Raw genomic sequence first — 56,287 nt, forward strand, 5'->3', positions numbered from 1 at the left:
GCTGGAAAAAGCCACGGAACTGCTGGCCGGCGATCTGCCGATCACCGACATCGCGCTGCTGTGCGGCTACACCGATCACAGCGCATTCAGCCGTCAATTCAAAGCGATGACCGGCTCTACGCCGCGCGATTTCCGCCTGACGCTTTCCGCTTAATGCGCTGATTTATCTGGTTAAGCCCCCTCTTTTCACGGTGCACCAGCGCCCGGTTTTTTCACGTCCGCTTTTCGGCGCCATTGTGCCAATTTCGTCGCGGCAATCGGTGAAAAGCGTCAAGCCTCCCCACGCAATACCGGTCAATCTGTCGGTGAGCCTTACCAAAGATTCACTTTTCATTAACACTTTCGGACGACAGGACAAACACGATGAGCCATAAAGCCATAAGCTGGAGCGGCGTATTCCCGGCGGTGACGACCCAGTTCCGCAACGATTTCTCTTTGGACCTCGACGCCACCCATACGGTGATCAAAAACCTGGTACGCGACGGCGTCTCCGGCCTGGTGGTGTGCGGCACCGTCGGTGAAAACACCTCGATGACGGTGCAAGAGAAGCTGGCGGTGATCGAAGTGGCGAGAGACGCCGCCGACGGTAAAGTGCCGGTGATCGCCGGCATCGCCGAGTTCACCACCGCCTTCGCGCAGAACATGGCGCGTGAAGCGCAAAAGGCCGGCGTCGACGGGATTATGGTGATGCCGGCGCTGGTCTACTCCGCCAAACCGCACGAAACCGCCGCGCATTTCCGCAGCGTCGCCGGCGCGACCGATCTGCCGATCATGGTCTACAACAACCCTCCCATTTACAAAAATGACGTCACGCCAGACATTCTGACCTCGCTGGTCGACTGCGAGAACATCGTGTGTTTCAAAGACTCGTCGGGCGACACCCGCCGCTTTATCGACCTGCGCAACGAAGTCGGCGATCGCTTCGTGCTGTTCGCCGGGTTGGACGATGTGGTGCTGGAAAGCATCGCCGTCGGCGCGCAAGGCTGGATCTCCGGCATGTCGAATGCTTTCCCGCGCGAAGGAGAAACACTATTCCGGCTGGCGAAGGAAAAACGCTATGAGGAAGCGTTGGCGCTGTACAGCTGGTTTATGCCACTGCTGCACCTCGATGCCCGCCCCGATCTGGTGCAGTGCATCAAACTCTGCGAACAGCGGGTCGGCCGCGGCAGCGCCGTCACTCGTCCGCCGCGCCTGGCGCTGCAGGGCGAGACGCTCACCGAGATCAATGCCGTGATCGATAAAGCGCTGGCCACTCGCCCTGCGCTGCCGAACGTCGGCCTGTAACGCCTTCACCGCCCGGCCATGCCGGGCGTCATGCTTTCTCTACCGGGGGAACCAATGCCCAACGATCGCTACGCCGCCATCAGCGGCCAACAATTTATCGGCGGCCAACGCCGCGCCGAAGGGGAAGCGGCGCTGCTCAGCCTGCGCGCCGACGACGGTCAGCCGACCGGCTACTGCTTCCACCAGGCCACGGCGGCAGAAACCGCCGCCGCCGCAGAAGCTGCCGCCGCGGCCTTTGCACCTTATTCGCAGCTCAGCGCGGAACAACGCGCGAAATTTCTCGACACCATTGCCGAGGAGTTAGACGCGTTGGATGAGGATTTCTTCGCCTTAGCCATGCAGGAAACCGCCTTGCCGCCGGCGCGGTTGAGCGGCGAACGCGCCAGAACCAGCGGCCAGATGCGGCTGTTCGCTACGCTACTGCGGCGCGGCGACGTCGAGGGCGTGCGCATCGACTGCGCGCTGCCGCAACGCTCCCCCCAGCCGCGCCCCGATCTACGTCAATACCGCACGGCGCTCGGCCCGGTGGCGGTATTCGGTGCCAGCAACTTCCCGCTGGCGTTCTCCACCGCGGGTGGCGATACCGCCGCCGCGCTCGCCGCCGGCTGCCCGGTCGTGTTCAAGGCGCACAGCGGCCATATGATCACCGCCGAGCTGACCGCTCAGGCGATCGAGCGCGCCCGGAAACGCACGGGGATGCCTGCCGGCGTCTTCAACATGATCTTCGGCAACCGCGTGGGAGCCGACCTGGTACAACATCCGGCGATTCAGGCCGTGGGATTCACCGGCTCGCTGCAAGGCGGTCGAGCGCTCTTCGATCTGGCGATGCAACGCCCTCAACCTATCCCGGTCTTCGCCGAAATGTCGAGCATCAATCCGGTAGTGATCCTGCCACAGGCGCTGGCGCGGCGCGGGCAGCACATCGCGCAGGAACTGGTCTCTTCCTTTACGCTCGGTTGCGGTCAGTTCTGCACCAAGCCCGGCGTGATCGTCGCGCTGCGCGGCGGCGCCTTCGATCGGCTGGCCGAAGCGATGAGCGCCTTGGTCAACGCCGCCGAGCCGCAGCCGATGCTGAATACCGGTACGCTGGAGCATTACCGTCACGGGCTGGCAGCCCTCGATGCGCACCCGGGTATGCGCCGTCTGGCGGGCCGCAGTGAAACGCCCCCTCATCGGGCGACGGCACAGCTGTATCAAGCGGAGGAGGCACTGCTGCTGCAGGCCGATCCGCTGCTGCAACAGGAGGTCTTCGGCCCGGCCAGCATCCTCGTCGCTGTAGATAGCGAAGTGCAGCTGCATGCGGCGCTGGCGGCATTGCAAGGTCAGTTAACCGCTACGCTGCTGGCGGATGACGGCGATCTCGATACGGCTGCCGAGCTGACGACACTGTTGGCACGCAAAGCCGGTCGGGTGCTGTTCAACGGGTATCCGACCGGGGTAGAAGTGTGCGACGCCATGGTGCACGGCGGCCCCTACCCGGCGACTAGCGACGCACGCGGCACCTCGGTCGGCACGTTGGCCATCGAACGTTTCCTGCGGCCGGTCTGTTTGCAAAACACCCCTGCGGCGCTGTTGCCGCCACCGCTGCAGGACGCCAACCCGCTCAACCTGCTGCGGCTGGTGAACGGCGTTTTCACCCGAGATCCCCTGATTTCACCTGCCCAAAATTAGCCCGGCCGCATCTGCCTGCCACTCAATAACAAAAGGGTAATACCATGACAACCCAAGGCAAATTCAAGAAGCAGCTTACGCTCACCGATCTGACGTTCATCGGTCTGGGCGCCATCTTCGGCTCCGGTTGGCTGTTCGCCGCCAGCCATGTCTCCTCCATCGCCGGCCCGGCCGGCATCTATTCCTGGCTGATCGGCGGCCTGGCGGTGCTGCTGCTCGGCATCGTCTACTGCGAGCTGGGCGCCGCCCTGCCGCGCGCCGGCGGCATCATTCGCTATCCGGTGTTCTCGCACGGCGAACTGATGGGTTATCTGCTGGGGTTTATCACGCTGATCGCCTTCTCCAGCCTGATTGCCATCGAAGTCGTCGCTGCCCGGCAATACGCCGCCGCCTGGTTCCCATTCCTCAGCCAGCCGGGTTCCGGCGACCCTACGCCGATCGGCTGGCTGGTGCAGCTGGCGCTGCTGTGCTTTTTCTTCGCGCTCAACTATTACAGCGTCAAAACCTTCGCTAAATCCAATAACCTGATCAGCGTGCTGAAGTTTCTGGTGCCGCTGCTGGTGATCGTGGTGTTGTTCAGCTTTTTCAAACCGGAAAACCTGCACAGCCAGGGCTTTGCCCCCTTCGGTTCAGCCGGGGTTGAGGCCGCCATTTCCGCCGGTGGCATCATCTTCGCCTACCTCGGCCTGACGCCGATCATTTCGGTCGCCAGCGAGGTGCAAAGGCCGCAGCGCACCATTCCCATCGCGCTGATCCTGTCGGTGGTGCTGTCCACCATCATCTATGTGCTGCTGCAAATAGCGTTTCTCGGCAGTATCCCCAGTGAGATGCTGAGCGGCGGCTGGGCCGGTATCAGCCAACAGTTCTCCCTGCCGTTTCGCGATATCGCCATCACGCTGGGCATGGGGTGGCTGGCATTTCTGGTGGTCAGCGACGCGATCGTTTCGCCGAGCGGCACCGGCAACATCTATATGAACGCCACGCCTCGCGTGATCTACGGTTGGGCGCGCGCCGGCACCTTCTTCAAACTGTTCACCCGGGTGGATGGCGAGTCCGGCATTCCCCGCCCGGCGCTGTGGCTGACCTTCGCTCTCTCGGTATTCTGGACGCTGCCGTTCCCGTCGTGGGAAAAGCTGATCGGCGTGGTGTCCGCCGCGCTGGTGCTGAGCTACGCCATCGCCCCGGTCACCGCCGCCGGGCTGCGGCGCAATGCGCCCGATATGCCGCGTCCGTTCCGGGTGCGCGCTTTCTGCGTACTCGGCCCGCTGTCGTTTATCATTTCGGCGCTGATCGTATTCTGGTCCGGCTGGGATACCGTTTCCTGGCTGCTCGGCTTGCAGATCCTAATGTTCTTCATCTACATCCTGTTCAAGAATCAGGTGCCGACCCACGCCGTTAGCCTTCGGCAGCAAATTTGGTCCTCGCTGTGGCTGATCGTCTTCTATGCGCTGGTGATCGCACTCTCTTACCTCAGCAGCTTCGGCGGCATCGGCGCCATTGCCCACCCGTGGGACACCCTCACCATGGCGGTGATTGCGCTGGCGGTTTACTACTGGGGCGCCTATACCTGTTTACCCCAGGCCAATTTTATCGGCGATGAAGAAGAATGAACCCAGGGAGGACATCGAAATGACATCCATGCACGTTCTGTCGCTGGAACAGGCTTATCAACTGGCGTTGCGCACGCTGCGCAGCAACGGTTTCAATCAGGTGCATGCCGAGGCGGTAGCTCAAAATGTCACCCAGGGCGAACGCGACGGCTGCGCTTCGCACGGGCTGTATCGACTATTGGGCTGTGTGCGATCGCTGCGGGCAGGCAAGGTTTCTGCCGATGCGATGCCCAGGTTGCTCGACCAGGCGCCAGCCATCTTGCGTGCCGACGCCGGCGGCGCGTTTTCCCTGCTGGCCTACCGCACCGCTCTGCCGGCCTTTATCGAGAAGGTGCGAACCAACGGTATCGCCGCGCTGGCGATCAACCGCTGCGTGCACTTCTCCGCGTTGTGGGCCGATATCGAACCGCTGACAGAGCAAGGGTTGGTGGCCTTGGCCTGCACGCCCAGCCATGCGTGGGTGACGCCGGCCGGCGGTTCGCGCCCGCTGTTCGGCACCAACCCCATCGCCTTCGGCTGGCCGCGCTCGGATCGGCCGCCGTTTTTGTTCGACATGGCCACCAGTGCGGCGGCGCGCGGCGAAATCGAATTACACCGCCGTGCAGGCACCCCGCTGCCTGAAGGCTGGGGCATTGATAAGGCAGGCAATCCGTCCACCGATGCAGCCAGCGTGTTGGAGGGCGCGATGCTGGCCTTCGGCGGACATAAGGGCTCGGCGCTGGCGGCGATGGTTGAGTTGTTGGCCGGGCCGCTGATCGGCGATATGACCAGCAAGGAATCGCTGGCCTACGACGACGGCACCGGTTCGTCGCCTTACGGCGGTGAGCTGATCATCGCGTTGGATCCTGAGCGTTTTCTCGGTGCGGATAAGGCCAAATATTTCGCCAGCGCAGAGGCGATGTTTGCCGATATGCTGGCGCAAGGCGCACGCATCCCCGGCGAACGCCGTTATCGGCAGCGGCGCCAGAGCGAACAAGACGGCGTGAAAATTCCCAGGACGTTGTACGACGAAATAGTGGCACTGTGCGATTAGCACCGGATTGATTCTCCCGCGCCGGCAATCCGGCGCGGGGAGAGGCTTATCCTGCCTGAGCCAGATCGCTGTGCAGGCGCTTGCGCCACACCGGTTTGGTGTCCCAGCGAGCGAAGTGTTTCGCCTCTTTACCCGGCTGCACCTGGTGCCACATATCTTCTTGCCACCGGATCGGTTCCTTTCCTCGCAACGTTGGGCGGGTCTGTTTAATCGTCCGTTGCAAGACGTCCGCTTCCTCAGCGGTAATGGGCGGCGCCTGTCTGGCGGCGTCCAGCGCACGGCTTCCCAGCGGCGCCATCACCCGATACAACACGTTGACCTGCTGCAGCGTCGCCTGCTGATTAGTGCTCATCCCCTTACCCGACCAACCGTCGAAGTTTTCACCGGGATCGTCCCCCTGCGCGCGATACTCATTACCTGGCCCCTCGACGATATTCCATCCTTGCCAGGTCACCAGAGTGTGTAATCCATCGCGATCCTGCAGGTTTTTATTCTTGATCTGTTTGAGCACTTCGGCGCGGTTTGGTACACCGATAAGGTTCATAAACTCGTCCAGCGCGTCCCAATGCTGCCCCGCCACCAAACCATTCCAGACATTCCGCAAACAGTTCCAGGGAATGGTGTGATGCCAGGTCAGCGTGATAAGCGGTTTGGTTGACGCATGTTGCCAACGGCTCGGTTCACTGCCCCGATCGCCCCTGATAATCCCATCAACTTCTAATGGCATAGCTGCCCCTCTTCTGGCTGAGATGAAGAATATGCGCAAGGCCAGTGGCCCGGTTGGCATAAAAACGTCAGCTAAAATCGTAGCAGCTCAGGCTGAGATGGCAATAAAACGCAAGGCACGCTCTGCAGCCGACAGGCAACCACAGAACGCGCCCGAAAACGGCGGGCTTAAGACGGATTATCTGACCACCATCACCGAAATATTGGCATGGCGAACGATAGCGGCGGCGTTAGACCCCAGCAGATAGGTTTTCACGCTCGGGCGACGCGAACCGATGATGATCAGATCGGCGTCGATCTCTTCCGCCAGTTCTAACACCTGATCGCGCGCGGAACCGAAGCTGACGGTGTAATTGAGGCGATCCAACGGCAGATCGATTTCCGACATGACTTTCTTCAGTTTATCCACCGCCTTCACTTCCGCCTGATTCTCAAACTCCTTGAGACCGAACGAATAGGCAGTAACAAACGCCGAGGCATCCGGCAGCGCATGGAAGAAGTGCACTTTAGCGCCGGACATCTTCGCCAAATATTCCACATGCTTCAGCGCATGCTCGGTTAACAGATCTTCTTCAATATCGATCGGCACTAAAATAGTCTTGTACATATCACATCCTTTCTATGTAAACCGGGTGCCTACAGAGTACTGCCGCGCGCGGGCGCGGTGAATCGCTTTATCACGCTTTTGTGATCGGGGGTAAATACTGATAAGGATAACTCTTAATTTAACAAAATATAAACATCACGCCGAAAACGGATAGGCGCTTAATTATTTATTACTCGAGATTAAATCAGCTGTAAATAAACCGCTTTGGCAGTGGCGGCGGTCTTATTGGCGACAGAAAGTTTTTTAATCGAGTTGCCGATGTGGAAATTGATCGTACGCTCGCTCACCCCCATCAATAGCGCGATCTCTTCCGCCGTTTTCCCTTCGCTGCACCAACGTAAAATGTCTTTTTCGCGCAGCGTCAGCACGTCTTTTATCGCGTCGTCATTCACCGATATCAAGGCTTCACGCAGCGTTTTATGGGCGGCTTGCGCCAGCCAAAGGAAAAAGGTTTCATTTGCCGCACACGCTTGTGGTGTTTGCTCCGGTAGCGCTTTGCCGGCAAACGTCAGGATCCCCAGCCGGCCATAGCAATCCTTGACCGATTGCGACCAACCGGCGCACAGGCCAAACTGCGCCATATGCCGCCAAAGCGTCGGCCGCTCGTGATAAAAACTTTCGTCCCACTGGAACTGCAGTGTGGAGTGGTGAGCGCGCTCAATAACCGGATCCTGCAAGTATACCCGCTGCCGCCGATAATCCTCGAGATAGCTCGCTGAAAAATTCCCTTCGATCAGCATCTTGGGGCGGCTGGCCGGATAACAGGAAAACACGATGTAGGAGAAATAATCAAACCCCAACGCCTCGGCGCAGGGCTCCAGCTGCGTCAAAAAGCATTCGCGATCGGCCAGGCTGCCTATCACCTCAGCCATGAGCCGTTGAGTGCGGGTATCCATAACGCAGGTTCTCCAGATAGCGATGCCGATTTATCGATAGGTCAGACTCACTATAGAATATCGTCGCCCGGCGCCAGTAGCCGTTTCATATAATAAAAAACACCAACGCTATAACGAAAAAAGCTATTCCCATTAAAATAAGCCTTTTATTGCGTCGAAGAGGAAAACTACGCGAATAGCATAATCTCTTCAGGTCGTAAACCTGTCATTCCTGTCATGGACAGCGCCATCTGTCCGCCATTACTTTTTCTGTGATGCTGAGTTTGATGAATAACTGCCGCCAAGCCGAAAATAATGGCGGCGTGCCACGATAGAGAACGAACATATCAGGAATACAGAATGAGATTAACGGACTATAACGGCCATCTGTTCACGCTCTGTCTGATGGCGACCGGCACATTCGCCATCGGCACCGACGCCTTTATCGTCGCCGGCGTGCTCAGCGACATTTCCGATACCTTTGCCGTCAGCCCCGCGCAAGCGGGGCAGTTGATATCGGTATTCGCGTTGGCTTATCTGTTGTTCGCACCGCTGACTGCCTGGCTGCTCGGCAACGTCAACCGCAAGCATATCCTGCAGTTGGCGCTGGTGCTGTTCATCGTCGGCAACCTGGCCTGCGTCTGGGCCACCAGCTACCTGCAGATCGCGTTCGGCAGAGTGCTGGCCGCATTGGGAGCGGCCTGTTACACGCCGCAGGCCGCCGCAGCAGCGGTGGGACTGGTGGCGGAAAAACGCCGCGGCCTGGCCATTTCCATCGTCTATGGCGGCATGACGTTGGCTATTGCGCTCGGTATTCCATTCGGTACCTTTCTCGCCAAACTGATCGGCTGGCGTGAAATCTTCCTGTTTATCGCCCTGTTGGGGGCGATTGCGCTGCTGGGCCTTTCGCTGGCGCTGCGCGCCATTGCGCCACCGGGCAAGCATTCTCTGAAAGAGCAGCTCGCCCCGCTGCGGCAAAAGGCGGTGCTGACTACGCTACTGATTACCTTTTTTGCCGTTTGCTCGGAACACATCGTCTATAGCTACGTCAGCGTGTTGCTGAAAAACACCCAGTTCGGCCCGCAAGCGATCCTGCCCCCCGCGCTGCTGGTGTTCGGCATTGGCGCAGTGATCGGCAATTTTGCCTCCGGCGCGTTAACCGATGCCCTTGGCAGCAAGTTCGTGCTGCTGCTTTCCGTGGCGATCCAGACGCTGTCCCTGTTTCTGCTGGCCTTTTATGTCACATCCCCTTGGTGGGTGCTGGCCATCTTTATGGTCTGGGGTATCACCGGCTGGATGTATCTGGTGCCGATCCAGCACCACCTGTTGTCGCTGTCGAAACGCTTTGGCGCGCTGACCGTGTCGCTCAACAGCTCGGTGCTGTACGCCGGCATCGCGGCGGGCGGCATGCTGGGCGGCCTGACGCTCTACGCGCTGCCGGCCTATTACCTGCCGCTGTTTTCACTGCCGTTCGGCGCCATCGCCCTGCTGCTGACGCTGATCTTTTTTCAGGGAAACACCCCCGACGAGTGAACGATGACCGACTTTCCTCACCTTTTCCACAGCTCATTTTACGCAGCCCGCCTCTCGGCGCTGGGCTACACTGCCGGTAGCCCTAATGCGCTGATAAGGAAAAATAATGCGCCTTTTGCCTCTGCAGACCCCCAGGCTGATCCTGCGCCCGTTCACGGCTGACGATCTGCCCCACTTTACCGCCTACCGCCGCCACCCAGACGTAGCGCGCTACCAAAGCTGGAGCGACTACAGCGCCGCCGATGCGCAGGCCTTTTTCGAACGGCAACGGCGGCTCGCATTCAACCGCGACGACAGCTGGTTTCAACTGGCGGTCGAGCACCGGGAGGACGGCGCGTTGCTCGGCGATGTCGCGGTGCATTTCTTCGATGCGGGGCGCCAGGCTGAACTGGGCGTGACCTTCGCGCCCAGCCATCAGCGGCAAGGGCTGGCACGCGAGGCGCTAAACGCCGTCATCGCTCTGCTGTTCGGGCCGCTGGCGAAGCACCGCATTACCGCGGTGGTGGACGCGCGTAATCTTCGCGCCGCCGCGCTGTTCGGCAAGCTGGGCTTTCGTCGTGAGGCCTGCTGGCGGCAAAACGTATTTTTCAAAGGCGCATGGGGCGACGAATTCGGTTTCGCCCTGCTGCAAAGCGAATGGCGGGAGAATGAAAAACATGGCGCTGTTGAATAAATACCTTGGGCAATACCAGTTCTCGGAGCAGCATGCGATTGCCATCGCCGCGCCGCAGGCTCGGATCCTGACGGCCGTGGCCGCTTACGATCCCAAACACGATCGTTTCTTCCGCAGCATGATAGCGCTGCGCGAATTGCCCGCGCGGCTGATGCCACGCGATAAGCCCAGCCAGCCGCCGTTTGGCCTGCATAACTTTTGCCTGCTTGAGCAGGATGACAGCGCGTTGGTCTATGGCCTGATCGGCCGCTTTTGGCAGGCTGAATACGGCCTGGAGCAGGTCGCTGACGGGGCGGGCTTTCTGGCCTTCGCTCAGCCCGGCGTCGCCAAACTGGCGCTGGGTTATATCGTGAATCCTCTCGAGGGCGGGCGCTGTCGTCTGGTGACGGAAACGCGCATCTTCTGCCCCGACGACGCCAGCCGGCGGCGGTTTACCCCGTATTGGTATGCTATTCGCCTGGTGAGCGGGTTGATACGGCGCCGTATGTTGCGCGCCATTAAAATCGCCAGCGAAAAGCAGGCAGTGAATCATTCATCAAGCTGATTTATTTAAGAGCATTCTTAGAGAATGAAAATCATTACCAGCCTATTTTTTAATCACAAGAAGACAGTAGTGAGAAGCCATTGACCCCGCCCCCTGCGGGGATTTTTTCGTCATTTATCACCTGTTTCAGGAAATGCGTGCATAAACAGGAAGGTACAAGGCTTGCGCTGATAGTGATTGATCTGCGGCACCAGCCGGGTGAAATGCTCGGTCTGACAATGCGCATCCAGGGCGGCGCGATCCGGCCAGCTTTCGATAAAAATAAAATGCCCGGGGTCCTGCTGGTCGATGCACAGCTCATAACGGATGCACAGCGGCTCTTGACGGGTTTTCTCCACCAGCTCGCGATACCATGGCATAACGGTTTCAATGTGTTCCGGGTGAATAAAATCTTCAGCGATGACCTTCAGCATGTTGCGCTCCTGCATTCTGTTTTGCCGTGCCTCACCTTATCGTCCTTCCTCCCGAGATGAAAGCGACCTACTCCAGGTCTATCACTGGGTTGCCAATTCGGTGATAGCGCACACAGATCTCGATCAAAGCGCTTGAACGCGCCATAGCCCTGTGTGAACGTTTGGTTAACAAAAAAGCAACACACCATTCACCATGGTGATGTTTGCATCAGCCTGCCGACCCGATACGCGGCGTTTTTTTCGCCTTTAAAGGCCTGACCATTAGTCCTTTAGACCTTTAAAACTCACGAAAAAAATCCGCTGTAACCGTCGTGTTGAGGGCAACGGCACCAGGACGGTCCTTATGACCGACGTTTGTCATTCTCAGAAGAGAGGTTACCGCCAGTGAATCACGCCACTTATGCCGCTCCAGCGCTCAACGCCGCCATCCGCAAAACCTGGCACAGGCTGGTGCCCTTGATGTTCGCCATGTACTTCATCGCGTTTATCGACAGGGTTAACGTCGGCTTTGCCAAGGACGCGATGGCCATCGATATCGCGCTGTCGCAATCCGCCTTTGCATTGGGTGCCGGGATATTTTTTGCCGCCTATGCGCTGTTCGGCATCCCGGCCAACCTGCTGATGAACCGCTGGGGCGCCAAACGCTGGCTCAGCGCCACCACTGCGTTATGGGGGGCGCTGTCGGCCTGCACCGGGCTGGTGACCAACGAACAGCAATTTATCGCCCTGCGGTTTCTACTGGGGATCGCCGAAGCCGGCTTTTATCCCGGCATCCTGCTGCTGGCGTCGATCTATTTTCCCAATAAGGTGCGCGCCTCGGTCATTGGCATTTTCGTGCTCGGCGTGCCGGCGGCCCTGACGCTCGGCTCACCGCTGTCGGGGGCATTGCTGGAGATGCACGGCGTGTTGGGTAAACCCGGCTGGTTCTGGATGTTCGTGCTGGAAGGGCTGCCGGCCGTCGCCCTCGGCATCTTCGCCTTTTTCTATCTCGACGATAACCCACGGCAGGCTCGCTTTTTGACTGAGGAAGAACGCACGGCGCTGGTCGCACAGTTGGCCGCCGAACAGCAGCAAACCGAAACCAGCAGCGTCAAAGCGGCGATGAGAAGCGGCAAAGTTTGGCATCTGGCGTTGATCTACGGCACCCTGCAGATCGGCGTGTACGGCCTGATGTTTTTCCTGCCGTCGCAGGTCGCCTCGCTGATGGGCACCCATCTCGGCTTCAAGGCCTCGCTGGTGGCCGCCATTCCCTGGGCGTTCTCCGCGCTGGGCGTCTATTTCCTGCCGCGCTATGCCGACAGAAACACCGCCAGAAGATTACCGATCGCCGTCGGGTGCATGGTCGCGGCGGCGCTGGGGTTGGTGGTTTCTTCCTATGCCGGCCCTCTGCTCGCTATCGTCGCCCTGAGCTGCTGCGCAGTCAGTTTTCTGGCGGTACAGCCGATTTTCTGGACGTTTCCCGCGCAGCTGCTCACCGGCCCGGCGCTGGCGGCTGGCATCGGCTTTTGCACCACGCTCGGCGCGGCGTTCAGCTTTTTAGCCCCGCTGATCCGCACCGAGGCGGAACAGCGTTTTCACAGCCCGCATGCCGGGCCGCTGGTGCTGGCCGCCTTTGCACTGCTGTGCGCCGCGCTGTTGTGGGCGCTCAAAAACCGGCGCGCCGACGTGCGCAAGCAAGACGCAGAGATTGCCGGATAGCGGCGCGTTATTTAGCCATTATTGAACCTGTGGATGGGACACTGGCACTCAGCCCTCTCGCCCACAGGTGTTAAATGAATGAATTGACACACATTATCGCCAAATACAGCCCGAATCCAGAGATGTTGCTGCTGCTGATTTTCCTGTTTGCGCTGGGTAAATCCGTGATCTTCGTTTCCTCCGTCCTGCCGCCCGCCTCGGTCACGCTGCTGATGGGCATCGTTGCGGGCAAGCACGCGCTGCCTGTCGGCGCCGTTTGGGCGGCCATCACCCTCGGGGCCGCGCTGGGATCGATCTTGTCGTTCCACTGCGGCGCGCTGCTATGCCGCCGCGATCTTGGCAGCCGGCTACCGGCGCGTTTTCATGCGCCTCTGCGCAAAGCCCAGCGCGCCCTGCAAAAAAGAGGGCTGCCGTTGCTGTTCGCCTCGCGTTTTCTGGCGGTAATGCGCTATACCGTACCGCTGATGGCCGGCATGCTGAAGCTGCCGCTGGGGCGCGTCTATGCCACCGCCGCGCTCTCGGCCGCCGCCTGGGCGCTGCTCTTGATGTCGGCTGCGCATGTATTCCCCGCATCTTGACCTGAAAGATTCTTGGGCAAATGACCGCTCCATGCGCCGACGTTGCGCCAGCGCACAGCCTCTCTTGCCGTATAAACTGCGGTGCAACACCGCAGTTTGCGCCAGATCACCTTTCTGAACATCAGTCGAAAAATGCGAATTTTTTTGCAAAAAGCGCGCTTAAAACGGCGCAATGAGGAAACAAGCAGAGAAAAGCCTGGGCGTAACACGCTGATTTGGTTGGTGGGTCGTACAGGGTTCGAACCTGTGGCCCATGGATTAAGAGTCAACGGCTCTACCGACTGAGCTAACGACCCAACGAGGTAAATTGCCCTCTTCGCCGCCATCGCTGTCAAACGCTTACACTCATTACTTTTTCTCATGCGAATTTTGCAACCCTTTGTTTAATCAACGAGATAAGCCGCATAAGGTCTGTTCATCCCATCTTTTGAAGAGTAATCTTCCGCTCCCTGAACGTCCGATTTGCCTCCTCCGTGTAAAGATTGTTCGACTTTTATCCCGCGTATAAATGTTGTAAACATGTTGCACAAAGGTGGCGTTATTGCACTACCTTACTAAAGCCGGACCAACCGGATAAATGTATAAAAAAGAGCCACTTCAGAGCTCACGACTTCACTAATGACAGGTAAAACAGGACATCATCAGATGGTAGATCACTCTAAAATAGCGACTGACGCGACGCCCGCTTCAGAAGATCATCTACGGCGAAACCTCACTAACCGACATATTCAACTGATCGCCATCGGCGGCGCCATCGGCACCGGCCTGTTTATGGGCTCCGGTAAAACCATCAGCCTGGCCGGCCCTTCGATCATCTTCGTGTACATGATCATCGGCTTTATGCTGTTCTTCGTGATGCGCGCCATGGGCGAGCTGCTGCTGTCCAACCTGGAATACAAATCGTTCAGCGATTTCGCTGCGGATCTGCTCGGCCCGTGGGCCGGGTTCTTCACCGGCTGGACCTACTGGTTCTGCTGGGTGGTCACCGGCATCGCCGACGTCGTGGCGATCACCGCCTACGCCCAGTTCTGGTTCCCCGGGCTGTCGCAATGGATCGCTTCGCTGCTGTGCGTGCTGTTGCTGCTTGGCCTTAACCTGGCGACCGTGAAGATGTTCGGCGAAATGGAGTTCTGGTTTGCGATGATCAAAATCGTCGCCATCGTCGGGCTGATCGTCGCCGGGCTGGTGATGATCGCCATGCAGTTCCAGTCGCCGACCGGCACCGTGGCCTCATTCACCCATCTGTGGAATGACGGCGGCATGTTCCCGAAAGGCATCAGCGGCTTCTTCGCCGGCTTCCAGATTGCGGTATTCGCCTTCGTCGGCATTGAGCTGGTGGGCACCACCGCCGCAGAAACCAAGGATCCGGAGAAATCGCTGCCGCGCGCCATCAACTCGATTCCGATCCGCATCATCATGTTCTACGTGTTCGCCCTGATCGTCATCATGTCGGTGACGCCGTGGAATTCCGTGGTGGCGGACAAGAGCCCGTTCGTTGAATTGTTCGTGCTGATCGGCCTGCCGGCTGCGGCCAGCGTGATCAACTTCGTGGTGCTGACCTCCGCCGCCTCTTCCGCCAACAGCGGCGTGTTCTCCACCAGCCGCATGCTGTTCGGGCTGGCGCAGGAAGGCGACGCGCCGAAATCGTTCGCCAACCTGTCCAAGCGCGCGGTGCCGGCCAACGGCCTCACCTTCTCCTGCATCTGCCTGCTGGGCGGCGTGGTGCTGATTTATCTGATCCCGAACGTGATGACGGTCTTCACCCTGGTGACCACCGTATCGGCGATTCTGTTCATGTTCGTCTGGACCATCATCCTGTGTTCGTACCTGGTCTACCGTAAACAGCGCCCGGCGCTGCACCAGAAATCGATCTACAAGATGCCTGCCGGCAAGCTGATGTGCTGGGTGTGCATGGCGTTCTTCGTGTTCGTGCTGGTGCTGCTGTCGCTGCGCGAAGACACCCGCCAGGCGCTGATCGTCACCCCGCTGTGGTTCATCGTGCTCGGCCTGTCTTACGTGTTCCTGCGCAAGAAGAAAACCGCGTGATGCAAAAAGGGGCGGATATCTCCGCCCCTTACTTCTTTTTGTGCCTCTGCGCTAATCCGCTTCCGTCGCCACCGCCGCTTTATCCTTGCGCCGCACGCGCAGTTCGCTGACCACCACCCCAATCACGATCAACGCGCCCCCCAATAACGCCACGCCCGGCAAACGCTCCCCGGCCAACCGCCCGACGATGCCCGCCCAGACCGGTTCGCCGGCGTAAATCACCGTGGCCCGCGTCGGCGAAACGCTGCGCTGCGCCCAGTTCATGGTCAGCTGAATCAAGGCGCTGGCCAGCCCCAGCCCAATGGCGCTGTACAGCAGGTAATCCGAATACGGCGGCGGCGACTCGCCGGTCGGTGCCATCATCAAAAATGAGGCCAGCGAGGCGGTCGCCAGCTGCACGATGGTCACCCGGCGGATATTCACCTTGCCGGCGAAAGCGCCGATCAAAATGATCTCTGCCGCCATGCCCAGGGTGCCGGCCAGCGTCAGAATTTCGCCGAGGCTCAGCGTCATGTCGGTGCTGCTCGGCGCCGCCAGCAGCATCAGGCCGGTAAAGGCCAGCAGAATGCCGATCCACGATATAATGCCGGGGAACCGCCCCAGCACCAACCATTGCAACAGTGGCACGATCGGCACGTACATGGCGGTGATAAACGCCGATTGGCTGCTGGTGATGGTCTGCAGGCCGACGGTTTGCATGCTGTAGCCGAACATGATCGCCAGCCCAATCAGCCCGCCCGCCTTCAGTTCATACAGGGTCAGGCCGCGCAACACGCGCAGCGAAAACAGGGTCAGCGCCAGCGTGGCGGTGGCGAAACGCAGGCCGACGAAAAAGAACGGCCCGCTGACCTGCATCGCATGATGCACCGCCAAAAAGGTGCCGCCCCAGATCATGGTGATGAAAATCAACACCGCCTCCGGCAGCCTGATTTGCGGAACCACGGTGGAAATAAAGGATTTTTTTGCTGCTGACACCGGCTTGCCCTTCCTGCTGAGTGCAATATAATGCACAGATCCTGCCAGTATGAGATAAAGTCCGGCGATGAGCAATACGGCGCATAACGCAAAAACCGATCCCCCCAAGGTGCTGCAGTACCTGAGCAGCAACCTGCGCGGCTACCGCCAACGGGCGGGCCTGAGCCAGATGGCGCTGGCCGAGCTTTCCGGCGTCAGCCGCCGCATGCTGGCGGGCATCGAGGCCGGCGATCGCAACGTCAGCCTGGCGGTGCTCGATAAGATCGCCGCCGCCCTGACGATTTCCTTCACCGATCTGATCCAGGCGCCGGAAGCGCGCGGCAACCATCTGGTGGGGGAACTGGCCTGGCAAGGCGCGAAGCCGGGCAGCCAGGCGCTGTTCGCCGCCAGCGTACCGGCGCGGCAGCGGGCCGAGCTGTGGGAATGGACGCTGATGCCGGGCGAGCGCTATGACTCTGCGCCGGACGCCGAAGGCTGGAGCGAAATGATCTACGTGATTGCCGGTACCCTGACGCTGGAGCTGGAACAAGATACGCTGACGCTCACCGCCGGCGCCGCGCAAACCTTCAACAGCGATCAACGCTACGCTTACGCCAACCACGGCGGCCAGCCCCTGCGCTTTATCCGCAACGTCGCCTTCTGACTGCCCGCCGGCCCGCGCCGGCGGCGGATGTCGTCTCGCTGTCGTGCCGCTGTCGTGGCGCCGCCACCCCGCTCGCCCTACACTGAATGAAAGTGACAGCGAACTCAGGAGTGCACCATGCAAAAGTACCGCATCAGGCCATTACGTCTGGAAAAAGGCTGGTCGCAGGAGCAGCTGGCGACGATCGCCGGCCTCAGCACCCGCACCGTCCAGCGGATTGAAAACGGTGAACAGGCCAGCCTGGAAACCTTGACCGCGATCGCTGCCGCGCTGGGCGTGCAGGTCAGCGATCTCAATGCGCAGCCGCAACAGGTAATGGAGGAGGAGACGCCTGACGAACAGCGTATTCGTCGCCAGGTCGCGGCAGAAGGCAAACTGCTGAGCATGGCGGTGCGTTTCGCCGTGATTGGCGTGATGTTGTTCGCCATCAATGGGTTTACCCACCCGCAATATCTCTGGTCGCTGTGGGCGATCGGCGGCATGAGCCTCGCGCTGGTCATGCGGGCGGTGCGCACCCTGCTGCTACGCAATGTCTTCAGCCGCTGGCAGGAACAGCGGCTGGCGCACAAGCTGCGGCGCTTGCCCTGAATCCGCCATTCGACAAAACCAAATTCGTCATTCGCTTCTATGCTTATCAAGGGTTTTTGTTAATCATCTGAGCGGGAGTACGGAACATGACGAAAGTGTTGGTGCTTTATTACTCAATGTACGGCCATATCGAACACCTGGCGCAGGCGGTGGCCGAAGGCGCGAATCGGGTTAGCGGCGTGGACGTGACGATTAAACGCGTGCCGGAAACCATGACGCCGGAGGCCTTTGCCAAAGCCGGGGGCAAACAACATCAGCAGGCGCCGATCGCCAGCCCGCAGGAGCTGGCGGACTATGACGGCATTATCTTCGGCACGCCGACCCGCTTCGGCAATATGGCCGGGCAGATGCGCACCTTCCTCGATCAGACCAGCGGCCTGTGGGCTTCCGGCGCGTTGTACGGCAAGGTAGGCAGCGTCTTCTCCTCTACCGGCACCGGCGGCGGCCAGGAACACACCATCAGTTCCACCTGGACCACGCTGGCGCACCACGGTTTCATCATCGTGCCGATCGGCTATGCCACGCCAGAGCTGTTTGACGTTTCGCAGGTACGCGGCGGCACCCCGTATGGCGCCACCACCATCGCCGGCGCCGACGGTTCGCGGCAACCGAGCAACGAAGAGTTGACCATTGCCCGCTATCAGGGCGAGCACGTGGCAAAAATCACCGCCAAGCTGAAAAGTTAAGCACCCTCCTGCGCCTGTGATTCAAAGGGCCGCGCATTCGCACGGCCCCATCTTGTTGCCGACCCGCCGCAAGGTTAGAATGCCCGTCCCCCGGCCATTCAGCGTCTGAAGGCCAGGCCCGAATTCGTTCTGCCCGTCGCTCATCCGCTTTCAGCCCGAGGACGGGCGTTCTGTTTTTTGCGCACAGCGAAGGGAATAAGTCAGTGTCTAAAGATTTTGATGAACTAATAAGAGACATGGATCTTATTATTGAAAATGTAGACAGCTTCAAGGCTCTGGCTCCGCGCGCGCCCGAGCCGGCTCCGGCCCCGCCGCCGCCGGTTCATCACTACGACTCGTTCTGCGAGAACATCGCGCTGAAAGTGGTCTTGAAGGTGCTGCTGTCTTCGGTGGACAAGATAGTCAAAGTGCAAATCGCCAACAAGGTCGAGCAAGAGATCGCCCAGATCGAACAGCAGGTGGTGCGCGCCGGCGGCGGCCCGGTGTCGCCGGACGATCTGGCGCAAATGACGCACTATGTGCGCCGCACGGTCAACGACCTGCTGGAGTAATCCTCCCCCCTTTGAAACGGCGTCTGTTGGACGCCGTTTTCATTTTTGCCGCATTTCACGTGCAGCATGGCTGTACTATGACTGACACATTCACAACATGAATATGTTGCATTGTTGTATTCGTTTCACTGCGATAAGTTTAATTTACTGTAAATGTATACAGTATTTTTTAACTTATTGAGGATATGAATATGCGCTTTAACAACAAGATGTTGGCCCTGGCCGCCCTGCTGTTCGCCGCACAGGCGTCGGCCGACACGCTCGAATCCATCGACAACTGCGCGGTCGGCTGCCCGACCGGCGGCAGCAGCAACGTGTCGATCGTGCGTCATGCTTATACGTTGAACAACAACAGCACCACCAAGTTCGCCAACTGGGTGGCCTATCACATCACCAAAGACACGCCGGCCAGCGGCAAGACGCGCAACTGGAAAACCGACCCGGCGCTCAATCCGGCCGACACCCTGGCGCCCGCCGATTACACCGGCGCCAACGCGGCGCTGAAGGTCGATCGCGGTCATCAGGCGCCGCTGGCCTCGCTGGCGGGCGTTTCCGACTGGGAATCGCTGAACTACCTGTCCAACATCACGCCGCAAAAGTCCGATCTTAACCAGGGCGCCTGGGCGCGGCTGGAAGATCAGGAACGCAAGCTGATCGATCGCGCCGACATCTCCTCGGTCTATACCGTGACCGGGCCGTTGTATGAGCGCGATATGGGCAAACTGCCGGGCACCCAGAAAGCGCACACCATCCCCAGCGCCTACTGGAAGGTGATTTTCATCAACAACAGCCCAGCGGTAAACCACTATGCCGCTTTCCTGTTCGATCAAAACACGCCGAAGGGCGCCGATTTCTGCCAATTCCGCGTGACGGTGGACGAGATCGAGAAACGTACCGGCCTGATCATCTGGGCCGGTCTGCCGGACGACGTACAGGCTTCGCTGAAGAGCAAGCCCGGCGTCCTGCCGGACCTGATGGGCTGCAAAAACTGACGAAAAAACTCGCCGAGGCGGGTTTATTTTTCATACGGGCGCCGGCGGTTTATTCCGTCAGCGCCTTTTGCGCGGCGGCCAACTCACGCTGCCGGGGCGACGCCACCGCGTGATCGCGCGCCAACAGTGTGTACACCGTCGGCAGCACAAACAGGGTGAACAGCGTGCCCACCAGCATGCCGGACACGATCACCAGCCCCAGGCCGAAGCGGCTGGCAGCCCCGGCGCCGCTGGCGAACAGCAGCGGGATCAAGCCGAACACCATCGCCCCGGTGGTCATCAGCACCGGCCGCAGGCGAATTTGCGCCGCCTGCAAAATCGCGGCGCGCCGCGTCAGCCCCTGATGCATCTGCAGTTCGTTGGCGAACTCCACCATCAGAATACCGTGCTTGCTGATCAGCCCGATCAGGGTCACCAGCCCGACTTGGGTATAGATGTTCATCGTGGCGTAACCCAGCGCCAGCGGCAGCAAGGCGCCGCAGATCGACAGCGGCACGGTGATGAGGATGATCAGCGGATCCTTCAGGCTCTCATACTGCGCCGCCAGCACCAGGTAGATGATCACCAACGCCGCCAGGAACGCGAACGCCAGCGCGCTGCCTTCCTGGGTATATTGGCGCGAATCCCCCTGCCAGTCGTGGCTAAATTCGGCCGGCAGCGCATTGGCCTGCCGTTCGAGGAAGGCCACCGCTTCGCCCATCGAAACGCCGGGTGCGGGAATGGCCTGCAGGGTGGCGGCGTTCTGCTGGTTAAACTGGGTCAGCTTGTTCGGTTCGACCTTAACGGCCACCGACACCACGGTAGAGAGCGGCACCAGCGTATTGTCCTGCGTGCGGACGTACTGCCGCGCCAGCGCCTGCGGCGTCAGCCGCTGTTCGCGCAGGCTCTGCGGGATGACGTCATAGGCGCGCCCGTCCATACCGAAGCGGTTGAGGTAGTTCTCTCCCACCAGCACCGCCAGCGATTCGCCGATGTCACTCATGCGGATCCCCAGGCTGTTGGCCTTGGCGCGATCGATATGCACCTCCGCCAGCGGGTTGTTGTAGTCCAGATCGCTGTCCACCACCATAAACAGGCCGCTGTTTCTGGCGTTCTGCTTCACCTCTTCCAGGGTGCGGTACAGTTGCGGGTAGTCCTGCGGCGTACGCAGCACCATCTGCACCGGCAGTCCACCGGTGGAGCCCGGCAACGCGGGCAGTTGGAAGGCGAAAATGCTGGTGCCTTCGACGTCGTTCACCGCCCGCTGCAGATCGGCCTGCACCGCCGACGCCGAGCGCTGGCGCGCCTGCCACAGCGTCAGGTTGATGCCGCCGATGCCGGACGCCGTGCCGTCGCTGCCGTTGATGATCCAGCGGCTTTCGGTTTCCGGCATGCGGTTGTAAACCTCGTCCAGCTTGTAGGCAAAGCGTTCGACATAGTTCAGGTTGGCATGCTGCGGCGCTTTGATGGCGGTCAGTACGATGGCCTGATCCTCCGTCGGCGCCAGCTCGCGCTGCGGCATCAGGTACAGCAGCGGCAGACTGATCATCACCAGCAGCGCCAGCGCGCCGGTCACCCAACGGTGGTGCAGCGAAAAATCCAGCGCGCGCGCATAGCGCCGCGTCAGGCCACCGAAGAACCACTCGGCGGCGCGCGCCACGCGCCCTTCGCTCTGTTTGGCCGGCAGCAGGAGCGAACTCATTACCGGCGACAACGTCAGCGCCACCACGCCGGACACCACCACCGCGCCGGCCAGCGTCAGCGCGAACTCGCGAAACAGCGCGCCGGTCAGACCGCCCATCAGGCCGATCGGCGCGTAGACCGCCGCCAGCGTCAGGGTCATGGCGATCACCGGCCCCGCCACTTCGCGCGCGCCGATCATCGCCGCCGCCAGCGGCGTTTTCCCTTCTTCGATATGACGATGCACGTTCTCCACCACCACGATGGCGTCGTCCACCACCAGACCGATCGCCAAAACCATCGCCAGCAGCGTCAGCAAGTTGACGCTGAAGCCGAAGGCCAGCATCAGCCCGGCGGCGCCAAGGATCGACAGCGGAATGGTCACCACCGGGATCAGCACGGTGCGCAGCGATCCCAGACACAGGTAGATCACCGCCACCACGATCGCCAGCGCTTCGATCAGGGTGTGCACCACTTCATCAATCGAGGCCTGGATAAAGCGTGCGGTTTCGAACGCCAGCGCCATTTTCACGCCCGGCGGCTGCATCTTGTCGATCGCCGGCATCAGGTGACGAATGCCGTCGACGATCACCAGCGGGTTGCCGGTCGGCGTGGGGAAGACGCCGAGGAACACCGCCGGTTCGCCATCCATCAGCGCGCTGGTTTCCGTGGCCGCCGCGCCCAGCTCGACGGTGCCGACGTCTTTCAGGCGCACCAGGCCGTTGCCGTCGTTGCGCACCACCAGATTGCGAAACTCCTCCACGCTGGTGAGATCGGTATTCACCCGCACGTTGGCAACCACATACTGCCCTTTCACCTTGCCCGGTGCCGCCTGGTAGTTGTTGCGCCGCACCGCGTCGGCCACGTCGGCGGCGGTTAGGCCGCGGCCGGCCAGCCGATCGCTGTCCAGCCACAGGCGCATCGCCATTTTTTGCCCGCCGAACACTTCCACCTTGGCGACGCCATCGATAGTGGTGAACATCGGCTCCACCACCCGCGTCAGGTATTCGCTCAGCGCCGGCGTGGACAGCGTTTTACTGGAAAAGCCGACATAGGCCACGGCGGTAGCTTCACCGGCGGAGCGCTCAATCACCGGATCGTAAGCCTGCTCCGGCAGCTTGTAGCGTACCTGGTTGACCTTGGCCATCACTTCGGTCAACGCCTGGGTCGAATCGCGGTTCAGCGCCATGCGCACCGTCACCACGCTACGCCCCTGTACCGAGGAGGAAGAAAGGTAGTCAACGCCCTCGACGGACGACACCGCCTGAGCGATCGGCTGCGTGACAAAGCCCTGCATTAGCTCGGACGACGCGCCGGGATAGTCGGTACTGATGGTGATGGTGGAGTTTTCCAACAGCGGGTATTGGCGGATCGGGAGTTGGCTGAGCGCCAGCGCGCCGAACAACAGGATCAGGGTGCTGACCACCAGCGCCAGCACCGGCCGGCGCACGAACAGATCGGTAAATGTCATCGGTCTCTCCTCAAGAACCGGCCTGGGCGGCGTTCAGCGTATCCTGCGCCACCGGTTCGGCCGCCATGCCGTCGCTCAGCTTGAGCTGACCCGAGGTCACCACCCGCTCGCCTTCCTGCAGGCCGCTGACGATCTCGACGCGCCCGTCGTTGCGCTCACCCACGGCGACCGAAACGCGTTTGACCGTCATGCCCTTTTCACCCTGCTGCGCCACGAACACGGTATCGCCGTAGGCCGTGTAGGTCAGCGCCGTTTCCGGCACCGTCAACACCGCCACGCGCTGCTGCTGCGTGACGCGAATGCCGGCGTACATGCCGGCCTTCAGCAACCCCTGGCGGTTGGTCAACGTCGCCTGCACCTGCACGGTGCGGGATTTGCCGATCATCGGGTCGATAGCGGTAATGGCGGCGGGGAAAGCGCGATCGGGATACGCCCCAACCTGCACCGACACCGCCTGCCCCAGCGCCAGCCCGGCGCTGCTTTGTTCGTCCAGCGAGAAGTTGACGCGCAGCGTATCGGCGTCCACCAGGTTCGCCACCGCGTCGGCGGCGTTGAGGTATTGCCCTTCATGCACGCGGCGAATGCCGATGGTGCCGGCGAACGGCGCACGGATCGCCTTTTGCGCGATTTTGGCCCGCGTTTCCTGCACCGCACCGAGCGCCATATCCCGTTCGGCCAGCGCATCGTCCAACTGTTGCCGCGCGGTGGCGTTGAGGTTCATCAGCTTGCGCATACGCGCCAACAGCAGATCGGCATTGCGCAATTGCGCCTGCAGGCGCACCAGCTCAGCCTGCTCGACCGCATCGTTGAGCTGCACCAGCAGCTGTCCCTGCCGCACCGTTTGGCCGGATTCAAACAAAATGCGCGTGATGCGCCCGCTGGTCTCCGCTGCCACTGCCACCTGGCTGGCCGCCTCCAGCTCGCCCACGCCGGCATAGCTGCGCGCCGCCTGTTCTCGCACGGCAGGCGCCAGCGCCACTTTCACCGGCGGATAGGCCGGCGCGCCTTCGTTTTGTCGCGCGGTGGAACGCATCGCCACGGCGGCGACGGCGAGCGTCGCCAGCAGCGCGGCAATAATGAGGTATCGTTTCATCATGTAACGGTTTCTTCCTGATTTTACAGCCAAAGTCATCCTTCCCCCGACGCAGCGCAGGCAGGTGACAAGAGATGCCGGTTGCCAAGCCCGGCTGGCTGCACTATAAAACCTCAGGTTAACTTGAGGTCAAGCTGAGGAACCTGGAATGGCAAGAAATGAACCGATTGACACCTATCGGCTATTGACCGTGGGGGAAGTGGCGAAGCGCAGCGGTGTGGCGGTATCCGCGCTGCACTTTTACGAGAGTAAGGGGCTGATTCAGGCAACGCGCAACGCCGGTAACCAGCGCCGCTACACGCCGGTGGTCTTGCGCTACATCGCGGTGATCAAAATCGCGCAAAGCGCGGGCATTCCGCTGGAGGAGATCCGCGCCGCGCTGGGCCGCTTTCCCACCGGCAGCAAGCTGACCTCCGAACAATGGGGGATTTTGTCCTCCGCCTGGCGCAAAACGCTGGATGAGCGCATTCAGCGGCTGACGGTGCTGCGCGACCATCTCGACAGCTGCATCGGCTGCGGCTGCCTGTCGCTCACCGACTGCCCGCTGCGCAACCCAAACGATATTTTGGGCCAACAGGGCGCCGGCGCGCATATTTTCGAACGCCCGACGGAACACCGGTGAACGAAGCAGGTTGCGCACCGGTTCTCCCAGCCCCGAGCCTCTCAGGGATAGATGATATTCAACGTGGCCGAGGTGTTGATTTCCCCCTGCGTGACGCCATCGCGCTGATAAGGGTAATAATAAGCCCCCATGCCGATGATGAAGTGACTGTTCAGGCTGCCGCCGGCGGCGACGTGAAACAGTGAGATGGCGCGATCGGCAGAGCATTCCTGCTGCATATTCTGGCAGCTGATATTCAGCGAGAACGGCGTGTAGCCGGGTTGGTTGTTACTCAGCACCTGCGCCATGCCCATTTTAGGCAATCTAGCCGTCAGGCTGACGTTGAGGGGGGAGTAGAGAGGCAGCGAAGAAACACAATGGGGCGCACTCGTGGCAAACGCGCCCCAGATACCGGTTGGGCAGGGGGAGCTATTTTACCGACATATCCGTACGGACGATGCCGTGATTTTTCATCACCTCTTCCATGGTGAGATTCTCGTCGTACGGCGTATCATCTACCACGACGTCTTGCGGGCGCACATAAGGTTTGGTCGCACGCTTGAACATCCACCACCACACAAACACCAGGAAAGCGCCAGACTTCAGAAAAATCATGGTCCATAAGGCGACTTGATACCAATTCATCTCTGTCTCCATAGAGCATTAAGCGAAATAGATAAGGCGGCGTTGATTATCGCACCGGTCACGTCTGACAACAGCAGGCATCCGAGCGGCCGACCTTGATGAAGGCATAATCTCACCGATACGAGGCCCTTATCAATAGTCGATCGCGTTTCCTGCAAAAGCGCCCCAGTTTCTGCGCACGCAAAAGCAAAAAACCCCGTGCTCAGAGAGCACGGGGTCAGAATGTATGGCGGAGGAGCAGAGATTCGAACTCTGGAACGGTTTCCCGTCGACGGTTTTCAAGACCGTTGCCTTCAGCCACTCGGCCACCCCTCCGCAACGACGCGCACTATAAACAGACCTCATTCGCTTGTAAAGCCCGGACACGTTCAACCGCGCGAAAAATCGGCGAAGGTGCAGCAAACGGCGAACAAACGCACAACCGCAGCGCCTGCTGTTGCAACAATGATAACTAAGGGTAAAGATTGGTAAACAAACTTTAATCAAGCGCTTGCGCTGCCTATTATCGGGATTATTTTGTGATGGCTTGATAAGAGAGAGCATTATGGACCGCATTGTCGTCTCATCTTCTTCGCGCGACTCGCTGCTCAGCACGCATAAAGTCCTGCGCAACACCTATTTCCTGTTATCCCTGACGCTGGCCTTCTCAGCCCTGACCGCAACCGCCAGCACGATGCTGGGTCTACCGGCGCCGGGTTTGTTGCTGATGCTGGTCGGTTTCTATGGCCTGATGTTCCTGACCCATAAACTGGCCAACAGCCCGGCGGGCATTCTGGCGGCGTTCGCGCTGACCGGCTTCATGGGATACGCCCTCGGCCCAATTCTCAGCTCGTTCCTGAACGCCGGCGCGGGCGACCTGATCATGCTGGCGCTGGGCGGCACCGCAGCGGTGTTCTTCTGCTGCTCGGCGTATGTGCTGACCACCCGTAAAGACATGTCGTTCCTGTCCGGCATGATGATGGCCGGTTTTGTGGTACTGCTGGTGGCGGTGATCGCCAACCTGTTCCTGCAGATCCCTGCCCTGCACCTGGCTATCAGCGCGCTGTTCATCCTGTTCTCCGCCGGCGCGATCCTGTGGGAAACCAGCAACATCATTCACGGCGGCGAGACCAACTACATTCGCGCCACCGTTAGCCTGTACGTGTCGCTCTACAACATGTTCATCAGCCTGTTGAGCATTCTGGGCTTCGCCCGCAGTAACTGATTGCACGTTACGCATGCCTTCCTGGCCCCGCTCCGGCGGGGCTTTGTTTTTTGCGGCCGAAAAAATTTGCTAAACTGGCAGCCGTTCCGAATTATCCGTTATCGAGGCAGTATGTTGGAGTTTGAAGGTCAGGTTATCGACACTGACGCGCAAGGCTATTTGAAAAACAGCGCCGACTGGCATGAAGGCCTGGCGTCGCTGCTGGCCGCTCAGGAAGAGATCGTGCTCACCGAAGCACACTGGGAAGTGGTACGCTTCGTGCGCGACTTCTATCAGGAATTTAATACCTCACCGGCTATTCGCATGCTGGTCAAAGCCATGGCGCAGAAATACGGCGAAGAAAAAGGCAACAGTCGCTATCTGTATCGCCTGTTCCCAAAGGGGCCGGCCAAACAAGCCACCAAGATCGCCGGATTGCCGAAACCGGTAAAATGCATCTGACCGCTCCGCCCGCAGCGCCGCGGCAGGCGGGCATTCAATAGCGAATGCCAAACCCGGCGTAATCGGCCACGCCCTGCGGCTCCAGCAGCACGCGTTCGACGCGCGCGCTGCGCGGGCCGCCCTGTTTCAGCCATTCGACCAGCTTGTCCACCTGTGCCTGTGCGCCGCAGGCCACCACCTCGACGCTGCCGTCATCAAGATTGCGCGCATAGCCGGTCACCCCCAGCGCCTCAGCCTGCCGCTGGGTGGAATAGCGGAACCCGACCCCCTGCACCACGCCATACACATACGCAGCTATGCAAACTTGTGTCATAATCGCCCCCTTATTCAGTTTTCGTTATGGCATTGCGTGCCTTTGCACCGCCGTGTCACTCTTTCTATCCTAGCTGGCAGCATTATTAATTATGACCGTACGCCTGTTTCTCGCCAAAGGACGTGAAAAGTCCTTACTCCGTCGCCACCCTTGGGTGTTCTCCGGCGCCGTTCAACGCGTTGAGGGTAAAGCCCTCTCCGGTGAAACCATCGATATTCTCGACAGCCAGGGCAAGTGGCTGGCGCGCGGCGCCTATTCGCCCGAGTCGCAGATCCGCGCACGCGTCTGGACTTTCCAGCAGGATGAAGAGATTAACATCGATTTCTTCATTCGCCGCCTGCAGCAAGCACAAAGCTGGCGCGACTGGATCGCGCAGCGCGACGGTCTGGACGGATACCGTCTGATCGCCGGCGAGTCCGACGGCCTGCCGGGCATCACTATCGATCGCTTCCAGAATTTCCTGGTGCTGCAGTTGCTGTCCGCCGGTGCCGAATACCAGCGCCCGGCCCTGCTTTCCGCTCTGCAGCATTGCTACCCGGAATGTTCGATCTACGATCGCTCCGACGTTGCGGTGCGTAAAAAAGAAGGCTTGCCGCTGGCGCAGGGCCCGGTGCTGGGCGATCTGCCGCCGGAACTGCTGCCTATCACCGAGCACGGCATGAAGCTGCTGGTGGACATTCAGCAAGGGCACAAGACCGGCTTCTACCTCGACCAACGCGACAGTCGCCTGGCGGCGCGGAACTACTCTGCCGGCCGCCGGGTGCTGAACTGCTTCTCCTACACCGGCGCCTTCGCCGTTTCCGCTCTGATGGGCGGCTGCGAGCAAGTGATCAGCGTGGATACCTCACAGGCGGCGCTGGATATCGCCAAACAGAACGTCGAGCTCAACAAGCTGGATCTGAACAAGGCGGAGTTCGTCCGCGATGACGTGTTCCAGCTACTGCGCAACTACCGGGCTCAAGGCGAAAAATTCGATCTGATCATCATGGATCCGCCTAAATTCGTCGAGAACAAGAATCAGCTGGCCAGCGCCTGCCGCGGCTACAAAGACATCAATATGCTGGCGCTGCAGCTGCTGAATCCGGGCGGCATTCTGCTCAGCTTCTCCTGCTCCGGCCTGATGCCGACCGACCTGTTCCAGAAAATTTTGGCCGACGCCGCTGTAGATGCCGGACGTGATGTACAATTTATAGAGCAGTTTCGACAGGCTGCCGATCACCCGGTGATCGCCACATACCCTGAAGGGCTGTATCTGAAAGGATTCGCTTGTCGGGTGATGTAACTTGAAATGCGCTGCCTTGCCCCCATATATGAGCAAGGCATTGTTTCTCAGGAGGTCATCATGATTGCCAGCAAATTCGGTATCGGACAACAGGTTAGGCATAAACTGCTGGGGTATTTAGGCGTCGTGATCGATATCGACCCAGAATACTCTTTAGAACAACCCAAAGCTGACGAGATAGCGGCGAACGATGAACTGCGTTCAGCCCCTTGGTACCACGTGGTGATGGAAGACGAGGAAGGCCAACCGGTACACACCTATCTGGCGGAAGCGCAGCTGGATAGCGAAGCCCAGGAGGCACATCCCGAGCAACCATCGCTGGACGAACTGGCGGAATCCATCCGTCACCAGCTACAGGCGCCACGCTTGCGCAATTGACCGCGCCAAGACCTGAGAAACCCGAGAGGGCCCGGCATCGCGCCTGGCCCTTTTTATTTAGCGCTCCAACCCTAAGCGCGGGATTTCTATTTTCGGGCAGCGATCCATCACTACACGCAACCCGGCCTGTTGCGCCAGCTCTGCCGCCTGATCGTTAATCACCCCTATCTGCAGCCAGAGCGCCTTGGCACCGATTGCTATCGCCTCTTGCGCCACGCCGTAAGCCGCCTCCGAATTGCGAAACACGTCAACCATATCTACCGGCTGTGGGATAGCGGCCAGCGTAGGGTAAACCTGTTGCCCCAGCAGCGTCTGCCCCGCCAGTTTGGGGCTAACCGGGATCACCTGATACCCTTGTGCCAACAGATACGCCATCACCCCATAGCTGGGCCGCGACGGGTTATCGCTGGCGCCCACCAGCGCGATGGTTTTCACCTGCTGCAACAGCTCAACAATCTCTTGATCTTGCATCTTCAACTCCCGTTTATCAGTGCGTCACTCTTCGCTTCGAGTGTAACCGATCGGCATTCGCTCGGTTAAACGCTAATGCGAAGGAAACTTCACCGCAATCTTATGGTCAGAGGCTGTCGCGGTTCAGCTGCGCACGGTCGTGTCTAATCGCGATAAAATATGTAAAAATGTAAACAAAATACCCGCTTGAAAAATTTTGACACAACCTATGCCGTGTTCAACACTTAGAGCTACGTCACTTTATAAGGAGATAATGATGAAATTTGGTCTGGTGGTTGCGGCGTTGCTCAGCATCAGTATGCCTGCCGCGGCTACGACCCTGAAACTCTCCCCGGACATCGACCTGCTGGTGGTCGACGGCAAGAAAATGACAGGTTCGTTGTTAAAAGGTGCCGACAGCCTTGAACTGGATGGCGGGCAGCACCAGTTGCTGTTTAAAGTGACCAAAACCGTACGTGCCGGCCAGCATACACAGGCCTATACGTCCCTGCCGCTGGTTGCCACCTTCAATACGCAAAAGATCAGCCAAGTGGCGATCGAACTCCCACGCATCGAGAACGATCGTGATGCGCAACGCTTTGACAGAACGTTGAATTATCTGGTGGTCGATAAAGACGGCAACGCCCTGCCATTCCGGCATGATGTGCTGCATCCCGACAGCGTCACCTTCAATACCGATTTGGAAAAGGTGATGACCGATTACAACCGCCAGAACCGCCCAGCCTCCGTTCCGACCTTTGTTCAGGTGAACGCAGGCAATCCCTCAGCCCTCGCGTTGGCCGGCACGCCGATAAACGCCCCGACGGTGACGTTGAAAGGTGAAAACGTGTCGGAGCAAATGCTGCAATACTGGTTTCAACAAGCGGACAAGGAAACCCAAAAGCGCTTCCTGCGCTGGGCCAATAAACAGCCGGTTCGCTGATCCTTCCCGGCGTCTTTCCCCGCAAAGGCGCCTTTTCTTCGCATTTTCAGGCGCAAACGCTAGGCAGTGAAAAACAGTTTCAGTAATCTGTCGCACATCCCCGATTAGCGAAGGACACCGAGATGGAATTGACCACCCGCACTATCGCCGCACGCAAACACATTGCGCTGGTAGCGCACGATCACCGCAAACAGGCCCTGTTGGAGTGGGTAGAAAGCCACAAGACCATTCTTGCGCAGCACCAACTGTACGCCACCGGCACGACCGGCAACCTGATCCAGCGCGCCAGCGGCATTCCAGTCACCAGCATGCTGAGCGGCCCGATGGGGGGCGATCAGCAGGTTGGCGCACTGATTGCGGAAGGCAAGATAGACATGCTGATCTTCTTCTGGGATCCGCTGAACGCGGTGCCGCACGATCCGGACGTGAAAGCGCTGCTGCGGCTGGCGACCGTATGGAATATTCCGGTGGCCACCAACCGCTCGACTGCGGACTTTCTGATCGACTCTCCGCTGTTCAAAAGCGAGGTAGAGATCGCTATCCCCGACTATCAGCGCTACCTGCAAGACCGCCTGAAATAGTCCTCGCGGCCTGGCTGCGGCCAGGCCTGATGCCTACGGTTTTTTCTGCACCGGTACGCCAAGATCCTGCAGGTGGTCGACGAACACCGAAGGGCGTTCACGATCCTGCAACAGCCATACCTGATGTTTGGCGCGCGTCAACGCGACATACAATAGACGACGCTCTTCGGCATCCGGGAAATCCTCCGGCGGCGGCAGTAGCACCTCTTCCAACACCGACTCGCGCGCCACGGCGGGGAAACCATCACGCCCTTCATGCAAACCGGCGATGATGACGTATTCCGCCTGCTGCCCCTTGCTGGCGTGGATGGTCATAAACTCCAGATCCAGCTTGGGCCAGCGGGTGGCCGCCTTCGCCAGCGCTTCCGGTTTCAGATGGTGGTAACGCGCCAACACCAGGATGCGCTCATCCGGCTTGGCATAGCCGCTCAGTTTATCCAGTAGGGGCTCCAGCTGCTCGTGCGGCAGGATCGCCACCGACTTTTTATTGCCCTTACTCAGGCTGTTGAGCGGTTTTTTCAGCTGGTGCGGGTTTTGCTGCACGAACCGGTTGGCCACCTCGCCGATACGTTCATTGAAGCGATAAGTGGTGTCCAACGCGCACTGGGCACCTTCGCCGAAGTGGGTGGCAAAAGCCGTGGTTAACGTCAACTCTGCGCCACTGAAGCGATAAATCGCCTGCCAATCATCCCCCACCGCAAACAGGCAGGTCTGCTTGTTTTGCCGACGCAGCGCCGCCAGCAACAGCGCACGCTGCGGCGAGATGTCCTGAAACTCATCGACCAGAATATGTTTCCACGGGCTGACGAAGCGCCCCTTGTCGAGAATGTTGACCGCCTGATGGATAAGGCCGGAGAAGTCCACCGCCCCTTCCTCTTTCAAGGCGCTTTTCCAGGCTTTCAGCAGCGGCGCCATCAGCCGGATGCGTTTCGAAAACAGATCGCGGATGTCTTCATCCGCCTGCTCAATCATTTCCGCCTGGCTGCCGCCATGCATGCGCATCAGCCCCAGCCAGCGTTCCAAGCGGCCCGCCAGCCGATCCGCGAGGCGTTTATCTTGCCAGAAGTCGCCTTCTGGCACTTCCCATTCCAGCTCGTCGGTCAACCATTGACGCCATCCCTTGGCCTGGGCTTTCTTCTCAGCGCACTGTTGGCGCCAATGGGTAATCAGCAACGCTTTGCGCGCGTTGGCATCGGTTTCCAACCGGCTGATGGCCGGGGCTTTGCGGCTGCCCTGTTGAATGATCTGCAGCGCCAATGCATGGAATGTCTTGGCCTGAATACCGACATCGCCCAAACGCGCTTTGATGCGGTCATTCATCTCCCCCGCAGCTTGACGGCCGAACGCCAACAGCAAGATTTGGCCCGGCTCCGCCTCCTGACGGCGCAGCAGCCAACCGGCGCGCGCCACCAGCACCGACGTCTTGCCGCTGCCGGCCCCCGCCAATACCAGGACGGAATCTTCGCCGTTGACGACCGCACGGCTCTGGGAGTCATTGAGCGGTGAGCTCTCGACGGTCTGGAAGAAGTCGTGATGTTGCTCCAGCATGCGATCGGTCCACTGCCGGTTGCGTTGTTCAACGCTGCGATGCCCCTGCTGCAGCCATTGCAGACACAGATGGTAATCAGCCCGGCAGTTATCGAATTCCTCCAGGCGCGCCACCGGCATCGGCAGCGCGGAGAAAGCCTCACGGATTTGCTGCTGCAGCTTGCCCAGCTCAGACTTTTTGAACCATTTATCTTGCTGCTCAATGCGCTGAATCTGTGCCACCTGCTGTTGCAAGACGCCGGCACTGACCTCACTCATTTCGGCGCTCCACTGCTGCCACGCCTGCTGCAGATAGTGATAAAAACGCTGCGTTTCCTGCCATTCGGTGCCGTGCAGTCGCACCACTTTCTCGTCCGGCAATTCAAATTCCAGCTCACCCCAGACGATGCCACGCTTGCACCTGACCTGAATCAGTTGATTGAAGGGGATCAGGTATTCATGTTTTTCCCCGCTCACCTCAACGCCGGCGTGCAGCAACCGCACGCGGTTATAAGGATGCTGAGCCAGGTGTTTCCCCAGCGATGTCGCTTTAAGTTCCATATCGTCGCGCCATGACTATGTTGAGAGTAAATAACGGATATCTGCCAGTTTACCTGCGATAAGCAGTGGCACTCTAGCGCTAAAAAAAGGGTAGAATAGATTTTGCGTTTTTATCGTGAATACGCCCGCATCGCGGTTTGACCATCATTAGAGCAGAATGACGTCTATGCGTACTGTACTGAATATTCTTAATTTTGTGTTGGGCGGTTTCTTCACCACGTTAGGCTGGCTTATTGCTACGGTGTTCAGCGTGCTGCTGGTCGTCACACTGCCGCTCACCCGCTCCTGCTGGGAAATCACCAAGCTGTCGCTGGTGCCGTTCGGCAACGAAGCGATACACGTCGATGAACTGCACCCGGAAAAAAGCAATGCGCTGCTCTCCGCCGGCGGCTCACTGCTCAACATTATCTGGCTGGTGCTGTTCGGCTGGTGGCTGTGCCTGTCACACATCGCCGCCGGCATCGTGCAATGCGTTTCAATCATCGGCATTCCGGTGGGCATCGCCAATTTCAAAATAGCCGCCATCGCGCTGTGGCCGGTGGGGCGCCGTGTCGTCTCGGTAGAAATGGCTCAGCAAGCGCGTATTGAGAATGCTCGCCGCCACTATCATCAGCGTTAATTTTTTCTCCGTTTGAGGAGTTTTTTGTGCGTTCTTTTGCACCCGCAGTACGTCGTTACACCTACAACAGCAATCTGCTGTATCACCTGCGCATCCTTATTGCGCTGATCGGCACCACCGCCGTTCCCTGGTGGCTGGGCATTCCCAAGCTGACCATCCCGCTAACGCTGGGCGTCGTGGCAGCGGCCCTGACCGATTTGGATGATCGCCTGGCCGGCAGGTTACGCAACCTGCTGATCACGTTGGTGTGCTTCTTTGTCGCCTCCGCTTCAATCGAGCTACTGTTCCCCTACCCCTGGTTGTTCGCCCTTGGCTTAACCACGTCGACCTGCGGTTTTATCCTTCTGGGCGCCTTGGGGCAACGTTACGCCACCATCGCCTTCGGCGCGCTGTTGATCGCGGTTTACACCATGCTCGGCACTGCTATGTACGATGCCTGGTATCAGCAACCGCTGCTGCTGGTGATCGGTGCTCTGTGGTACAACCTGCTGACGCTGGCGGGCCACCTGCTGTTCCCTATCCGGCCACTGCAAGAGAACCTGGCGCGCTGCTACGATCAGTTGGCCAACTATCTGGATGCCAAAGCCAATCTGTTCGATCCCGACGCCGAACGCGACGCCGACCTGCCATGGATGGATGTCGCGATGGCCAACAGCGCGTTGGTCGCGTTGCTTAACCAGACCAAAGCCTCGCTGCTGACGCGCCTGAAAGGCGATCGCGGCCAGCGCGGCACCCGCCGCACCTTGCACTACTATTTTGTCGCGCAGGATATCCACGAACGCGCCAGCTCTTCCCACGTTCAGTATCACGCGCTCAGCCGACAATTCCGTCACAGCGATATTTTATTCCGCTTCCAGCGTTTGCTGAGCATGCAGGCGCGCGCCTGCCGCCAACTGGCACAATCGATCCTGCTGCGGCAAAAATACCAGCACAATCCGCGTTTTGAGCCGGCCTTCAGCCGCATTCAGGAAGCCTTGGCACGCATCGCCGAAACCCAGGGCAATTCAGAGCAAACCAAGGCGCTGGCGCACCTGCTGAAAAACCTGCATGCGATCGATGCGCAGCTGGCCAATATCGAGTCAGAGCAGACGCTGGCCAGCGGGCAGGCAGAAGAGAACAGCCTGGCCGACGATCGCTTAACCGGCTGGAGCGATATCCGGCTGCGTATCAGCCGCCATTTGACGCCGCAGTCGGCCCTGTTCCGCCACGCGATCCGCATGTCGGCGGTGCTGTGCGTGGGTTACGCCTTCATCCAGTTCACCGGCATGCAGCACGGTTACTGGATCCTGTTGACCAGCCTGTTCGTCTGTCAACCGAACTACAACGCTACCCGCCGGCGCCTGGCGCTGCGCATCATCGGCACCCTGGCCGGTATCCTGATCGGCCTGCCAATCCTCTATTTCGTGCCTTCACTGGAAGGGCAACTGGTGTTGATCGTCATCACCGGTGTCCTGTTCTTCGCTTTTCGCACCGTACAGTATGCCCATGCAACGATGTTCATCACGCTGCTTGTGTTGCTGTGCTTTAACCTGTTGGGTGAGGGATTCGAAGTGGCTGCACCACGCGTTTACGATACCTTGTTGGGTTGCGCCATCGCCTGGGCGGCGGTCAGCTTTATCTGGCCAGACTGGAAGTTCCGCCAACTGCCGGCGGTGGTGGATAAAACGCTGAATGCCAACTGCCGTTATCTGGACGCCATTCTGGTGCAATACCACCAGGGTAAGGATAACGGCCTCGCCTACCGCATTGCGCGGCGAGATGCCCACAACAGCGATGCCGAACTGGCTTCGGTCATCTCCAACATGTCCGCCGATCCCAAGGCCGACAAGGAATTACAGGAAGCCGCCTTCCGCCTGCTCTGCCTAAACCACACTCTCCTGAGTTATATCTCGGCGTTAGGGGCACACCGCGAGCGGCTGAATACCCCTGCCACACTCGATCTGCTCAATGATGCCGTGTGTTACGTGGACGGCGCCTTGCATCAGGAAGAACGGAACAGCCAGCGCATTGCGAAAGCGCTGGAACAGCTGGCGGAGCGCATTCGCAGAGCCGTTCCGGAACCTGAAAGCAAAGAACAGTTGGTCTTGCAGCAGGTGGGATTAATGCTCGAACTGCTGCCGGAGCTCACCGAACTCCACACTCAAATCAATAAGGCAACCTAATTATTCAGGGCCCACTCAATGGGCCCTGAACCACTGGCTCATGCCCATGGCGGCGCATCGCCATCGTATGATCGAACCAGCGCACCAGTTCGTTGCGCAATTCGGTCGGCAATGCCGCCTGATGATAACCGGCTATCGCGCCGCCCAGTGACAGCAGCACGCGCAGACCCAGATTGGTCTGCTGTTGCAGCAGGCGGAGATAGCTGCGTTTAGCGCCATGCAGCCGCAGGTCATAGGCGTTGCGGATCCCCGCTCGCCACAGCAAGCGTTCCATGTTGACATCTATGTTCGGCAACGCCTTCAATCTGCCGTGATCGCCGGCCTTGACCTGCTGCTCTCGGCGCGCTTCCCTGATGGCCTGCCAGGCCAGCCCCACCAACTCGTTGCGTTCCCGCCACAGCGACTCGTCAACCCAGTAATAACGCAAGGTGATGGGCGCTCCGCGCTTGGAATAGACCATATTGACCATCCCTCTGGCGCGAAAGGCCGGTTCCATGCTCGCCGTAGCTCGCAAGTACAATTCACCTTCCGCTACCACTGCAAACATGACCCCCTCGGCCAGCAGCCCATAGCCGCCAAACTGTGACCGCGTGGTGATGGCGCCCAGCGCCGCGAAGCAATTTTTAGCCTGCGCGATCCTCCGCGTCGACATCCTTTTCATAGCATTTCTCCTTTTTAGGTTCCGGTCGTATTATTTCTCTTATCAATGAAAAGAGTAACGTGAACAACTAATTAGGAAAATACGCACTATCTGCCCACATGCCAATCACAAAAAACACCGGTACAAAAAATGATCGCAATTATGCGAGCCGCTACGAAAATTTGGGTTGATCTTATCCGAAATCAGGGATACTGTATAAACATACAGTAACACGACGGGCGGGAACTTTATGCGTACTCAATCACTCTACCAACCTCATTTTAGCCATGGCTCTTTTACCGCAAACAGCGTTGCGAAGAATACGAATGTCGGCAAAGAGAATGGCTTGATCAGTGAACTTGTTTACAACGAGCGCCAGCCCGCAGTGGCTCAACTGCTGTTGCCCCTGCTGCAGCAACTGGGCAAGCAGTCTCGCTGGCTGCTGTGGCTGACACCGCAGCAAAAGTTAAGCAAGCAATGGCTACAGCAGTCCGGCCTGCCGGTGGATAAAATGGTGCAGTTGAGCCAAATCAGCCCGGTGAATACGGTTGAGGCAATGGAAAAAGCGCTGCAAACGGGGAACTATAGCGTGGTTCTCGGCTGGTTGCCCGAACTAACGGAGGAGGATCGTCTAAAATTAAGACGTGCGGCAGAATTGGGTAATGCCTACGGGTTTATCATGCGTCCTCAACGTGACATTGACCCGACTCACGGACAGTGTTCCACCCTAAAAATTCACTCTTCTTTGTATCATTAAGTAAATTTAGGATTTTTCCCATCATTTTCGCACTCGATAAGCGGAACCTTTGCGGGGGAAGGCAAAAAGCGAGTCCGGCTGCGGTTTGGCAAGCAAAAACGCCCAATGAACCGCCGATTTTTTAAGCTAAGAATGTTAGCAAATATGTACGATTCCGCGTTTTTTTTTAGAGCCTTATCACATCACACTTGTAACTTTCGCGCCACGTTGTAGACTTTACATCGCCAAGGTTGCTCTATAACGTCAGAAAAACTGGCGAGTAACAAACGAGGGCTTAAACCTTGGCGAAGGAATTTAACCAAGGGCTTAAACAGCTTTAAAGCTCATTGCCTATTTGGATGATAACGAGGCGCAAAATGAAAAAGACAGCTATCGCATTAGCAGTGGCACTGGCAGGTTTCGCTACCGTAGCGCAAGCCGCTCCAAAAGATAACACTTGGTACACCGGTGCTAAACTGGGCTGGTCCCAGTACCACGACACTGGTTTCTACGGTAACGGTTACCAGAACGGTATCGGCAACGGCCCAACCCACAAAGATCAGCTGGGTGCTGGCGCGTTCTTGGGCTACCAGGCAAACCAATACCTGGGCTTCGAACTGGGCTATGATTGGCTCGGCCGCATGCCTTACAAAGGCAGCGTGAACAACGGTGCTTTCAAAGCGCAGGGCGTTCAACTGGCCGCTAAACTGAGCTACCCAATTGCTGACGATCTGGACATCTACACTCGTCTGGGTGGTATGGTATGGCGTGCAGACTCCAAAGCTAACTACGGCAACGGCACTCGCCTGAGCGACCACGACACCGGCGTTTCTCCGCTGGCTGCTGTTGGTGTTGAATACGCACTGACCAAAAACTGGGCTACCCGCCTGGATTACCAGTTCGTAAGCAACATCGGTGACGCAGGTACCGTTGGCGCACGTCCAGACAACACCATGCTGAGCCTGGGCGTTTCTTACCGCTTCGGTCAGGATGACGTAGTTGCACCAGCACCAGCTCCGGCTCCGGCTCCAGTTGTTGAAACCAAGCGTTTCACTCTGAAGTCTGACGTGCTGTTCAACTTCAACAAGTCTACTCTGAAAGCAGAAGGCCAGCAGGCTCTGGATCAGCTGTACACCCAGCTGAGCTCCATGGATCCTAAAGACGGTTCTGTAGTGGTTCTGGGTTACACCGACGCCGTTGGTTCTGACCAGTACAACCAGAAACTGTCCGAACAGCGTGCACAGAGCGTTGTTGACTACCTGGTCTCCAAAGGCATCCCGTCAGACAAAATCTCTGCACGTGGTATGGGTGAAGCAGATGCAGTTACTGGCAACACCTGTGGCTACAAATCTGGCCGCGCTACCAAAGCTCAGATCGCTTGCCTGGCACCAGATCGTCGCGTAGAGATCGAAGTTAAAGGTATCAAAGACGTTGTAACTCAGCCTCAGGGCTAAGTTTACTCGCCTAATAAAAAACCCCGCTATGCGGGGTTTTTTTTCGTCCTCTTGTTGCCATAACATTCAAAGCCAAGCACCACTAAGGCGTTCTCACGCACTTACTCGGAATCTTTGCCAAGAATCGCCTTCAAGTCTTCTTTCAACGATGACATCTGGTTCGCATACTTTTCTTTGCGTTCAGCGTCTTCAATAAGCTGCACGACGGTTTCCGACAGCGTGACGCCGCGGCGACGCGCCAGGGCAGCCAATCGTTGCCAAACCAAAAATTCCAGATCGATAGATTTTTTACGCGTATGCTGATGTTCTGCGTTAAAATGACGTTTACGGCGGGCGCGGATCGTTTGTTTCATCCGGTTATCCAGTTCCGGATTCATATGAGCGGCAATCCATGCAAGTACCTTTACCGGCTCATTTTCCAGCTTCAGCAGCTCGTTAACCGCCTCCTGAGCAGCGCTGTTTTCAATGTAGCGGGTAATGAGTTCCCCTTCCCGGTGCTTCTTCACCAGGTACTTCCATTTCCAACCGCTCTCCAGATTTTCCAGTTGCTGATATTTCATCTTGAGCTCTTCAGTGACCGCGTAACTTCAAATAAGCATAACAGCTTTACGCCGAATTTCCCCGGCAATTAAGCCGTCTTTTAGACTGTTTTTTGCACAGTCACCGCGCGATGTCAAACTCCCTGATGCCAACTGGCACTCCGCATGTATCAAGCAGCCGTTATTCTTGTATAATCGCCCTTTCCCTTTTTAACGATTGCATCTAACACTTTGACCAATAACCGACTTGAATGGCAATCTTTATTGCCGGACGTAACGCCTTATCAGGCGATATTTGATACCGCCGCTCAGTTGGCACCCGTGCCCTTTTCCGCCATTCAGCCTCGGCTGGAAAATGCCCTGACGCTATTTTGCCACCCTCAATCACCACCGCGTTTCATGCTGTTGAAAGCGCAAGAAACGCGAGAGTATCTGGAACTGATCGCTCACGCCGTCAAACCACTGCTGCCGAAAAATACGGCATACTGCGGCAGCCACTATGTCATTCAGGATGGCAAGGTCAGCGTAGAACCGGCCAGCCGTGGCGATGAACCTTTTGCCGCCGGCGGCGCTTGCCTGTTCCAGGAGTGGATCGAACCGGAACAGCTGTTTGGCTGCGTACGGATCCACAATGGCGACATTACCCTGCAGCCGGGTCTGGTGCACCAGGCCAACGGCGGCATTCTGATTCTGTCGGCACGTGCGCTGCTGGCTCAGCCGTTACTGTGGCTGCGGCTGAAACAGATGATCGGCCAGCGTCAGTTCCATTGGGTTTCGCCAGACGAAACCCGCCCGCTGCCGGTAGCCATTCCACCGATGCCGCTGGACCTGCGGCTGATCGTGGTCGGCGACCGTCACGGCCTGGCTGATTTTCACGATATCGAGCCGGAACTGAGTGAACAAGCGATCTACGGTGAATTCGAAGACGACCTGCAGCTGACTGAAATTGATGATATGGCGCAGTGGTGTGGCTACGTCAACGGCGTGATTGCCGACCTGCAGTTGCCGATGCTGGCGACCGACGCCTGGCCGCCGCTGATCGTCCAGGCGGTACGTTACAGTGGCGACCAGGGCATCCTGCCACTCTCGCCGGTTTGGCTTGGCCAGCAGCTGTCCGAAGCCGCACTGTATGCCGAAGAGGATCGCATTACGGCCAAAGCGTTCGAAGCGGCGTTAAATGCCCGCGAATGGCGTGAAAGCTATCTGGCCGAGCGTATGCAGGATGAGATCGAGCTGGGTCAGATTCTGATTGAGACCGAGGGTGAAGTGATCGGACAGATCAACGGTCTGTCAGTCCTGGATTATCCCGGCCATCCACGCAGCTTTGGCGAACCGTCACGTATCAGTTGCGTTGTGCATCTCGGCGACGGCGAGTTCACCGACGTCGAGCGCAAAGCCGAACTGGGCGGCAACCTGCACGCTAAAGGCATGATGATCATGCAGGCGTTTCTGATCGCCGAACTGGACCTTGATCAACAACTGCCCTTCTCCGCTTCCATCGTCTTTGAGCAATCTTATGGTGAAGTGGACGGTGACAGCGCCTCGCTGGCTGAGCTGTGTGCATTGGTCAGCGCCCTGTCACTGCAACCGATCACCCAGCAGATCGCCGTCACCGGCTCCGTCGACCAATTCGGCAACGTACAGCCGATAGGTGGCGTTAACGAAAAAATCGAAGGGTTCTTCGAGGTTTGTGTACGCCGCGGCCTGACGGGTAAACAGGGCGTCGTACTGCCCATGACCAACGTGCGCCACCTGTGCCTGCGTCAGGATGTCGTTGACGCGGTACGCGAGGGGCAATTCCATCTGTGGGCGGTAGAGAGCGCGGCGGACGCCTTGCCTTTGCTCACAGGTTGCCTCTACTCTGACGAACAACAGCCGAATTTGCTGGCGGCCATACAGGAACGGATTGCGCAGGTGAGCCTGCAAGAACGCCGTCGTCCGTGGCCGCTGCGCTGGCTCAACTGGTTTAACCACGGCTGATCGGACTTGTTCAGCGTACACGTGTTAGCTAACCTGCGTCCTTCATTAAAATAAGGCTTACTGAGAACATGGTAGATAAACGCGATTCCTATACGAAAGAAGACCTCGAAGCATCCGGCCGTGGCGAGCTGTTCGGCGCCGGTGGCCCACCGTTGCCGGCAGGTAACATGTTGATGATGGACCGCGTGGTCAAGATGACTGAAGACGGCGGGACTCACAACAAAGGTTATGTGGAAGCGGAGCTGGATATTAATCCGGACCTATGGTTCTTCGGTTGCCACTTTATCGGCGATCCGGTCATGCCAGGCTGCCTGGGCCTGGATGCGATGTGGCAGTTGGTCGGTTTCTACCTCGGTTGGCTGGGTGGCGAAGGCAAAGGTCGCGCGCTGGGCGTCGGTGAAGTCAAGTTTACCGGCCAGGTGCTGCCAACCGCGAAGAAAGTGACCTACCGCATTAACTTCAAACGCGTCATCACCCGCAAGCTGATCATGGGCGTCGCCGATGGCGAAGTGCTGGTTGATGGTGAAGTGATCTATACTGCCACCGACCTGAAAGTGGGCTTGTTCAAGGATACTACAGCGTTCTAATCACGCTGACGAGAAGGCGGCCACCGTCTTCTTTTCCAACGTTCGGCGCATGCCGTCACGCTATCGTGGCGGCATTTCTTTCTCTTATCGTTTAAAGACCATTCATCACCTTTAATCGCCCGCTATCGCAACGCCTTTTCCCTCCTTTCTCTGCCCTATGCTTATCCGAAACGACCAAAGCTACAGGCTCGTTGAGCGAAGGCTCCTTCCTGCAGCCAACTATCGACGCGATAGCGGTTTTTTGCATCCGGTTATTTTCTTGCCCCTCAAAATCACCTAGTATAGTCATGCATGTAACTACAATAAATGTATCCACAAAGAGGCGATATGCAAAAAACTCGCTTTAGCGATGCACCATGCCCCGTCGCGCGTTCATTAGATCGCGTCGGAGAATGGTGGAGCATCCTGATCCTGCGTGATGCCTTTCAGGGATTATCCAAATTCGACGAATTCCAACAAAGTCTGGGGATGTCGCCGACGCTCCTGGCCCGACGCCTGAAGGATTTAGTGGCCCACGGCATTCTGCATAAGCAACGTTATCAAACGCGGCCGGTCCGCTATCAGTATCTGCTCACCGAACGCGGCAACGATTTTCTCCCCGTGCTGGCCGCTCTCTCACAATGGGGCAATCGTCATTTGATCGACGGTGACATTAGCGCCTTGTTAGTCGACGGCCGCACCGATCGGCCGATCCAGGTCCAGTTGGTCAATGTCGATACCCAACAGCAGGTGCCGCCGCAGTTTGTCATATTGGCACCAGGGCCTGCGGCAAATGACGGCATACGTCAACGCGCCGAACTGATGCGTCAGCGGCGCCTCGCCGATTTATCCGAACTTACCAAGGAGCAGTCATGAGCAATCGCCGTATCGTTATTACCGGCATGGGCGCCGTTTCACCGTTAGGGTGCGGCGTGGAGAGTATCTGGCAACGTTTATTAACAGGAGAGTCCGGCATTCGGGCTTTACCTGACGAGATCGTTGCAGATTTGCCGGTCAAGGTCGGAGGCCAGGTCCCGGAGCTGGCGCAAGATACTGAAGCGGGATTCAACCCCGATGCTTCAGTCGCCCCCAAGGATCAAAAGAAAATGGATCGCTTTATCCTGTTTGCCATGGCAGCGGCGGATGAAGCCGTTCGTCAGGCCGGCTGGATCGCCGATACGGAGGAAAAGCAAGAGCGCACCGCCACTGTCATCGCCTCGGGTATTGGCGGCTTTCCGGCGATTGCCCAGGCGGTACGCATTACCGACAGCCGCGGCGCCAAACGCCTGTCGCCATTCACCATCCCCTCTTTCCTGGTCAATCTGGCGGCCGGTCACGTTTCCATCAAACATCACTTCAAAGGCCCGATTGGCGCACCGGTCACCGCCTGTGCGGCCGGCGTGCAGGCTATCGGCGACGCAGTGCGACTGCTCCGCAATGATGAGGCCGATATCGCGCTATGCGGCGGTACCGAAGCCGCTATCGACACCGTAAGCCTGGGCGGATTCGCCGCCGCACGCGCCATGTCCACCGCACCGGCCGAGTTGGCGCGACAGGCCTCTCGGCCTTTCGACAGCGCCCGGAACGGATTTGTCATGGGGGAAGGCGCCGGCATGCTGGTGATTGAAACGCTGGAGCATGCGCAGGCGCGCGGCGCCACGCCGCTCGCGGAAATCGTCGGCTATGGCACCAGCGCCGACGCCTACCACATGACATCCGGTGCTGAAGACGGCAACGGCGCCTATCGGGCGATGAAAATTGCGTTGAAGCAGGCGAACGTCGCCCCCGAGGAAGTTCAGCATTTAAACGCGCACGCGACTTCGACACCCGTAGGCGATTTAGGCGAAATCAATGCCATCAAGCACCTGTTTGGCACCGCCGGGACTGTCGCCGTGACCTCGACGAAATCAGCGACCGGGCACCTGCTGGGCGCCGCCGGCGGGTTGGAAACCATCTTTACCGCTTTGGCTCTGCGCGATCAGATAGCCCCTGCAACGCTAAATCTGGATAACCCCGATCCGGCGGCGGCAGGCTTGCATCTGGTCGCGAAACAGGCGGAATCGATGAATATGACCTACGCCTTATCAAACGGCTTCGGCTTTGGCGGCGTGAATGCGAGTATTTTGTTGAAGCGCTGGCAGGATAAATAAACGCCTGAAACAAAAACCTCCGCCAAAGGGCGGAGGTTATTCCTTTTATTTGACAGGGAGCCGCTTAAGCGGTCACAGCCCTGTCTTCCATGGCTTCTCGCCAACCTCCCAGCCATTGAGACCGGGCGTCCACCGATGATTGGTAGGGACAATGTTCCCTGGAACGCCCTAAAATACCTGCCTGATACCCTCTCGAATGCGCCCTTTCCAGACGATCGCGTTTCTGTCTCTTCATGCCTCGTTTCCCTCATTTTGGTCTGGTGGAAAGAAAACAATGGCTGCTTTTTGCGCAGCCACGAGTAATCAATAGCGCTAAAAGAAGAGAAGATCAATGCGCAAAATTCACGCCAATGTCATATTTGTGAGCTACGCCCGAGGAAAGTGCTAAGTGGCTGATCTGCTGAGAAAGGGTTTAACTTTTTGAAATAAAAAAGAAATCCCTGCCAGTGAGAAAAAAAGACTTTTCACGCTGACAGGGATTAGACGATTTTAGACCAAATTATGACTAAATGCCGCCCATCTGTACTGCGATAGCCTGGGCTTCCTGCTGCCAGCCCTGCGCCAGCGTGCGCACCAGGGCATCATAACCGTCCTCACCCTGTTTCAATTCCAGGTTGAAAGGCCGTTTGATCAAGCGTCCCTGGCGGTTCAGCACCCACTCGCCGCGAACGATCGCCTTGCCGTCAAAACGGCCGTGGAAGCCGCTGATGGTGACGTTCAGCACATCCTGATCGCTGCTCATCGGCTGCGAAGAGACCACCCAACCCGGCAGCGCGCTGCTCAGGTTGGTGACCAACGTTTGCTGCAGCTGCTGGTCGAGCGGGCTGGCCCACAGGTTGTTCTGCGCTATCACATACTGCACGTCGTTGGTCTGATACACCACGCCGCTCTGCGCCAGATAATCCGCCACACTCACGTGCTCCAGCCACAGCTGGCGCGTGGAGGCGCCGCTGCTGGTGGCCGCGGCCGGCGCACCCAGCGCCGGCAACTGATAGTAGGTCTTCTGTGGCGAACTGCTGCAGGCGCTGAGCAACAGCGCCAGGGCTACCGGGATCCATTTCATCATTTCGTGGCCTTCTTCGGCTGAGGGTCAGTGCTGCCGGCGGCTTCAAACACCAGCGCGTTGCTCTTCTCATTCAGGGTGCGCAGCACCGGTTGCAGCTCACGCAACACCTGGTCGAGGCGCTGCATATCGCCCACCATCTTGTTGTAAGCCGGTGAACCAGGCTGGAACCCTTTCATGCTGCGGTTCAGCTCCAGCAGCGTTTTCTGCATGTCCTGCGGCAGCGCCTGCATCTCTTTGCTGGCGATGATGTCGTTCAGCGACTTCATGGTCTGCTGCGTCGATTTCATGGTTTTCTGACTTTCCGCCAGCGTCTTGGTCGCTTCGTTGATCATCGGATTGATCGGCATCGCGTTGATCTTGTCCAGCGTCTGCATCAGTTTCTGCTGGATCTGCGCCAGCCCGCCGCTGGTGGTCGGCATCAGCGGATAACCGAACAGCTCGCGCGGCCCTTTCCACGGTTTCTCCTGCGGATAGAAGTCGAGATCGATATACAGCGAACCGGTCAGCAGGTTGGCAGACTTCATCGAGGCACGCATGCCGCGCGATTCCGCGTCTTTCAGGTGCCCTTCAATATCGAAGTTGCCGCCCAGCTGTTTCTGGAAGCGATCCGGCTCGATGCGGATCAGCACCGGAATGCGGTAGTCGTTATCCAGGCGCTGCGCCATGCCTTCTTTATAGAACGGCACCTGCGCCACCGTGCCCAGGCGGATGCCGCGGAATTCGACCGGCGCGCCCGGCTGCAGGCCGCGTACCGAATCGGAGAAGAACAGCAGGTAGTCCTTATGCACGGTATACAGCGAATCCTGCGTGCTGCGCTGGTTGTCGAACAGCTGGTACTCCGCCTTCTCTTTCGCCAGTTCGCCGCGATCCCAGCCGTCCGGCACGTCGAAGCTGACGCCGCCGCTGAACAGGGTAGTCAGCGACCCCATCTCCACCCGCATGCCCTGTGCCGACATGTCAAACGCCACGCCGCTGTCTTTCCAGAAGCGCACGTTGGTGGTGACCAACTGATCGTAAGGCGCGGTAATGAACAGCTGATAGCGCATGGCGCGCGCTTTAGGATCGAAATAGCTGGTCTCCACCGACCCGACGCGATAACCGCGGAACAGCACCGGATCGCCGGCGTTGAGCTGGCCCGATTTCTCGCTGTCCAGTACGATACGCAGCCCTTTGGCGTCCGGAGAGGCCAGCGGCGGCGCGTCGAGCAGCTGATAGTTGTCTTTGCCGTCTTTGCCCTTGTTGCCCGGCTGCAGTTCGATATAGGCGCCGGAGAGCAGCGTCCCCAGCCCGGAGACGCCTTCACGGCCGATCTGCGGCTTCACTACCCAGAAGGCTGAATCCTGGCGCAGCAATTTCTCCATGCCGGAATTAAGACGCGCCTGCACCATCACCTTGCTCAAATCATCGCTCAGCGTGACGGTTTCCACCACGCCGACGTCCACGCTGCGGCTTTTGATTTTGGTTTTACCCGCTTCCAGCCCTTCCGCCGTCGAGGTCACCAGCGTCACTACCGGCCCCTGATGGCTGAAGTGGTAAAACAGGATCCAGGCGCCGATCAGTGCGGTTACGATGGGAATGATCCACACCGGCGACCAGCGTTTGATCTTCTCGACGTCCGCGACGCTATGATTATTTTCCGTCACCTTGCGGCTCCTTGTTGATTGTTTCACTTGCGCGATCCCAGGTCAGCCGGGGATCAAATGTCATGGCGGCGAACATGGTGAGGATCACCACCAGCGCGAACAGCACGGCGCCCGTCGCGGGGTAAATGCTCATCAACTGCCCCATTCGCACCAGCGCCGACAATACGGCGATCACAAACACGTCGATCATTGACCATCGGCCAACGAATTCGACCACTTCATAAATCAGGTGCATGCGCTCGCTGTCGGCGCGCGGCTTCTTCCTGCCGTTGGCATCCCAGCACAGCCAGCCGATCGCCAGCATTTTCAGCGATGGCACCATGATACTGGCGATGAAAATCACCATCGCCACCGGATAAGAGCCGTCCCCCCACAGCAGGATCACCCCCGCCATGATGGTGGAGTTCATCTTGTTGCCCAACGCCTCGGTCACCATGATGGGCATCAGGTTGGCCGGAATATACAGCATGATGGAGGTCACCAGCAGCGCCAGCGTCCATTGCAGGCTGTGGCGGCGACGCACGTAGCCGTTGGTGTGGCAGCGCGGACAGCGCACCTGATTGGCCGGCAGGATCGCCGTGCAGCAGGCGCAGGAGCGCACGCCCTGCCGCATGCCGGTGCGCCCCACCGTCAGCGGGCGATCGAGACGCGGCGCCGGTTCGATGTCCTGCCACAGCCAGCGCCTATCCACGCACTGGAAAGCGCGCACCTGCAGCAGGCAGAACAGACAGTAAGGCACGAAGCTGCTGCCGATGCCGATATCGCCATAGGCCATCAGCTTGACGAAGCTGACCAACACCCCGGCGAGGAAAATCTCCACCATGCACCAGGTCTTGAACTGAAACAGCACCCGGGCCATCCACTCTTTCAGTCCCAGCGGCAAACGCACTTTGGCGCACAGCAGAATGATCGCCACCATGCAAAACGCCGGGATCAGCTGCACGAACACCATAAACAAGGTGGCCATGCTGGCGTAGTCTTCCGCCACCATGACTTCCGGGATTTGGATCAGCCTGATTTCGTTGCCGAGGCCGGCGACGCGCATGTTGATAAACGGGAAAATGTTGGCCAGCACCAGCATGAACAAGGCGCTGAGCGCGTAACCGATCGGCCGCTTGCGCGGCTCGTCCCAGCGGGCGCTGAGCGTGGTTTTGCAGCGCGGGCATACCGCTTTGCTGCCATAGGCCAGCGGCGGCAGCGCCACCAGCATGTCGCACTGCGGGCACAGCATCAGGTTATCCTGGTGCTCCGCCGAAGGTGCGGAATGACTATGCTGCTGATGATTGTTGTGGGAACACACCATATTCCTCCTCAATAACGTTGCTCACCGGCACGTCGATACCGCCCGCAGCAGCGCGCGGGCGGTATCGCAACGGTCAGCCGTTTTTCATCGCTTCCAGCTCTTCCCAACGGGCGAAGGCCTGCTCGAGCGCCTGCTCAGCGTTAGCCAACGCCGTCAGCACGTCTTGCGTTTCGCTGTGCGGCCGCGTGAAGAAGTCGGCATCGCTCATCTGCGCCTGCAGCGCTTCGATTTCCGCCTCCAGCTGTTCGAGCCGCTGCGGCAACTGTTCCAGTTCGCGCAGCAGGTTGTAACTCAGCTTGGCCACCGCTTTCTTCGGCTGTTCGGCCTTTTTCTCCGCCGCCGGTTTGCTCGCGCTCGGCGCCGCCTGACGAATCGGTTTCGCCGTGGCGCGCTGATGATGCGCATCGTAGTAACCGCCGACGAAGGCGTTGATCACGCCGTTGCCTTCAAAGATCCAGCACTCGGTCACCGAGTTGTCGACGAACTGACGATCGTGGCTGACCAGCAGCACGGTGCCCTGATAGCCGTCGATCAGCTCTTCCAGCAGCTCCAGCGTTTCGACGTCGAGATCGTTGGTTGGTTCATCGAGGATCAACAGATTGCTCGGTTTCAGAAACAGCTTAGCCAACAGCAGGCGGTTACGCTCACCGCCCGACAGCGCCTTCACCGGCGTCATGGCGCGTTTCGGGTGGAACAGGAAGTCCTGCAGGTAGCCCAATACGTGGCGAGGGCGGCCGTTGACCATCACTTCCTGCTTGCCTTCCGCCAGGTTGTCCATCACCGTGCGCTCCGGATCGAGATCCGCGCGGTGCTGGTCGAAATAGGCCACTTCCAGCTTGGTGCCGCAGTGCACGCGGCCGCTGTCGGCTTTCAGCTGACCGAGCATCAGTTTCAGCAGCGTGGTTTTGCCACAGCCGTTCGGCCCCACCAGCGCAATTTTGTCGCCGCGCTGCACCTGAGCGGAGAAACCGCGCACCAGCACTTTTTCGCCAACCTGATAATTGACGTCTTCCAGCTCGAATACGATTTTGCCGGAGCGGGTCGCCTCTTCCACCTGCATCTTGGCGGTGCCCATCACTTCACGGCGCTCTGAACGCTCGACGCGCAGCGCCTTCAGCGCACGCACGCGGCCCTCGTTACGGGTACGGCGCGCTTTGATGCCCTGACGGATCCAGACCTCTTCCTGCGCCAGCTTGCGATCGAATTCGGCGTTTTGCAGCTCTTCCACCCGCAGCGCTTCTTCTTTGCTCTGCAGATACAGATCGTAGTTGCCCGGCCAGGAAACCAGCTTGCCGCGATCCAGATCGACGATGCGCGTCGCCATGTTGCGGATAAACGAACGGTCGTGCGAGATGAAGACGATGCTGCCGTCGAACTCTTTCAGGAAGCCTTCCAGCCAGTCGATGGTTTCGATATCGAGGTGGTTGGTCGGTTCGTCGAGCAGCAGCACGCGCGGCGAGCTCACCAGCGCACGGCCCAGCGCCGCTTTGCGCAGCCAGCCGCCGGACAACGAGGAAAGCTCGGCGTCGCCGTTCAGCCCCAGCTGCAGCAGCACCTCGCTGATGCGGCTGTCGAGCTGCCACAGCCCCTGATGATCGAGGATCTCCATGATTTGCGCCATACGAGCCAGATTTTTCTCACTCGGATCGCTTTCCACCAGGTGGGAGATCGCGTGATACGCCTTCAGGTGTTCTGCCTGCTCCGCAACGCCTTCGGCCACGAAGTCGAACACGCTGCCGCCGATATTGCGCGGCGGATCCTGTTGCAGGCGCGCCACGATCAGATCCTGTTCGTAGATTACCCGGCCGTCGTCCAGCGGGATCTCTTTGCCGAGGATCTTCAGCAGCGTGGACTTGCCGGCGCCGTTGCGCCCGACCAGACACACGCGCTCGTTGTCTTCGATATGAATTTCGGTGTTGTCTAACAGTGGCGCATCGCTGAAAGAGAGCCAGGCGCCGGACATGCTGATTAACGACATAGTAATTATTTTCCTTCGCCGGCGTGACTCACCAGCCAGCAGTTGTGGATTTGACGGTTACGGGCAAAGTCCTGCGACAGCGTCTTGGCGGTGATCTCTTTCGCCTCCAGGCCCAGCGCGCTCAGCCCTGCCATATCCATTTGGAAACCGCGCTTGTTGTTCGAGAACATGATGGTCCCGTTGCGGCGCAGCAACCGTTTCAAATCTTTCATCAGCGCCAGATGATCGCGCTGCACGTCAAAAGTGTTCTCCATCCGCTTGGAGTTGGAGAACGTCGGCGGATCGATGAAGATCACGTCGAACTGTTCGTTGGCGTTGCTCAGCCACGACAGGCAGTCGGCTTGGATCAGCCGATGCTGACGGCCGGTCAGGCCGTTGGCGCGCAGGTTCTTCTCCGCCCATTCCAGGTAGGTACGCGACATGTCCACCGTGGTGGTGCTGCGCGCGCCGCCCAGCCCGGCGTGCACGCTGGCGGTGCCGGTATAGGCGAACAGGTTCAGGAAGTCCTTGCCGTTGCTCATCTCGCCCAGCATGCGGCGCGCGATGCGGTGATCGAGGAACAGGCCGGTATCGAGATAGTCGGTCAGGTTGACCCACAGCTTGGCGTTATATTCTTCCACCAGCAGGAACTCGCCCTTCTGCGCCAGTTTCTCGTACTGGTTCTTGCCCTTCTGCCGCTCGCGGGTTTTCAGGATCAGCTGATTCGACGGTAGCTCCAACACCGCCAGCGTCGCGTTGATCACATCGAACAGGCGCTGACGCGCTTTTTGCGCATCGACGGTTTTCGGCGGCGCATATTCCTGTACCACCACCTTGCTGCCGTAGCGGTCCACCGCGACGTTGTATTCTGGCAGATCGGCATCGTACAGGCGGTAGCATTCAATGCCCTGCTGTTTCGCCCACTTGTCGAGCTTCTTCAAGTTTTTGCGCAGGCGGTTGGCGAAATCTTCCGCCACCTGCACGCCGCCGGCAGTGGCGCCGGCCGGGTTCGCCGCCAGCTGATAGTTTTTCTGCACGCACTCCAGCGGGCCGTTCTTCGCCTTGAACTGGCGCTCGGCGCGCAGCTGCAGGCAGCTCAACAGCTCCGGCGAGGCGCTGAACAGCGACAGCTGCCACCCCCCGAAGGCGCTTTTCATCACGCGGCCCAGCATGTTGTGCAGCGCGATCAGCGCCGGTTCGCTTTCCAGACGCTCGCCGTACGGCGGGTTGCTGATCACGGTGCCGTGCGGGCCTTCAGGCAGCGGATTGGTCAGGCGCGCCACGTCGCCGACGTTAAAGGTGATCAGCTCGGCGACGCCGGCGCGGCGGGCGTTGCCGCGCGCCATTTCAATCACCCGACGATCGATATCGGAACCGAAGAAGCGAGAGGCGGTTTCCTGCAGGCCCCGGCGTGCACGCACCTGCGCTTCGGCGGTGACTTCACGCCACAGTTCGGCGTTGTGGCCGTTCCAGGCGCTGAAGCCCCAGTGCTGGCGGTGCAGGCCCGGCGCGCGATCGGCAGCGATCATTGCCGCTTCGATCAAGAGCGTGCCGGAGCCGCACATCGGATCGAGCATCGGCGTGCCCGGCTGCCAGCCGGAACGCAGCACGATGGCGGCCGCCAGGTTTTCCTTCAGCGGCGCCTGGCCGGTGAGATCGCGGTAGCCGCGCTGATGCAGGCCTTCACCGCTCAGATCGAGGGCCACGCTGGCCATATCGCGCTGCAGGAAGACGTTAACGCGAATATCCGGCTGCTGCTTGGCGACCGTCGGGCGTTGGTCGAGTTTGCGGGTGAAGCTGTCGACGATGGCGTCTTTTACCTTCAACGCACCATACTGGCTGTTGCGGATCTCTTCGTTCACGCCGCTGAAATGCACGGCAAAGGTTTTATCCACGCCAAAAATGCTCGGCCAGTCGATCGCCTGCACCCCGAGGTACAGATCCAGATCGCTGTGCACGCGGAATTCGTTCAGCGGCAACAGAATGCGCGAAGCCAGGCGGCTCCACAGCAGGCTTTGGTACAGAAGACGATCGTCACCCTGAAAATGTACCCCACCCTGCACCACTTTGCAGTCGTGAGCGCCAAGCGCTTCCAGCTCGCTTTTTAACAGTTCTTCCAATCCACGCGCCGTGCTGGCAAACAGAGAGTTCATATCGTGCTTATCACCAAAAAGAAAATTGTTGCGCATTATAGCTAATCCGCACCGCTTGTCATAAAGTTGCTCCCTTCTATTTAATAATCGCACGGAGATAAGGGTGATCACGCTTTCCAGACTCTACGTCCATCCGGTTAAATCACTGCGCGGTCTGCAGCTTTCTTACGCCCAGGTCGGCAGCAGCGGTCTGGCCTTCGACCGCAACTTTATGATCACCGAGCCGGATGGCACCTTTATTACCGCGCGCCAATACCCGCAGATGGTGCTGTTCACGCCGGCGCTGCTGCCGGACGGGCTATTCCTGACAGCGCCGGACGGCGAAAGCGCCGCCATTCGCTTCAGCGACTTCGCCGCCGCGCCGCAGCCGACCGAGGTATGGGGCAACCACTTCACCGCGCTGATCGCGCCGGATGAGATCAACCGCTGGCTGAGCGGCTATTTCCAGCGCGACGTGCAGCTACGCTGGCTGGGACCGGAGTTGACCCGCCGGGTGAAGAAACACCCCGAAATCCCGCTGACGTTTGCCGATGGCTATCCTTATCTGCTGATTAACCAGGCTTCGTTCAACGATCTGCAGCAGCGTTGCCCCGGCAGCATCAAGCTGGAGCAGTTCCGCCCCAATCTGGTAGTGAGCGGCGCCACCGCCTGGGCCGAGGACGGCTGGCAGGTGATCCGCGTCGGCGACGTCATGTTCGATCTGGTGAAACCCTGCAGCCGCTGCGTGCTCACCACCGTCAGCACCGAGCGCGGCCGCAAGCATCCGAGCGGCGAACCGCTGAGCACGCTGCAAAAATTCCGCTCCGCCGACAACGGCGACATCGATTTCGGCCAGAACATGATCGCGCGCAACAGCGGCATCATTCGCGTGGGCGATACGGTGGAAGTGTTGTCGACCAAGCCGCCGCGCCCTTATGGCGCCGGCAAAGTGGTGGAGAGCGTGCAAGCGCCGCAAGACAGCGAGCACAGCGTCACTATTGAATACGAAGGAAAGGTGTTTACCGGCAACAACCAGCAGATCTTGCTCGAGCAGTTGGAACAGCAAGGCATCCGCGTACCTTACTCCTGCCGCGCCGGGATTTGCGGCAGTTGCCGCATTACGTTGCTGAGCGGTGAAGTCGCGCCCCTGAAGAAAAGCGCGCTGGGCGACAACGGCACCATCCTGTGCTGCAGCTGCATCCCGAAAAGTGATTTGACCCTGGCGTAATTCGCCCTATACCGCCCTGTCGTAAGCCGGGGCGCTGCTTTCATCCTGCGCGCAGGGTTTCAGCCGATCGTGCATTACCTTGATGGCGTCGCCCAATACCATGGTACGGCCGGCGACCGTCAGCTGATTTTGCGCCAGCAGGCACAGGCTGGCGTTATCCCCGGCCTCTACCACCAGCAAGCGCGCTTCCACGCCGCTTTCCATCACTTTAACCGCCGCCAGCTCGCCGTTTTTCGGCTGCAGCGGGTAATGCTGCTGCGAGAAATGCCAGCTCTTCGGCATCAGTGGTTTCAGGAAGCGGTAGGCGACCAGCGCATTCAACACCAGCTCGGCACGCTGTTCATGGCTAAGCTTGACCTGTTTGCACTGTTCTTCATAGGTGAAATAAAGGGCGGCGTCATCCACGCAAAAAGCACATTCATCGAAGGCGTCCGGCGTTAACATTTTGGCCGGGAAACGTGAACGGAAGATCATACCATTAGCTAAATCCAGCATTAGCCGATCGTGTTCGGCATCAAAATACCAACGCCAATTATCGTCAGGTTTTATCTTCATTTCGTATCCTTCTCGCTGCCTATGCCAACGCCGCACTCACCCTAAAAGGCGATTTTATCACCGATAAAATAGCTTAAACATCGGATAATTCCGCGAACGATATTTATGCTAACGAACAAAATATAGACGAGCCGGGGGCAGAAATAAACCCCCGGAATAAAATGAGAGGAAAAATATTAGATATGGGTAACGATATCTTTAATCAAACGCGGGCCGTGATAGATAAATCCGGAATAAATTTGCAGCAGGCTCGCGCCGGCCTCCATTTTTTCGCGCGCCGCCGTCAGCGAATCGATGCCGCCTACGCCGATAATCGGCAGGCGCCCTTGCAGTTCGGTAGAGAGACGGCGGATCACTTCCGTGCTGCGTGATTGCAACGGACGCCCACTTAACCCGCCCGCTTGTTCGCAGTAATTTAACCCTTGGATCAATTTTCGATCCAATGTGGTATTGGTGGCGATCACGCCATCGATATTATGCCGCACCAGGCTATCGGCAATTTGGATCAATTCTTCTTCTGAAAGATCCGGCGCGATCTTTACCGCTACCGGCACATATTTGTGATGGCGCGCATGTAATTCCTGCTGCTTATTTTTAATCGCAGCCAAAAGATCGTCCAGCGCTTCGCCATACTGTAAGGATCGTAACCCCGGCGTATTCGGTGAAGAGATGTTAATCGCGATATAACCGGCATACGGATAAACTTTATCCATGCAGATCAAATAATCGTCCTTACCCTGTTCGACCGGGGTGTCTTTATTCTTGCCGATATTGATCCCAAGAATGCCGCCGAAATGGGATTTCTTAACGTTTTCAACCAGATTGTCCACGCCATGGTTATTGAACCCCATGCGGTTGATCAGGCCTTCCGCCTCAACCACGCGGAACAAACGCGGCTTGTCGTTGCCCGGCTGCGGGCGCGGCGTCACGGTGCCGACTTCCACATGGCCGAAGCCCATCGCGCCGAACGCATCGATGCACTCGCCGTTTTTATCCAGACCGGCGGCCAATCCCAGCGGATTTTTAAACGACAGCCCCATGCAACTGACCGGTTTGGTCGGCACGGACTGGCGGACAAGAAACGCTAATGGGGTGCCGGCAATACGACTGAGCTGACGAAAGGTCACTTCGTGCGCACGCTCCGGATCGAGCTGGAACAACGCTTTCCTGATGAGGGGGTAGTACATGGACTCTCCTGATTTCCCGGTTGCAAACCGGGGGCGTATTATCCGGTATCCCCCGCCTAATTGGAATTGATTAAAGGCAAAAAAAGCCGTTTTTACGCAACCGTTTTCCCTCCTCACCGCAAAATCGGCGCCAATCCGCTTTTGCGCATATCCAAATCAAAAAATGAGATTTAAAAAACGCGCCCGGTTGCTGGTAGTTTTAAAACACTTCTCATTGATTTTTTAATTAAACCTAACTTTTAGTTATAAGGAGTGGCAATGCGCGTTATATCACTGGCCGGCAGCCCACGCATCCCATCACGTTCCGCGGCGCTGCTCGCGCTGAGTCAGAACTGGCTGCGGCAGCAAGGGGTGGAAGTGACGGCTTATACCCTGCACGACTTCGACGCCGAAGATCTGCTGTACGCCAACTTCAACAGCCCGGCGATCAAGGCGTTTGCCGACCAGTTAGCGCAGGCCGACGGCCTGCTGATTTCCACGCCGGTTTATAAAGCGTCGTTCTCCGGCGCGCTGAAGACCTTACTGGATCTGCTGCCGGAACGCGCACTGGATCATAAGGTGGTGCTGCCGCTGGCAACCGGCGGTTCTGTCGGTCACATGTTGGCGGTGGACTATGCGCTGAAACCGGTGCTGGCGGCGCTGAAAGCGCAGGAAGTGCTGCACGGCGTATTCGCCGACGACAGCCAGATCCAATTGACCGGCGAAGGCGCCACGCTCACCGACGCCGTCGCCGCCCGGTTGGAAGAAGCGCTCGCCAGTTTCTATCTGGCGCTGGGCCGCCGCAAACCGCCCGCGCTGCGCGTCGCCTCGCCGCTGGCGGCGCGACAGACTGCCTGAAAAGCCTGGAAAAGGAGAGCCTGAATGAAAAAACGCATCGCTTTACGCCGCTGGCTGAGCGCCGCTACCCTCACCGGCTTGCTGTCGCTGGTCTGGGCCAATGCCGCCGCAGCGCAGGATCCGGCGCAGTTCCGCATCGGCTACCAAAAAGGATCGGTCAGCCTGGTGCTGGCGAAGAGCCACCGGCTGCTGGAAGAACGTTTCCCCGCCACCCGCATCAGCTGGATCGAGTTTCCCGCCGGCCCGCAGATGCTGGAGGCCTTGAACGTCGGCAGCATCGATCTGGGCAGCACCGGCGATATTCCGCCGATCTTCGCGCAGGCTGCCGGTGCGGACCTGCTGTATGTCGGCGTTGAGCCGCCCAAACCCAAGGCGGAAGTGATCCTGGTGCCGGAAAACAGCCCGATCAAAACCGTCGCCGATCTGAAAGGCCATAAGATCGCCTTCCAGAAAGGATCCAGCTCGCACAACCTGCTGTTGCGATCGCTGCAAAAGGCCGGACTGCAGTTCACCGATATCCAGCCCGCCTATCTGACGCCCGCCGATGCGCGTGCCGCCTTCCAACAGGGCAACGTCGACGCCTGGGCCATCTGGGATCCTTATTATTCCGCCGCGCTGCTGCAGGGCGGCGTACGGGTGCTCGGCGACGGCACCGATC

General features: G+C 58.8%; 56 protein-coding genes and 2 tRNA genes (2 of these 58 only partly in view). 34 read left to right on the forward strand and 24 right to left on the reverse strand.

Features of this window, described 5'->3' with window-relative positions:
* From ACYF6X_RS11235 to ACYF6X_RS11255, 5 genes are all read left to right on the forward strand, one after another.
* Window positions 1-154: the 3' portion of an AraC family transcriptional regulator gene (locus ACYF6X_RS11235; RefSeq protein WP_063989486.1), read on the forward strand. 701 nt of this gene lie to the left of the window's left edge; only the last 154 of its 855 coding nucleotides appear in the window; its start codon lies beyond the left edge, outside the window; it ends in the stop codon at window positions 152-154.
* Between the two features lie 209 nt (window positions 155-363).
* Window positions 364-1,284 carry a dihydrodipicolinate synthase family protein gene (locus ACYF6X_RS11240; protein ID WP_107227753.1) on the forward strand — a complete coding sequence of 307 codons (921 nt, stop codon included), beginning with the start codon at window positions 364-366 and terminating at the stop codon, window positions 1,282-1,284.
* 54 nt (window positions 1,285-1,338) lie between these two features.
* Entirely contained in the window at window positions 1,339-2,955 is a 1,617-nt protein-coding gene (locus tag ACYF6X_RS11245; protein WP_130017663.1) for an aldehyde dehydrogenase (NADP(+)), read from the forward strand.
* A gap of 44 nt (window positions 2,956-2,999) precedes the next feature.
* A complete protein-coding gene (locus tag ACYF6X_RS11250; protein ID WP_063989483.1) occupies window positions 3,000-4,565 on the forward strand; it encodes an APC family permease in 1,566 nt (521 codons plus the stop codon).
* Window positions 4,566-4,584: 19 nt separating this feature from the next.
* Window positions 4,585-5,598, forward strand: coding sequence for an Ldh family oxidoreductase (locus ACYF6X_RS11255; RefSeq protein ID WP_130017662.1), 1,014 nt, complete (start codon window positions 4,585-4,587; stop codon window positions 5,596-5,598).
* Between the two features lie 46 nt (window positions 5,599-5,644).
* On the opposite strand, the gene ACYF6X_RS11260 is transcribed toward ACYF6X_RS11255, so the two are convergent.
* The 3 genes from ACYF6X_RS11260 to ACYF6X_RS11270 form a co-directional block, all read right to left on the reverse strand.
* Entirely contained in the window at window positions 5,645-6,325 is a 681-nt protein-coding gene (locus tag ACYF6X_RS11260; RefSeq protein WP_107227749.1) for a hypothetical protein, read from the reverse strand.
* 177 nt (window positions 6,326-6,502) lie between these two features.
* Entirely contained in the window at window positions 6,503-6,931 is a 429-nt protein-coding gene (locus ACYF6X_RS11265; protein ID WP_063989481.1) for a universal stress protein, read from the reverse strand.
* Window positions 6,932-7,110: 179 nt separating this feature from the next.
* Complete coding sequence (locus ACYF6X_RS11270) at window positions 7,111-7,827, reverse strand: autoinducer binding domain-containing protein (protein ID WP_130017661.1); 717 nt, start codon at window positions 7,825-7,827, stop codon at window positions 7,111-7,113.
* 339 nt (window positions 7,828-8,166) lie between these two features.
* Here ACYF6X_RS11270 and ACYF6X_RS11275 point away from each other — a divergent pair, with 339 nt between their 5' ends.
* The 3 genes from ACYF6X_RS11275 to ACYF6X_RS11285 all read left to right on the forward strand — a co-directional run bounded on the left by ACYF6X_RS11275 (window position 8,167) and on the right by ACYF6X_RS11285 (window position 10,556).
* Complete coding sequence (locus ACYF6X_RS11275; protein WP_130017660.1) at window positions 8,167-9,339, forward strand: MFS transporter; 1,173 nt, start codon at window positions 8,167-8,169, stop codon at window positions 9,337-9,339.
* A gap of 106 nt (window positions 9,340-9,445) precedes the next feature.
* Window positions 9,446-10,012, forward strand: a complete 567-nt coding sequence (locus tag ACYF6X_RS11280) for a GNAT family N-acetyltransferase (RefSeq protein ID WP_130017659.1) — start codon at window positions 9,446-9,448, stop codon at window positions 10,010-10,012.
* Window positions 9,996-10,556, forward strand: a complete 561-nt coding sequence (locus ACYF6X_RS11285) for a hypothetical protein (RefSeq protein ID WP_130017658.1) — start codon at window positions 9,996-9,998, stop codon at window positions 10,554-10,556. Before ACYF6X_RS11280 ends, ACYF6X_RS11285 begins: the two co-directional genes overlap by 17 nt.
* Window positions 10,557-10,666: 110 nt before the next feature.
* Here the strand turns inward: ACYF6X_RS11285 and ACYF6X_RS11290 are convergent, their stop codons facing one another.
* Window positions 10,667-10,969, reverse strand: a complete 303-nt coding sequence (locus ACYF6X_RS11290) for a putative quinol monooxygenase (RefSeq protein WP_130017657.1) — start codon at window positions 10,967-10,969, stop codon at window positions 10,667-10,669.
* Between the two features lie 384 nt (window positions 10,970-11,353).
* Between ACYF6X_RS11290 and ACYF6X_RS11295 the strand changes: the two genes are divergently transcribed.
* Window positions 11,354-12,667, forward strand: a complete 1,314-nt coding sequence (locus tag ACYF6X_RS11295; protein WP_107227746.1) for an MFS transporter — start codon at window positions 11,354-11,356, stop codon at window positions 12,665-12,667.
* A 74-nt stretch (window positions 12,668-12,741) separates the two neighbouring features.
* A complete protein-coding gene (locus ACYF6X_RS11300; protein WP_107227745.1) occupies window positions 12,742-13,245 on the forward strand; it encodes a DedA family protein in 504 nt (167 codons plus the stop codon).
* A gap of 220 nt (window positions 13,246-13,465) precedes the next feature.
* Here ACYF6X_RS11300 and ACYF6X_RS11305 read toward each other — a convergent pair.
* Window positions 13,466-13,541, reverse strand: a tRNA-Lys gene (locus tag ACYF6X_RS11305).
* A gap of 349 nt (window positions 13,542-13,890) precedes the next feature.
* Here ACYF6X_RS11305 and cycA point away from each other — a divergent pair.
* Entirely contained in the window at window positions 13,891-15,291 is a 1,401-nt protein-coding gene (cycA, locus tag ACYF6X_RS11310; RefSeq protein ID WP_107227744.1) for a D-serine/D-alanine/glycine transporter, read from the forward strand.
* A 51-nt stretch (window positions 15,292-15,342) separates the two neighbouring features.
* On the opposite strand, the gene ACYF6X_RS11315 is transcribed toward cycA, so the two are convergent.
* Window positions 15,343-16,266 carry a DMT family transporter gene (locus ACYF6X_RS11315; protein WP_130017656.1) on the reverse strand — a complete coding sequence of 308 codons (924 nt, stop codon included), beginning with the start codon at window positions 16,264-16,266 and terminating at the stop codon, window positions 15,343-15,345.
* 67 nt (window positions 16,267-16,333) lie between these two features.
* On the opposite strand from ACYF6X_RS11315, the gene ACYF6X_RS11320 reads away from it, so the two are divergent.
* From ACYF6X_RS11320 to ACYF6X_RS11340, 5 genes are all read left to right on the forward strand, one after another.
* The gene (locus tag ACYF6X_RS11320) at window positions 16,334-16,909 is read left to right on the forward strand and encodes a helix-turn-helix domain-containing protein (RefSeq protein ID WP_130017655.1); all 576 of its coding nucleotides are present in this window, start codon (window positions 16,334-16,336) and stop codon (window positions 16,907-16,909) included.
* 117 nt (window positions 16,910-17,026) lie between these two features.
* Window positions 17,027-17,497 (forward strand): helix-turn-helix domain-containing protein, encoded by a 471-nt coding sequence (locus tag ACYF6X_RS11325; protein ID WP_063989471.1) that lies wholly within the window; start codon window positions 17,027-17,029, stop codon window positions 17,495-17,497.
* A gap of 86 nt (window positions 17,498-17,583) precedes the next feature.
* Window positions 17,584-18,183, forward strand: coding sequence for an NAD(P)H:quinone oxidoreductase (wrbA, locus tag ACYF6X_RS11330; RefSeq protein WP_406880047.1), 600 nt, complete (start codon window positions 17,584-17,586; stop codon window positions 18,181-18,183).
* 236 nt (window positions 18,184-18,419) lie between these two features.
* Window positions 18,420-18,734: a hypothetical protein gene (locus ACYF6X_RS11335; RefSeq protein WP_016928271.1), complete on the forward strand. Its 315-nt coding sequence runs from the start codon at window positions 18,420-18,422 to the stop codon at window positions 18,732-18,734.
* Between the two features lie 191 nt (window positions 18,735-18,925).
* Window positions 18,926-19,726: a DNA/RNA non-specific endonuclease gene (locus tag ACYF6X_RS11340; protein ID WP_107227741.1), complete on the forward strand. Its 801-nt coding sequence runs from the start codon at window positions 18,926-18,928 to the stop codon at window positions 19,724-19,726.
* A 49-nt stretch (window positions 19,727-19,775) separates the two neighbouring features.
* Here the strand turns inward: ACYF6X_RS11340 and ACYF6X_RS11345 are convergent, their stop codons facing one another.
* Together ACYF6X_RS11345 and ACYF6X_RS11350 are read right to left on the reverse strand one after the other, a co-directional pair.
* Window positions 19,776-22,856: a MexW/MexI family multidrug efflux RND transporter permease subunit gene (locus ACYF6X_RS11345; RefSeq protein WP_107227740.1), complete on the reverse strand. Its 3,081-nt coding sequence runs from the start codon at window positions 22,854-22,856 to the stop codon at window positions 19,776-19,778.
* A 10-nt stretch (window positions 22,857-22,866) separates the two neighbouring features.
* On the reverse strand, window positions 22,867-23,952 hold the full coding sequence (locus ACYF6X_RS11350; RefSeq protein ID WP_063989467.1) for an efflux RND transporter periplasmic adaptor subunit: 1,086 nt from the start codon (window positions 23,950-23,952) through the stop codon (window positions 22,867-22,869).
* Between the two features lie 145 nt (window positions 23,953-24,097).
* Here ACYF6X_RS11350 and soxR point away from each other — a divergent pair, with 145 nt between their 5' ends.
* Window positions 24,098-24,571 (forward strand): redox-sensitive transcriptional activator SoxR, encoded by a 474-nt coding sequence (gene soxR / locus ACYF6X_RS11355; RefSeq protein WP_130017653.1) that lies wholly within the window; start codon window positions 24,098-24,100, stop codon window positions 24,569-24,571.
* Between the two features lie 41 nt (window positions 24,572-24,612).
* Here soxR and ACYF6X_RS11360 read toward each other — a convergent pair whose 3' ends face one another.
* The 3 genes from ACYF6X_RS11360 to ACYF6X_RS11370 form a co-directional block, all read right to left on the reverse strand.
* The gene (locus ACYF6X_RS11360; protein WP_063989465.1) at window positions 24,613-24,864 is read right to left on the reverse strand and encodes a hypothetical protein; all 252 of its coding nucleotides are present in this window, start codon (window positions 24,862-24,864) and stop codon (window positions 24,613-24,615) included.
* A 115-nt stretch (window positions 24,865-24,979) separates the two neighbouring features.
* Entirely contained in the window at window positions 24,980-25,195 is a 216-nt protein-coding gene (locus tag ACYF6X_RS11365; protein ID WP_016928277.1) for a hypothetical protein, read from the reverse strand.
* A gap of 227 nt (window positions 25,196-25,422) precedes the next feature.
* Window positions 25,423-25,510 (reverse strand) — tRNA-Ser (locus ACYF6X_RS11370).
* A 229-nt stretch (window positions 25,511-25,739) separates the two neighbouring features.
* Between ACYF6X_RS11370 and yccA the strand changes: the two genes are divergently transcribed.
* The gene (gene yccA, locus ACYF6X_RS11375) at window positions 25,740-26,399 is read left to right on the forward strand and encodes an FtsH protease modulator YccA (protein ID WP_004928091.1); all 660 of its coding nucleotides are present in this window, start codon (window positions 25,740-25,742) and stop codon (window positions 26,397-26,399) included.
* Window positions 26,400-26,510: 111 nt separating this feature from the next.
* On the forward strand, window positions 26,511-26,840 hold the full coding sequence (gene tusE / locus ACYF6X_RS11380; protein WP_130017652.1) for a sulfurtransferase TusE: 330 nt from the start codon (window positions 26,511-26,513) through the stop codon (window positions 26,838-26,840).
* A 34-nt stretch (window positions 26,841-26,874) separates the two neighbouring features.
* On the opposite strand, the gene yccX is transcribed toward tusE, so the two are convergent.
* Window positions 26,875-27,153: an acylphosphatase gene (yccX, locus tag ACYF6X_RS11385; protein WP_063989463.1), complete on the reverse strand. Its 279-nt coding sequence runs from the start codon at window positions 27,151-27,153 to the stop codon at window positions 26,875-26,877.
* Window positions 27,154-27,244: 91 nt separating this feature from the next.
* On the opposite strand from yccX, the gene rlmI reads away from it, so the two are divergent.
* Together rlmI and hspQ are read left to right on the forward strand one after the other, a co-directional pair.
* Window positions 27,245-28,435: a 23S rRNA (cytosine(1962)-C(5))-methyltransferase RlmI gene (gene rlmI / locus ACYF6X_RS11390; RefSeq protein ID WP_130017651.1), complete on the forward strand. Its 1,191-nt coding sequence runs from the start codon at window positions 27,245-27,247 to the stop codon at window positions 28,433-28,435.
* 60 nt (window positions 28,436-28,495) lie between these two features.
* Complete coding sequence (gene hspQ / locus ACYF6X_RS11395; protein WP_033637900.1) at window positions 28,496-28,813, forward strand: heat shock protein HspQ; 318 nt, start codon at window positions 28,496-28,498, stop codon at window positions 28,811-28,813.
* Between the two features lie 57 nt (window positions 28,814-28,870).
* Here the strand turns inward: hspQ and ACYF6X_RS11400 are convergent, their stop codons facing one another.
* Window positions 28,871-29,284: a CoA-binding protein gene (locus tag ACYF6X_RS11400; protein ID WP_130017650.1), complete on the reverse strand. Its 414-nt coding sequence runs from the start codon at window positions 29,282-29,284 to the stop codon at window positions 28,871-28,873.
* A 256-nt stretch (window positions 29,285-29,540) separates the two neighbouring features.
* Between ACYF6X_RS11400 and ACYF6X_RS11405 the strand changes: the two genes are divergently transcribed.
* On the forward strand, window positions 29,541-30,206 hold the full coding sequence (locus tag ACYF6X_RS11405; RefSeq protein ID WP_063989460.1) for a DUF2057 family protein: 666 nt from the start codon (window positions 29,541-29,543) through the stop codon (window positions 30,204-30,206).
* A gap of 122 nt (window positions 30,207-30,328) precedes the next feature.
* Window positions 30,329-30,787, forward strand: coding sequence for a methylglyoxal synthase (locus ACYF6X_RS11410; RefSeq protein WP_015377363.1), 459 nt, complete (start codon window positions 30,329-30,331; stop codon window positions 30,785-30,787).
* A gap of 33 nt (window positions 30,788-30,820) precedes the next feature.
* Here the strand turns inward: ACYF6X_RS11410 and helD are convergent, their stop codons facing one another.
* Window positions 30,821-32,875 carry a DNA helicase IV gene (gene helD / locus ACYF6X_RS11415; RefSeq protein ID WP_130017649.1) on the reverse strand — a complete coding sequence of 685 codons (2,055 nt, stop codon included), beginning with the start codon at window positions 32,873-32,875 and terminating at the stop codon, window positions 30,821-30,823.
* 166 nt (window positions 32,876-33,041) lie between these two features.
* On the opposite strand from helD, the gene ACYF6X_RS11420 reads away from it, so the two are divergent.
* On the forward strand, window positions 33,042-33,494 hold the full coding sequence (locus tag ACYF6X_RS11420; RefSeq protein WP_107227734.1) for a YccF domain-containing protein: 453 nt from the start codon (window positions 33,042-33,044) through the stop codon (window positions 33,492-33,494).
* Window positions 33,495-33,520: 26 nt separating this feature from the next.
* Window positions 33,521-35,656 carry a YccS family putative transporter gene (yccS, locus tag ACYF6X_RS11425; protein ID WP_107227733.1) on the forward strand — a complete coding sequence of 712 codons (2,136 nt, stop codon included), beginning with the start codon at window positions 33,521-33,523 and terminating at the stop codon, window positions 35,654-35,656.
* 4 nt (window positions 35,657-35,660) lie between these two features.
* Here yccS and ACYF6X_RS11430 read toward each other — a convergent pair whose 3' ends face one another.
* A complete protein-coding gene (locus ACYF6X_RS11430) occupies window positions 35,661-36,317 on the reverse strand; it encodes a TfoX/Sxy family DNA transformation protein (protein ID WP_063989456.1) in 657 nt (218 codons plus the stop codon).
* Window positions 36,318-36,546: 229 nt separating this feature from the next.
* On the opposite strand from ACYF6X_RS11430, the gene sulA reads away from it, so the two are divergent.
* On the forward strand, window positions 36,547-37,053 hold the full coding sequence (sulA, locus tag ACYF6X_RS11435; protein WP_063989455.1) for an SOS-induced cell division inhibitor SulA: 507 nt from the start codon (window positions 36,547-36,549) through the stop codon (window positions 37,051-37,053).
* Between the two features lie 356 nt (window positions 37,054-37,409).
* Window positions 37,410-38,486, forward strand: coding sequence for a porin OmpA (gene ompA, locus ACYF6X_RS11440; protein ID WP_049296036.1), 1,077 nt, complete (start codon window positions 37,410-37,412; stop codon window positions 38,484-38,486).
* Between the two features lie 101 nt (window positions 38,487-38,587).
* Here ompA and matP read toward each other — a convergent pair whose 3' ends face one another.
* Entirely contained in the window at window positions 38,588-39,046 is a 459-nt protein-coding gene (gene matP, locus ACYF6X_RS11445) for a macrodomain Ter protein MatP (RefSeq protein ID WP_063989454.1), read from the reverse strand.
* A gap of 210 nt (window positions 39,047-39,256) precedes the next feature.
* Here matP and ACYF6X_RS11450 point away from each other — a divergent pair, with 210 nt between their 5' ends.
* The 4 genes from ACYF6X_RS11450 (at window position 39,257) to fabF (ending at window position 43,721) form a co-directional block, all read left to right on the forward strand.
* Complete coding sequence (locus tag ACYF6X_RS11450; RefSeq protein ID WP_074181189.1) at window positions 39,257-41,005, forward strand: AAA family ATPase; 1,749 nt, start codon at window positions 39,257-39,259, stop codon at window positions 41,003-41,005.
* A 68-nt stretch (window positions 41,006-41,073) separates the two neighbouring features.
* Window positions 41,074-41,592 carry a bifunctional 3-hydroxydecanoyl-ACP dehydratase/trans-2-decenoyl-ACP isomerase gene (gene fabA / locus ACYF6X_RS11455; protein ID WP_004928144.1) on the forward strand — a complete coding sequence of 173 codons (519 nt, stop codon included), beginning with the start codon at window positions 41,074-41,076 and terminating at the stop codon, window positions 41,590-41,592.
* A 327-nt stretch (window positions 41,593-41,919) separates the two neighbouring features.
* The gene (locus ACYF6X_RS11460) at window positions 41,920-42,447 is read left to right on the forward strand and encodes a winged helix-turn-helix transcriptional regulator (protein WP_063989453.1); all 528 of its coding nucleotides are present in this window, start codon (window positions 41,920-41,922) and stop codon (window positions 42,445-42,447) included.
* Entirely contained in the window at window positions 42,444-43,721 is a 1,278-nt protein-coding gene (gene fabF, locus ACYF6X_RS11465; RefSeq protein WP_130017648.1) for a beta-ketoacyl-ACP synthase II, read from the forward strand. Before ACYF6X_RS11460 ends, fabF begins: the two co-directional genes overlap by 4 nt.
* Before the next feature lie 64 nt (window positions 43,722-43,785).
* Here the strand turns inward: fabF and rmf are convergent, their stop codons facing one another.
* From rmf to rlmKL, 6 genes are all read right to left on the reverse strand, one after another.
* Window positions 43,786-43,956, reverse strand: a complete 171-nt coding sequence (rmf, locus tag ACYF6X_RS11470) for a ribosome modulation factor (RefSeq protein WP_004928150.1) — start codon at window positions 43,954-43,956, stop codon at window positions 43,786-43,788.
* A gap of 270 nt (window positions 43,957-44,226) precedes the next feature.
* Entirely contained in the window at window positions 44,227-44,787 is a 561-nt protein-coding gene (gene pqiC / locus ACYF6X_RS11475) for a membrane integrity-associated transporter subunit PqiC (protein ID WP_130017647.1), read from the reverse strand.
* Window positions 44,784-46,430, reverse strand: coding sequence for an intermembrane transport protein PqiB (pqiB, locus tag ACYF6X_RS11480; RefSeq protein WP_063989450.1), 1,647 nt, complete (start codon window positions 46,428-46,430; stop codon window positions 44,784-44,786). The genes pqiC and pqiB overlap by 4 nt, the downstream gene beginning before the upstream one ends.
* Complete coding sequence (pqiA, locus tag ACYF6X_RS11485) at window positions 46,417-47,733, reverse strand: membrane integrity-associated transporter subunit PqiA (RefSeq protein ID WP_074181188.1); 1,317 nt, start codon at window positions 47,731-47,733, stop codon at window positions 46,417-46,419. The genes pqiB and pqiA overlap by 14 nt, the downstream gene beginning before the upstream one ends.
* Before the next feature lie 73 nt (window positions 47,734-47,806).
* Entirely contained in the window at window positions 47,807-49,711 is a 1,905-nt protein-coding gene (locus ACYF6X_RS11490; protein ID WP_130017646.1) for an ABC transporter ATP-binding protein, read from the reverse strand.
* A gap of 5 nt (window positions 49,712-49,716) precedes the next feature.
* Entirely contained in the window at window positions 49,717-51,843 is a 2,127-nt protein-coding gene (gene rlmKL / locus ACYF6X_RS11495; RefSeq protein ID WP_130017645.1) for a bifunctional 23S rRNA (guanine(2069)-N(7))-methyltransferase RlmK/23S rRNA (guanine(2445)-N(2))-methyltransferase RlmL, read from the reverse strand.
* Between the two features lie 103 nt (window positions 51,844-51,946).
* Between rlmKL and ACYF6X_RS11500 the strand changes: the two genes are divergently transcribed.
* Window positions 51,947-53,050, forward strand: a complete 1,104-nt coding sequence (locus ACYF6X_RS11500) for a YcbX family protein (protein ID WP_038874255.1) — start codon at window positions 51,947-51,949, stop codon at window positions 53,048-53,050.
* Between the two features lie 6 nt (window positions 53,051-53,056).
* Here the strand turns inward: ACYF6X_RS11500 and ACYF6X_RS11505 are convergent, their stop codons facing one another.
* Both ACYF6X_RS11505 and pyrD read right to left on the reverse strand, forming a co-directional pair.
* Window positions 53,057-53,605: a cell division protein ZapC gene (locus ACYF6X_RS11505; protein ID WP_063989446.1), complete on the reverse strand. Its 549-nt coding sequence runs from the start codon at window positions 53,603-53,605 to the stop codon at window positions 53,057-53,059.
* Between the two features lie 176 nt (window positions 53,606-53,781).
* A complete protein-coding gene (gene pyrD, locus ACYF6X_RS11510; RefSeq protein ID WP_047568298.1) occupies window positions 53,782-54,792 on the reverse strand; it encodes a quinone-dependent dihydroorotate dehydrogenase in 1,011 nt (336 codons plus the stop codon).
* Between the two features lie 258 nt (window positions 54,793-55,050).
* On the opposite strand from pyrD, the gene ssuE reads away from it, so the two are divergent.
* Window positions 55,051-55,629 carry an NADPH-dependent FMN reductase gene (gene ssuE, locus ACYF6X_RS11515; protein ID WP_033646581.1) on the forward strand — a complete coding sequence of 193 codons (579 nt, stop codon included), beginning with the start codon at window positions 55,051-55,053 and terminating at the stop codon, window positions 55,627-55,629.
* Between the two features lie 24 nt (window positions 55,630-55,653).
* Window positions 55,654-56,287: the 5' portion of a sulfonate ABC transporter substrate-binding protein gene (locus ACYF6X_RS11520; RefSeq protein ID WP_063989444.1), read on the forward strand. It continues 332 nt past the right edge of the window; 634 of the gene's 966 nt are visible here — the first part of the coding sequence; its start codon is at window positions 55,654-55,656; its stop codon lies off the right edge, out of view.

The sequence above is a fragment of the Serratia sp. ID 25-353 genome, from assembly GCF_054792795.1.

Bases quoted from the DNA above. Each gene is read 5' to 3' on its own strand.
- fabA (WP_004928144.1), top strand. From the start codon at position 41,074: ATGGTAGATAAACGCGATTCCTATACGAAAGAAGACCTCGAAGCATCC.
- tusE (WP_130017652.1), top strand. From the start codon at position 26,511: ATGTTGGAGTTTGAAGGTCAGGTTATCGACACTGACGCGCAAGGCTAT.
- pqiA (WP_074181188.1), bottom strand. From the start codon at position 47,733: ATGGTGTGTTCCCACAACAATCATCAGCAGCATAGTCATTCCGCACCT.
- matP (WP_063989454.1), bottom strand. From the start codon at position 39,046: ATGAAATATCAGCAACTGGAAAATCTGGAGAGCGGTTGGAAATGGAAG.
- ACYF6X_RS11405 (WP_063989460.1), top strand. From the start codon at position 29,541: ATGAAATTTGGTCTGGTGGTTGCGGCGTTGCTCAGCATCAGTATGCCT.
- ACYF6X_RS11265 (WP_063989481.1), bottom strand. From the start codon at position 6,931: ATGTACAAGACTATTTTAGTGCCGATCGATATTGAAGAAGATCTGTTA.
- ACYF6X_RS11350 (WP_063989467.1), bottom strand. From the start codon at position 23,952: ATGATGAAACGATACCTCATTATTGCCGCGCTGCTGGCGACGCTCGCC.
- ACYF6X_RS11410 (WP_015377363.1), top strand. From the start codon at position 30,329: ATGGAATTGACCACCCGCACTATCGCCGCACGCAAACACATTGCGCTG.
- ACYF6X_RS11345 (WP_107227740.1), bottom strand. From the start codon at position 22,856: ATGACATTTACCGATCTGTTCGTGCGCCGGCCGGTGCTGGCGCTGGTG.
- ompA (WP_049296036.1), top strand. From the start codon at position 37,410: ATGAAAAAGACAGCTATCGCATTAGCAGTGGCACTGGCAGGTTTCGCT.
- ACYF6X_RS11300 (WP_107227745.1), top strand. From the start codon at position 12,742: ATGAATGAATTGACACACATTATCGCCAAATACAGCCCGAATCCAGAG.
- ACYF6X_RS11270 (WP_130017661.1), bottom strand. From the start codon at position 7,827: ATGGATACCCGCACTCAACGGCTCATGGCTGAGGTGATAGGCAGCCTG.
- fabF (WP_130017648.1), top strand. From the start codon at position 42,444: ATGAGCAATCGCCGTATCGTTATTACCGGCATGGGCGCCGTTTCACCG.
- wrbA (WP_406880047.1), top strand. From the start codon at position 17,584: ATGACGAAAGTGTTGGTGCTTTATTACTCAATGTACGGCCATATCGAA.
- ACYF6X_RS11340 (WP_107227741.1), top strand. From the start codon at position 18,926: ATGCGCTTTAACAACAAGATGTTGGCCCTGGCCGCCCTGCTGTTCGCC.
- ACYF6X_RS11490 (WP_130017646.1), bottom strand. From the start codon at position 49,711: ATGTCGTTAATCAGCATGTCCGGCGCCTGGCTCTCTTTCAGCGATGCG.
- yccA (WP_004928091.1), top strand. From the start codon at position 25,740: ATGGACCGCATTGTCGTCTCATCTTCTTCGCGCGACTCGCTGCTCAGC.
- ACYF6X_RS11360 (WP_063989465.1), bottom strand. From the start codon at position 24,864: ATGGGCATGGCGCAGGTGCTGAGTAACAACCAACCCGGCTACACGCCG.
- ACYF6X_RS11275 (WP_130017660.1), top strand. From the start codon at position 8,167: ATGAGATTAACGGACTATAACGGCCATCTGTTCACGCTCTGTCTGATG.
- rmf (WP_004928150.1), bottom strand. From the start codon at position 43,956: ATGAAGAGACAGAAACGCGATCGTCTGGAAAGGGCGCATTCGAGAGGG.
- ACYF6X_RS11255 (WP_130017662.1), top strand. From the start codon at position 4,585: ATGACATCCATGCACGTTCTGTCGCTGGAACAGGCTTATCAACTGGCG.
- ACYF6X_RS11320 (WP_130017655.1), top strand. From the start codon at position 16,334: ATGAGCAATACGGCGCATAACGCAAAAACCGATCCCCCCAAGGTGCTG.
- rlmI (WP_130017651.1), top strand. From the start codon at position 27,245: ATGACCGTACGCCTGTTTCTCGCCAAAGGACGTGAAAAGTCCTTACTC.
- pqiC (WP_130017647.1), bottom strand. From the start codon at position 44,787: ATGATGAAATGGATCCCGGTAGCCCTGGCGCTGTTGCTCAGCGCCTGC.
- ACYF6X_RS11245 (WP_130017663.1), top strand. From the start codon at position 1,339: ATGCCCAACGATCGCTACGCCGCCATCAGCGGCCAACAATTTATCGGC.
- ACYF6X_RS11240 (WP_107227753.1), top strand. From the start codon at position 364: ATGAGCCATAAAGCCATAAGCTGGAGCGGCGTATTCCCGGCGGTGACG.
- ACYF6X_RS11400 (WP_130017650.1), bottom strand. From the start codon at position 29,284: ATGCAAGATCAAGAGATTGTTGAGCTGTTGCAGCAGGTGAAAACCATC.
- ACYF6X_RS11250 (WP_063989483.1), top strand. From the start codon at position 3,000: ATGACAACCCAAGGCAAATTCAAGAAGCAGCTTACGCTCACCGATCTG.
- ACYF6X_RS11325 (WP_063989471.1), top strand. From the start codon at position 17,027: ATGCAAAAGTACCGCATCAGGCCATTACGTCTGGAAAAAGGCTGGTCG.
- cycA (WP_107227744.1), top strand. From the start codon at position 13,891: ATGGTAGATCACTCTAAAATAGCGACTGACGCGACGCCCGCTTCAGAA.
- ssuE (WP_033646581.1), top strand. From the start codon at position 55,051: ATGCGCGTTATATCACTGGCCGGCAGCCCACGCATCCCATCACGTTCC.
- ACYF6X_RS11260 (WP_107227749.1), bottom strand. From the start codon at position 6,325: ATGCCATTAGAAGTTGATGGGATTATCAGGGGCGATCGGGGCAGTGAA.
- ACYF6X_RS11280 (WP_130017659.1), top strand. From the start codon at position 9,446: ATGCGCCTTTTGCCTCTGCAGACCCCCAGGCTGATCCTGCGCCCGTTC.
- helD (WP_130017649.1), bottom strand. From the start codon at position 32,875: ATGGAACTTAAAGCGACATCGCTGGGGAAACACCTGGCTCAGCATCCT.
- ACYF6X_RS11430 (WP_063989456.1), bottom strand. From the start codon at position 36,317: ATGAAAAGGATGTCGACGCGGAGGATCGCGCAGGCTAAAAATTGCTTC.
- ACYF6X_RS11420 (WP_107227734.1), top strand. From the start codon at position 33,042: ATGCGTACTGTACTGAATATTCTTAATTTTGTGTTGGGCGGTTTCTTC.
- soxR (WP_130017653.1), top strand. From the start codon at position 24,098: ATGGCAAGAAATGAACCGATTGACACCTATCGGCTATTGACCGTGGGG.
- ACYF6X_RS11285 (WP_130017658.1), top strand. From the start codon at position 9,996: ATGGCGCTGTTGAATAAATACCTTGGGCAATACCAGTTCTCGGAGCAG.
- ACYF6X_RS11460 (WP_063989453.1), top strand. From the start codon at position 41,920: ATGCAAAAAACTCGCTTTAGCGATGCACCATGCCCCGTCGCGCGTTCA.
- hspQ (WP_033637900.1), top strand. From the start codon at position 28,496: ATGATTGCCAGCAAATTCGGTATCGGACAACAGGTTAGGCATAAACTG.
- rlmKL (WP_130017645.1), bottom strand. From the start codon at position 51,843: ATGAACTCTCTGTTTGCCAGCACGGCGCGTGGATTGGAAGAACTGTTA.
- ACYF6X_RS11365 (WP_016928277.1), bottom strand. From the start codon at position 25,195: ATGAATTGGTATCAAGTCGCCTTATGGACCATGATTTTTCTGAAGTCT.
- ACYF6X_RS11335 (WP_016928271.1), top strand. From the start codon at position 18,420: ATGGATCTTATTATTGAAAATGTAGACAGCTTCAAGGCTCTGGCTCCG.
- ACYF6X_RS11290 (WP_130017657.1), bottom strand. From the start codon at position 10,969: ATGCTGAAGGTCATCGCTGAAGATTTTATTCACCCGGAACACATTGAA.
- ACYF6X_RS11505 (WP_063989446.1), bottom strand. From the start codon at position 53,605: ATGAAGATAAAACCTGACGATAATTGGCGTTGGTATTTTGATGCCGAA.
- sulA (WP_063989455.1), top strand. From the start codon at position 36,547: ATGCGTACTCAATCACTCTACCAACCTCATTTTAGCCATGGCTCTTTT.
- pyrD (WP_047568298.1), bottom strand. From the start codon at position 54,792: ATGTACTACCCCCTCATCAGGAAAGCGTTGTTCCAGCTCGATCCGGAG.
- yccX (WP_063989463.1), bottom strand. From the start codon at position 27,153: ATGACACAAGTTTGCATAGCTGCGTATGTGTATGGCGTGGTGCAGGGG.